General features: G+C 34.7%; 54 protein-coding genes, 1 tRNA gene and 2 rRNA genes (2 of these 57 running past the window's edge). 13 read left to right on the top strand and 44 right to left on the bottom strand.

Features of this window, described 5'->3' with window-relative positions:
- The 4 genes in view from QTL86_RS15460 to QTL86_RS15475 are tightly spaced (at most 34 nt apart) and all read left to right on the top strand, a layout consistent with a single transcriptional unit that may run on beyond the window.
- Window positions 1-164 carry the 3' portion of a molybdopterin-binding protein gene (locus tag QTL86_RS15460; RefSeq protein WP_013655490.1) on the top strand. 49 nt of this gene lie to the left of the window's left edge, so only the last 164 of its 213 coding nucleotides appear in the window; its start codon lies beyond the left edge, outside the window; the stop codon is at window positions 162-164.
- Window positions 165-198: 34 nt separating this feature from the next.
- On the top strand, window positions 199-1158 hold the full coding sequence (locus QTL86_RS15465; RefSeq protein WP_410495344.1) for a substrate-binding domain-containing protein: 960 nt from the start codon (window positions 199-201) through the stop codon (window positions 1156-1158).
- Window positions 1159-1172: 14 nt separating this feature from the next.
- Window positions 1173-1463 carry a PqqD family protein gene (locus QTL86_RS15470; RefSeq protein ID WP_410495345.1) on the top strand — a complete coding sequence of 97 codons (291 nt, stop codon included), beginning with the start codon at window positions 1173-1175 and terminating at the stop codon, window positions 1461-1463.
- A gap of 23 nt (window positions 1464-1486) precedes the next feature.
- Window positions 1487-1921 carry a hypothetical protein gene (locus tag QTL86_RS15475; protein WP_410495346.1) on the top strand — a complete coding sequence of 145 codons (435 nt, stop codon included), beginning with the start codon at window positions 1487-1489 and terminating at the stop codon, window positions 1919-1921.
- Window positions 1922-2044: 123 nt separating this feature from the next.
- Here QTL86_RS15475 and QTL86_RS15480 read toward each other — a convergent pair whose 3' ends face one another.
- From QTL86_RS15480 to ndk, 4 genes are all read right to left on the bottom strand, one after another.
- Window positions 2045-4081, bottom strand: coding sequence for an amylo-alpha-1,6-glucosidase (locus tag QTL86_RS15480; protein ID WP_410495347.1), 2037 nt, complete (start codon window positions 4079-4081; stop codon window positions 2045-2047).
- A gap of 392 nt (window positions 4082-4473) precedes the next feature.
- Window positions 4474-5811: a DUF4179 domain-containing protein gene (locus QTL86_RS15485; RefSeq protein ID WP_410495348.1), complete on the bottom strand. Its 1338-nt coding sequence runs from the start codon at window positions 5809-5811 to the stop codon at window positions 4474-4476.
- Between the two features lie 3 nt (window positions 5812-5814).
- The gene (locus tag QTL86_RS15490) at window positions 5815-6285 is read right to left on the bottom strand and encodes a sigma-70 family RNA polymerase sigma factor (protein ID WP_410495349.1); all 471 of its coding nucleotides are present in this window, start codon (window positions 6283-6285) and stop codon (window positions 5815-5817) included.
- 202 nt (window positions 6286-6487) lie between these two features.
- The gene (ndk, locus tag QTL86_RS15495; protein ID WP_127065489.1) at window positions 6488-6886 is read right to left on the bottom strand and encodes a nucleoside-diphosphate kinase; all 399 of its coding nucleotides are present in this window, start codon (window positions 6884-6886) and stop codon (window positions 6488-6490) included.
- Between the two features lie 504 nt (window positions 6887-7390).
- Here ndk and QTL86_RS15500 point away from each other — a divergent pair.
- The 4 genes from QTL86_RS15500 to QTL86_RS15515 all read left to right on the top strand — a co-directional run bounded on the left by QTL86_RS15500 (window position 7391) and on the right by QTL86_RS15515 (window position 10220).
- Complete coding sequence (locus tag QTL86_RS15500; RefSeq protein WP_410495350.1) at window positions 7391-8065, top strand: DUF969 domain-containing protein; 675 nt, start codon at window positions 7391-7393, stop codon at window positions 8063-8065.
- Window positions 8065-8982 carry a DUF979 domain-containing protein gene (locus tag QTL86_RS15505; protein WP_410495351.1) on the top strand — a complete coding sequence of 306 codons (918 nt, stop codon included), beginning with the start codon at window positions 8065-8067 and terminating at the stop codon, window positions 8980-8982. Before QTL86_RS15500 ends, QTL86_RS15505 begins: the two co-directional genes overlap by 1 nt.
- 36 nt (window positions 8983-9018) lie before the next feature.
- Window positions 9019-9660 (top strand): pyroglutamyl-peptidase I, encoded by a 642-nt coding sequence (gene pcp, locus QTL86_RS15510; protein WP_127065486.1) that lies wholly within the window; start codon window positions 9019-9021, stop codon window positions 9658-9660.
- A gap of 146 nt (window positions 9661-9806) precedes the next feature.
- A complete protein-coding gene (locus QTL86_RS15515) occupies window positions 9807-10220 on the top strand; it encodes a gamma-glutamylcyclotransferase family protein (protein WP_127065485.1) in 414 nt (137 codons plus the stop codon).
- A gap of 194 nt (window positions 10221-10414) precedes the next feature.
- Here the strand turns inward: QTL86_RS15515 and QTL86_RS15520 are convergent, their stop codons facing one another.
- A complete protein-coding gene (locus QTL86_RS15520; RefSeq protein WP_127065484.1) occupies window positions 10415-10885 on the bottom strand; it encodes a HugZ family protein in 471 nt (156 codons plus the stop codon).
- 351 nt (window positions 10886-11236) lie between these two features.
- On the opposite strand from QTL86_RS15520, the gene QTL86_RS15525 reads away from it, so the two are divergent.
- The gene (locus tag QTL86_RS15525; protein WP_410495352.1) at window positions 11237-11551 is read left to right on the top strand and encodes a helix-turn-helix transcriptional regulator; all 315 of its coding nucleotides are present in this window, start codon (window positions 11237-11239) and stop codon (window positions 11549-11551) included.
- Window positions 11552-11827: 276 nt separating this feature from the next.
- Here QTL86_RS15525 and QTL86_RS15530 read toward each other — a convergent pair.
- The 21 genes from QTL86_RS15530 to QTL86_RS15630 all read right to left on the bottom strand — a co-directional run bounded on the left by QTL86_RS15530 (window position 11828) and on the right by QTL86_RS15630 (window position 37138).
- Window positions 11828-11900: transfer RNA gene (locus QTL86_RS15530), tRNA-Met, on the bottom strand.
- Window positions 11901-11941: 41 nt separating this feature from the next.
- Window positions 11942-12059: ribosomal RNA gene (gene rrf / locus QTL86_RS15535) — 5S ribosomal RNA — on the bottom strand.
- A 65-nt stretch (window positions 12060-12124) separates the two neighbouring features.
- Window positions 12125-15027 (bottom strand): 23S ribosomal RNA (locus QTL86_RS15540).
- A 373-nt stretch (window positions 15028-15400) separates the two neighbouring features.
- Window positions 15401-16612 carry a hypothetical protein gene (locus QTL86_RS15545; protein ID WP_410495353.1) on the bottom strand — a complete coding sequence of 404 codons (1212 nt, stop codon included), beginning with the start codon at window positions 16610-16612 and terminating at the stop codon, window positions 15401-15403.
- Window positions 16613-17576: 964 nt separating this feature from the next.
- Window positions 17577-18323 carry an ABC transporter ATP-binding protein gene (locus QTL86_RS15550; protein ID WP_410495354.1) on the bottom strand — a complete coding sequence of 249 codons (747 nt, stop codon included), beginning with the start codon at window positions 18321-18323 and terminating at the stop codon, window positions 17577-17579.
- A 98-nt stretch (window positions 18324-18421) separates the two neighbouring features.
- A complete protein-coding gene (locus QTL86_RS15555) occupies window positions 18422-19198 on the bottom strand; it encodes an ABC transporter permease (RefSeq protein WP_127065480.1) in 777 nt (258 codons plus the stop codon).
- Complete coding sequence (locus QTL86_RS15560; protein WP_410495355.1) at window positions 19198-20259, bottom strand: ABC transporter substrate-binding protein; 1062 nt, start codon at window positions 20257-20259, stop codon at window positions 19198-19200. The genes QTL86_RS15555 and QTL86_RS15560 overlap by 1 nt, the downstream gene beginning before the upstream one ends.
- A 381-nt stretch (window positions 20260-20640) precedes the next feature.
- Window positions 20641-20985: a P-II family nitrogen regulator gene (locus QTL86_RS15565; RefSeq protein WP_127065478.1), complete on the bottom strand. Its 345-nt coding sequence runs from the start codon at window positions 20983-20985 to the stop codon at window positions 20641-20643.
- Between the two features lie 12 nt (window positions 20986-20997).
- Window positions 20998-21324 carry a P-II family nitrogen regulator gene (locus tag QTL86_RS15570; protein ID WP_013655476.1) on the bottom strand — a complete coding sequence of 109 codons (327 nt, stop codon included), beginning with the start codon at window positions 21322-21324 and terminating at the stop codon, window positions 20998-21000.
- 67 nt (window positions 21325-21391) lie between these two features.
- Entirely contained in the window at window positions 21392-23107 is a 1716-nt protein-coding gene (locus QTL86_RS15575; protein ID WP_410495356.1) for an allophanate hydrolase, read from the bottom strand.
- A 1-nt stretch (window position 23108) separates the two neighbouring features.
- Window positions 23109-26702, bottom strand: coding sequence for an urea carboxylase (uca, locus tag QTL86_RS15580; RefSeq protein WP_410495357.1), 3594 nt, complete (start codon window positions 26700-26702; stop codon window positions 23109-23111).
- Window positions 26703-26724: 22 nt separating this feature from the next.
- Window positions 26725-27378 (bottom strand): urea amidolyase associated protein UAAP2, encoded by a 654-nt coding sequence (locus tag QTL86_RS15585; RefSeq protein ID WP_410495358.1) that lies wholly within the window; start codon window positions 27376-27378, stop codon window positions 26725-26727.
- Between the two features lie 66 nt (window positions 27379-27444).
- Window positions 27445-28164 carry an urea amidolyase associated protein UAAP1 gene (locus tag QTL86_RS15590; RefSeq protein ID WP_013655472.1) on the bottom strand — a complete coding sequence of 240 codons (720 nt, stop codon included), beginning with the start codon at window positions 28162-28164 and terminating at the stop codon, window positions 27445-27447.
- A 303-nt stretch (window positions 28165-28467) separates the two neighbouring features.
- A complete protein-coding gene (locus tag QTL86_RS15595) occupies window positions 28468-29217 on the bottom strand; it encodes a response regulator transcription factor (RefSeq protein WP_410495359.1) in 750 nt (249 codons plus the stop codon).
- A gap of 230 nt (window positions 29218-29447) precedes the next feature.
- On the bottom strand, window positions 29448-31442 hold the full coding sequence (locus QTL86_RS15600) for an FtsX-like permease family protein (protein ID WP_410495360.1): 1995 nt from the start codon (window positions 31440-31442) through the stop codon (window positions 29448-29450).
- A complete protein-coding gene (locus QTL86_RS15605; protein ID WP_127065472.1) occupies window positions 31435-32202 on the bottom strand; it encodes an ABC transporter ATP-binding protein in 768 nt (255 codons plus the stop codon). Before QTL86_RS15605 ends, QTL86_RS15600 begins: the two co-directional genes overlap by 8 nt.
- Window positions 32203-32608: 406 nt before the next feature.
- Window positions 32609-33175 (bottom strand): hypothetical protein, encoded by a 567-nt coding sequence (locus tag QTL86_RS15610; RefSeq protein ID WP_410495361.1) that lies wholly within the window; start codon window positions 33173-33175, stop codon window positions 32609-32611.
- 4 nt (window positions 33176-33179) lie between these two features.
- Window positions 33180-33485: a DUF4176 domain-containing protein gene (locus QTL86_RS15615; RefSeq protein WP_410495362.1), complete on the bottom strand. Its 306-nt coding sequence runs from the start codon at window positions 33483-33485 to the stop codon at window positions 33180-33182.
- A gap of 36 nt (window positions 33486-33521) precedes the next feature.
- On the bottom strand, window positions 33522-34379 hold the full coding sequence (locus tag QTL86_RS15620; protein ID WP_207669758.1) for a hypothetical protein: 858 nt from the start codon (window positions 34377-34379) through the stop codon (window positions 33522-33524).
- Window positions 34380-35276: 897 nt separating this feature from the next.
- Window positions 35277-36287 (bottom strand): sensor histidine kinase, encoded by a 1011-nt coding sequence (locus QTL86_RS15625; RefSeq protein WP_410495363.1) that lies wholly within the window; start codon window positions 36285-36287, stop codon window positions 35277-35279.
- A gap of 173 nt (window positions 36288-36460) precedes the next feature.
- Complete coding sequence (locus QTL86_RS15630) at window positions 36461-37138, bottom strand: response regulator transcription factor (RefSeq protein WP_410495364.1); 678 nt, start codon at window positions 37136-37138, stop codon at window positions 36461-36463.
- A 265-nt stretch (window positions 37139-37403) separates the two neighbouring features.
- On the opposite strand from QTL86_RS15630, the gene QTL86_RS15635 reads away from it, so the two are divergent.
- Complete coding sequence (locus tag QTL86_RS15635) at window positions 37404-37961, top strand: manganese efflux pump MntP family protein (RefSeq protein ID WP_013655453.1); 558 nt, start codon at window positions 37404-37406, stop codon at window positions 37959-37961.
- Between the two features lie 117 nt (window positions 37962-38078).
- Here the strand turns inward: QTL86_RS15635 and QTL86_RS15640 are convergent, their stop codons facing one another.
- From QTL86_RS15640 to QTL86_RS15650, 3 genes are all read right to left on the bottom strand, one after another.
- Entirely contained in the window at window positions 38079-38411 is a 333-nt protein-coding gene (locus QTL86_RS15640) for a hypothetical protein (RefSeq protein WP_410495365.1), read from the bottom strand.
- 37 nt (window positions 38412-38448) lie between these two features.
- The gene (locus tag QTL86_RS15645) at window positions 38449-38679 is read right to left on the bottom strand and encodes a hypothetical protein (protein WP_410495366.1); all 231 of its coding nucleotides are present in this window, start codon (window positions 38677-38679) and stop codon (window positions 38449-38451) included.
- Between the two features lie 197 nt (window positions 38680-38876).
- Window positions 38877-39362: a GNAT family N-acetyltransferase gene (locus QTL86_RS15650; RefSeq protein WP_410495367.1), complete on the bottom strand. Its 486-nt coding sequence runs from the start codon at window positions 39360-39362 to the stop codon at window positions 38877-38879.
- Between the two features lie 224 nt (window positions 39363-39586).
- On the opposite strand from QTL86_RS15650, the gene QTL86_RS15655 reads away from it, so the two are divergent.
- The 3 genes from QTL86_RS15655 to QTL86_RS15665 are packed head-to-tail and all read left to right on the top strand — an operon-like array spanning window position 39587 to window position 41460.
- Window positions 39587-39979, top strand: coding sequence for a hypothetical protein (locus QTL86_RS15655; protein ID WP_013655449.1), 393 nt, complete (start codon window positions 39587-39589; stop codon window positions 39977-39979).
- Between the two features lie 12 nt (window positions 39980-39991).
- Window positions 39992-40897 carry a DUF5685 family protein gene (locus QTL86_RS15660; RefSeq protein ID WP_410495368.1) on the top strand — a complete coding sequence of 302 codons (906 nt, stop codon included), beginning with the start codon at window positions 39992-39994 and terminating at the stop codon, window positions 40895-40897.
- Window positions 40897-41460, top strand: a complete 564-nt coding sequence (locus tag QTL86_RS15665; protein WP_410495369.1) for a hypothetical protein — start codon at window positions 40897-40899, stop codon at window positions 41458-41460. The genes QTL86_RS15660 and QTL86_RS15665 overlap by 1 nt, the downstream gene beginning before the upstream one ends.
- An 818-nt stretch (window positions 41461-42278) precedes the next feature.
- On the opposite strand, the gene QTL86_RS15670 is transcribed toward QTL86_RS15665, so the two are convergent.
- From QTL86_RS15670 to QTL86_RS15740, 15 genes are all read right to left on the bottom strand, one after another.
- Entirely contained in the window at window positions 42279-42842 is a 564-nt protein-coding gene (locus QTL86_RS15670) for an HAD-IB family phosphatase (protein WP_127065464.1), read from the bottom strand.
- Entirely contained in the window at window positions 42830-43498 is a 669-nt protein-coding gene (locus tag QTL86_RS15675) for a hypothetical protein (RefSeq protein ID WP_127065463.1), read from the bottom strand. The genes QTL86_RS15670 and QTL86_RS15675 overlap by 13 nt, the downstream gene beginning before the upstream one ends.
- A complete protein-coding gene (locus QTL86_RS15680) occupies window positions 43498-44352 on the bottom strand; it encodes a glycosyltransferase family 2 protein (protein ID WP_127065462.1) in 855 nt (284 codons plus the stop codon). Before QTL86_RS15680 ends, QTL86_RS15675 begins: the two co-directional genes overlap by 1 nt.
- A gap of 20 nt (window positions 44353-44372) precedes the next feature.
- On the bottom strand, window positions 44373-45191 hold the full coding sequence (locus QTL86_RS15685) for a glycosyltransferase family 2 protein (protein WP_013655443.1): 819 nt from the start codon (window positions 45189-45191) through the stop codon (window positions 44373-44375).
- Window positions 45192-45201: 10 nt separating this feature from the next.
- Entirely contained in the window at window positions 45202-46137 is a 936-nt protein-coding gene (locus QTL86_RS15690; RefSeq protein ID WP_127065461.1) for a UbiA prenyltransferase family protein, read from the bottom strand.
- Window positions 46127-47410, bottom strand: coding sequence for an oligosaccharide flippase family protein (locus QTL86_RS15695; protein WP_190283493.1), 1284 nt, complete (start codon window positions 47408-47410; stop codon window positions 46127-46129). The genes QTL86_RS15690 and QTL86_RS15695 overlap by 11 nt, the downstream gene beginning before the upstream one ends.
- Window positions 47411-47711: 301 nt before the next feature.
- The gene (locus QTL86_RS15700) at window positions 47712-48218 is read right to left on the bottom strand and encodes a CarD family transcriptional regulator (protein WP_127065459.1); all 507 of its coding nucleotides are present in this window, start codon (window positions 48216-48218) and stop codon (window positions 47712-47714) included.
- 67 nt (window positions 48219-48285) lie between these two features.
- Window positions 48286-48504: a protein pyrBI gene (locus QTL86_RS15705; RefSeq protein ID WP_127065458.1), complete on the bottom strand. Its 219-nt coding sequence runs from the start codon at window positions 48502-48504 to the stop codon at window positions 48286-48288.
- Between the two features lie 439 nt (window positions 48505-48943).
- On the bottom strand, window positions 48944-49540 hold the full coding sequence (locus QTL86_RS15710) for an FMN-dependent NADH-azoreductase (RefSeq protein WP_127065457.1): 597 nt from the start codon (window positions 49538-49540) through the stop codon (window positions 48944-48946).
- Between the two features lie 38 nt (window positions 49541-49578).
- Window positions 49579-50460 (bottom strand): pirin family protein, encoded by an 882-nt coding sequence (locus QTL86_RS15715; RefSeq protein ID WP_410495370.1) that lies wholly within the window; start codon window positions 50458-50460, stop codon window positions 49579-49581.
- 71 nt (window positions 50461-50531) lie between these two features.
- Window positions 50532-50975, bottom strand: a complete 444-nt coding sequence (locus QTL86_RS15720; protein ID WP_013655436.1) for a MarR family winged helix-turn-helix transcriptional regulator — start codon at window positions 50973-50975, stop codon at window positions 50532-50534.
- A gap of 211 nt (window positions 50976-51186) precedes the next feature.
- Entirely contained in the window at window positions 51187-51759 is a 573-nt protein-coding gene (locus tag QTL86_RS15725; RefSeq protein WP_127065455.1) for a hypothetical protein, read from the bottom strand.
- Window positions 51760-51772: 13 nt separating this feature from the next.
- The gene (locus QTL86_RS15730) at window positions 51773-55135 is read right to left on the bottom strand and encodes a HEAT repeat domain-containing protein (protein WP_410495371.1); all 3363 of its coding nucleotides are present in this window, start codon (window positions 55133-55135) and stop codon (window positions 51773-51775) included.
- 239 nt (window positions 55136-55374) lie between these two features.
- A complete protein-coding gene (locus QTL86_RS15735; protein WP_127065453.1) occupies window positions 55375-56202 on the bottom strand; it encodes a DNA-formamidopyrimidine glycosylase family protein in 828 nt (275 codons plus the stop codon).
- A gap of 1416 nt (window positions 56203-57618) precedes the next feature.
- On the bottom strand, window positions 57619-57671 hold the 3' portion of the coding sequence (locus tag QTL86_RS15740) for an ABC transporter substrate-binding protein (protein ID WP_410495372.1). Its footprint extends 1021 nt past the window's final position; only the last 53 of its 1074 coding nucleotides appear in the window; its start codon lies off the right edge, out of view; the stop codon is at window positions 57619-57621.

The raw sequence follows: 57671 nt of genomic DNA on the forward strand, positions 1-57671 counted from the left end.
GTGAAGGCGCCGTTAATTCTATTGTTTCTTTAGATATAGGGGGCGGAAATATTATTGTTTCTACTATTTCAAAATCAGCCGTAGAGGATTTACAGCTTCAGATTGGTTCAGATGCTTACGCCCTGATTAAAGCCACATCTGTTATGATTGGCATAGAAGATTAAGGGTAAAAAATCACTCCAGAGAGGGGGTAGAAAGATGGAAAAACTATACAAACCTCAAGAGATAGCCGATCAGCTCAAAATTAAAAAGCACACTGTCTATGACCTCATTAAAAGAGGTGAATTGCAATCTACCAAGATTGGTAAACAACTTAGAATATCTGAGGTTCAGCTTAATACTTACTTGCAGCTTTCTCCTTCTACAGTAGCCACATCCTCACTTGTTAATCATACTTCTACTCCCTCTTCTCATTACCCGGAAAATGCCCTACTTAAAACTGAGTTTTTAAAGCATTCAAGTGGTCTCATTATTTGTGGCCAAGATCCTGTTCTTGATATGCTTTGTTCCTATATTGAAGCACATCCTTTAGGTCTACCTACTCTTCGTTCTTATATGGGCAGTTATAATAGCCTTTATGCCTTATACTTTGATAAAGTTCATTTGGCTACTACTCATCTTTGGAATGGAACAGATCATTCCTATAACCTTTCCTACATCCATCATTTGCTTCCTGGTGTAGAGACAGTAGTCATTCATCTCTTTAAGCGTATGCAAGGCTTTTATGTACAAAAAGGTAATCCAAAGTCAATTATTGGATTTCAAGACTTAGTAAGACCAGGAATCACTTTTGTTAATCGTGAAAAAGGAAGTGGTACAAGAGTATTGTTAGATGAACATCTTCGTCTTAAAAACATTTCTCCTCTCTCTATTACCGGCTATGAAAAAGAAGTTTTATCTCATACCACTTGTGCAGGTCAAGTAGCGATGGGTATGGCAGATGTGGCCATAGGCCATGCCAATGTCCTAGAACAATTTCCTACCCTTGATTTTATTCCTATCCAACAAGAAAACTACGATATAGTATTTAAAAAATCTGCACTCAAACAACAAATTTATGAGGTAATTACTCAGATTATCCAATCAAAGACTTTTAAAAATCAACTTTCTTATTTATCCGGCTACGACTTATCAGAGACTGGAACTATTATTCATTAAGGAAGGAGCCTCCAATGTTTATTAAAACACTTAAAATCAAAAAAGGATTTATACTCAGAGAATTAGGTGGCGAGTTTTGTTTAGCTTATGAAGCAGACACCAATAATAGGGCATTAGATGGCCTACCTTCTATTAATGAAACTGGTATCTTCTTATGGAATCAATTAGAAAAAGGTTGTACACCTGAAGAACTCATTTCAGCTCTTGTTACTAAAAAGCATTTAGACAGAGAAGATGCTGAAGCAGATGTTGGCGAGTTTCTAGCTAAACTCATTAATGGAAAAGTTGTGGATTATACAAAATAAAAGTGATTTAAAGGGGGATTCATATGGATTGTAGTAAAAAAATAAATTGTAAACTTTTTATAGATGAGAAATATTATAAGAAATTAAATGCTACAGGAAAGGAAATATTCATATATGATGAAGCTTCTGGCCTTTACTATAGTTATTTCCCAGCTGAGGCTTGCAGTGAAGAAATACTTTACAGTTGCATTATTGCATACTGTGAAATAACCCTTATTGACTTTAATAATATTTATAGTATTACTGACCAAGTGGATTTGAGCTGTGATATTTTTAGACTAGGTACCTCCAAACAGTATTTTACCCTGCTCATCACTATTACTTATCCGGATCAAATAGAAGCCTTTCATGATATGATGACCTTTGAAATTACGAGGCACACTTCTGATAGCTTTAACTTTAAACTTCTTGGTGACCAAACGATTTTTTCCTTAGATCAACTGAGTCATACATTCTAAAATCACTCTAGCCATTTCATTAATATTTTATATATTAATCCCTCCTACTCTTTGTAGTAATAAAGGCCTACAAGTGCTGCATCACTTGTAGGCCTTTATTATTAATAATCGAAATATTATCTTCTAGCAAAACATCTTTTTGTGTGCTTCTTCAAGTTTTATTCTACCACCCAAAAGGTCTTCATAATAAACTCTTAGTAATTCTCCCACGCTCCAAGCCTGGGCATAGCAGCCTCTTGCAAAATGTGGGCTGCCTCCATCGAATATTTCTGCAATCGTTCCCAAACATTGATTTTCAAGGTCTACCTCTTGATCGCTCACAAGACCTTCTACAAATTCTAGTGCTTCTTTACTATACTGATTTACCTTGCAATAAGCCGTAAAAAATGCTCCTATAGGAAAGCCCCAAGTTGTTCCTTGATGATAAGCCATATCTCTATCAAATAGTTTTCCTTTATAAGTCGGATGATAGTCTGGATGAGCAGGGGTTAAGCTTCTTAAACCATATGGCGTATATAAATCTTCAAAAACCTTACGAACCACACTTCTTTCTTTTTCTTTTGGAAGCATAGTAAAAGGAAGTGAAACTGCCCAAATTTGATTTGGCCTTATGCTACTGTCCCCACCTTTTTCATCCACTACATCATACAAACAGCCATCTGCTTCATTCCAAAAAGCCTTATTAAAAGATATCTTTACCTTTTCTGCAAGCTCTTCATAACCTTCTTTTTGCCCATTTTCAAACTTCTGCTCTAAGCATGCCATAATCTTTAATGCATTATACCACAAAGCATTAATTTCTACTGGCTTGCCATGTCTTGGTGTCACTACAATATCATTTACTCTTACATCCATCCAAGTGACTTGGTCTAAGCCTGATCCTGCCCAAATAAGGCTATCCTCCCCCATATGTATTGAAAAATGTGTACCTTCCTTATAAGCTTTTATGATTTTCTTTAAATAAGGATAAATCTCTTTTTCTACAAAAGCTGTACTTTCTTCATGATTGCTATAAAGTAAATAACTATAGGTAGCATGTACAAACCATAACGAAGCATCTACTGTATTATAAAGAGGCTTTCCTTGATTACTAGGAAACATATTAGGAATAAGGCCATCTTTTTCATATAATACAAAGCTCTTAAGTATTTCCTTAGCATCATCAAAACGTCCTGTAGATAAAGTAAGCCCATTAAAGGCAATCATAGTATCTCTACCCCAATCTAAAAACCAAGGATATCCTGCCAAAATTGTTTTACTATTGATAGAATCCCTTTGTACAATAAAATGGTCTGCAGCTATAGGTAAGTATTTAGCCATTAATCTCTCTTCTTTAAAGGTATTTCTAAGTTTACTTATGCGAAGCTTTTCTTGTTTGACTACCTTTGCTGGATTTATGTTTTCTTTTTCTAAAGTACATACAATATAAACAGTTTTCTTTTCATAAGGTGCTATATTTATTTCATAACTCCCAGGCTTATAAAGCTGCTCAGTGCAAGGGTCTCCGGTGGTTTGATCCACATCATAAAAGACTTTTTCAGTAAGCTGCTCTTCATCTTTAAAATCTCCTTCTGTACTCCAAAGCCGAATAAGCATTTCTTTATTAAATTGAGGAATAAACTGCTGCTCATTTTTTAATGCTTTACTTGTTTTATTATTTTCTTGATTCCCTTTTTCAAAAGTTAAATTAACCTTTTTAGAACACTCCCCAGGATTTCTACATGTCAAAAATGGTGAAACATCTAACACGGCTTCCTTACTATTATTGCAAATGTCATACGCAATAACGACTGTATTTTTTCCATATGCCAAAGCTACTTGCTTATCAATCACCAAGCCATTAATCACATAACGGTAATGTGGGAGGCCATCATAGGAAAAACTTTGCTGATTCTCATAACCCTTTACAATATTTTTTTGATATTTAGTGGTTGTTAAAGGATAACTTTCCCCCTCACAAATCACTTGTTCTTGCAATTTATTTAATATCATATAACGCTCTTCTGGCGAAGTTAAACAAGCTATCAGTAGACCATGATACTTTCTACTATTAGCCCCTGTCATAGTGGCTCCTGCAAAGCCACTACGACCATTCGTAATGAGCCACTCTCTTTCTATGCCTCTTTCATAACTCGTCCAATCTCTTTTTCCATATCTCATTATATTTTCCCCTTAAATGAACTTTATTAATTACTCTATTGTAACTATTCATTTCATTATAATTCATTTTTTGAAAAATTTTAATTAGATAATTATATTCTTGAGTACATTTATATAGATGTATTTAAAATAAAGCATTAAACTAGAGTCTATTCAGCTTAGTTCTTAGATCAGGTGCACCAACTAAACTAAATAGAGCTCCTCCTCTTTGATTTAAGCTTTTACTATGAGCTACGCTAAACCTCCAAGAAGCATCAAGGTGCTGAGGAGCTACTTATAATGCCTTTTTAGAGGAAAGTTCGCTAATAGTGAAGCTAAAACAAGGAGCTGGGAAAGTAAAAGCTGAGTTAACCATCATAGGGCTAACTCAGCTTTTTTGTGTGTATTAAGATTTACTTGATCTTTATAGCTACTGGGTTTTCCAGCTGAATATAATGTGAAAAAATAGGTGACATATAAACTGTATCATATGGATAATCTTCTAGTAAGATCTCTACAAAAAAGGTATTTGGTCTACTGATATACTTTTTGTCTTTTTCACTCCAAATCCCACTAACTGTTGACCAACCATTGTATTCATATTCTTTACCTTGTTCATCATAATAGATGCCATTCCATATTTGATAATTTTTATTATCTTCATACTGGTTTCCACTAAATGTTAAATACCAGCTCTTACCTCTTCTCTCTGCACTTTCAAAAGTCACACCCTCTGGTAAGCTTTCAGCACTTGTATTTGCTAAATCTAGCTTCATCTTTTGCTTATCTTTATCTAGCCATTCTGCTCCAGTAATATATAAAGTAAGCTCTTTACTCTCAGAGAAAAATGCACTTTCCACCCTATAGACATTCATCATAGGAGAATCTATTTTCCCTGTTGCTGAAATACCATTGGCTATTTTATCAAACCGCTCTCCTTTTTCATTTTCCAAGTAAAAGGTCATACTTTTAAGATAAGCAGCGTTTTCTTTTTCATCTTCAAGTATAATTCTCATATGTGTAGGATAAATTTCTACTTCTTCTAATGTTAGCTTTTGCTGATCTATTACAATGGATTGACCTATTGTTAATTTCTCACCTTGTGCTGTGTAATGAGGATCAAATATTAATTTAAAGGTAAACGTACTAATAGGAAGATCATAACTAGACTTCATATCATAAACACCTATTTTTAAGGTTAATCCTTCGGGCACTTCCCCATCCACAAAATCTATGGTTATATAATTAATCTTTCCATCTGGCATACCATAACTACTAGAAGCCAAGGTATAACCCTCTAGTGTATCTCCATTTCTATCGTCTATCTCAGGTTCTATATTCACCTCTTCATAATCCTTTGATTCTAACGAATAAAAAACATTGACCTGTTTCTGATCTACAATAAGGTATTCAATGCGTACTTTCATATGATTAATAACTTTTTCTTGGTTAATTGGCTGCACATACTTATTTTCAATTGCTGCATCTAAAGAAGGAGAAAAAGCAACAGTCTTTGCTAATTCCTTTATAAGAGGAATATTACCACAACTATAGGCAAAGGTAGGAATACTATTAACTAATATGGTAAACACCATCAAAAAAGTCAAACCTGTTCCTATCGGTATTCCAAAGAAACGCTGCCATCTATTGGCTTTTACCTTAGCTTCTGTACGCTGAATTGCATATTCTAGCCTAACGGGTGTTACCTCTATTTCTTGCATTAATAGTTCGTATTCTTCTTTTCTGTTCATTCCTTATTCCTCCTCTCCTAATTCTAATTTTAGTAACTTTAAAGCCTTTCTCTGCCTGGTAACTACTGTGCCCTGTGGAATATTTAATGCTTTTGCAGCCTCAGCTAAAGTGTATCCAGAAAAGTACCGCAAAATAACCACATCCTTCAGCTGTGTTGGTAAACTTCTAATAGCCTCTTTAAGAGGTAATTGATCATAATCATAGTCTTCACTTTGCTTCGTCACTAATGATTCTTGGCATTTTATCCTAGATAACCTTTTTAGTTCTTTCTTACACTCATTAATGAGAATGCGTGTCATCCATGTGGTAAAATATTCTTCTTCTCTAAGCTGCCATAGCGCTTTATATCCTTTATAAATCGTTTCATCAACAACATCTAAGGCATTTGCCTCATTACCTAAATATAAATAGGCGGTCTTATAGAGCTGCTTTTTTATTATTTCTGCCTGCCTGACAAATTCCTTCTTGTTCATCTCCCTATTTCCCCTCTTTTATGCATGTTCTACTTATTAGATTACTTTGTATGAATTTTTGATTCAATAAAAATAAATTTTTATTATCGTTATCTGTTAAATCCATTTAGAAAAAGCCTCAACTACTAGACGAAAAAAGCTAAGTTAAGCACACGGGCCTAACTCAGCTTTTTAATTGATTTCTTATTGTTGTATTTACTTTTTAATTAAACCAAAGGTTTATTTCTCTTTCTGCATGCTCTAAGGAGTCAGAACCATGAATGAGATTTCTAGTTACTGTATTAGCATAATCACCTCTAATAGTACCTGGAATAGCTTTAATTGGATCTTTATCACCCATAATGCTTCGCATAACCGCAATCACATCTTTTCCCTGTACCTCCATAGCCATGACTGGTCCTTCTAATATATACTCTACTAACTCTTCAAAAAACACTTTACCTATATGCTCCTCATAATGTTTCTCTACTAGCTCTCTAGCAGGACTTAGAAGCTGCGCTTTAGTAATTTTAAAGCCTTTTCTTTCAATTCTTCTAATAATTTCTCCCATTAACCCTCTAGCTACTCCGTCACTTTTAATCATAATAAATGTTCTCTCCATAAGCACTTCTCCCTTTTATTTTCTCTATATCATCCAGTATAATCCACTTGCTAGTTTTATATACAATTTATTGACTAGTGAATTGAGGTTCATTTATGTATCATTTTAAGTAACAAATAAGTACCATCTTCTATTTTTTATAGTATATAAGCATTATACCTTAATTCTGGTAAAAAGGCCAAATACTAATAGTTTGCAATACTAATTTGTATATTTATGCAGCATTAGTTCTATCTAGACCTTATCTATCCCTCCCCCATCTGGCTTGTGTTCTATTTCTCTTAAAGCTAATATCCTATACTTATTTCTATCTATCTTATTTATCTAGTAATTTTTTACTTAGGATGATATTAGTTAATTTATCTTGTAGTTCTATCTGAAGTATTTTTTCGATTTTAATCCATATATTCCAATGGTAATTTAAAGCACATTATGTATTTTTATTTATTCTTTACTATTTTTTGTGTATAATATAATCTAGTTAACATAAATAGGAGGTATTGTATGCAACTTATCGGAATTTTAGTCATCGTCGCTGGTTTTATCCTAAAGCTTGATACCATCGCTGTTGTACTTACAGCTGGTGTACTTACAGGCTTTCTAGGCGGCATGAATATTGTAGAAATCTTAGATACTCTTGGTAGTACCTTTACTACTCAACGTTCTATGGCACTTTTCTTACTCATCCTACCAATCATCGGACTATGTGAGAGATATGGTCTAAAGGAACGTGCTACACACTTAATACAAAAACTTAAAGGAATGTCTGCTGGACGTATTGCAACTCTATATTTGTTTATTCGTGAGATTGCCATTGCAGTGGGTGTCAAACTTGGGCAAGCAGAATTTGTTCGTCCACTTATTGAACCTATGGCTCAAGGTGCTGCTGTCAGCAAATATGGTACTGTAGATGAAAAAACTGAAGAAGATATCAAGGCTATGACTGCCGCTGCAGATAACTTAGGTAACTTCTTTGCCCAAAATATTTTCGTAGCTAATTCAGGTGTTCTACTTATAGTAGGAACTTTAGAAGAACTTGGATATCAAGTAGATGCCTTATCTGTAGCTAATGCCGCTATTCCTGTAGCAGTTATCGCACTTATTTTCGGTTTTATTCAAAATACATTATTAGATAAGAAAATTGCTAAACGTTATGCAAAGAAAGAAGGTGCTAAATAATGAATAACTCTATTTTACTTGAAATCTTTTATGTATGCGTGGGATTATTAATGTATTTAGTAGCCTTTAATATCATAAAAGATCATACTAGTCCAACACGTATAGGTACCACTCTTTTTTGGGCTATCTTAGGAACTATTTTCACATTCGGTAGTCTCCTACCTGGTACTGTTGTTGGTATCTTATTAATAATTATTGGTATCTTAACAGCTACCAAACAAGTTAAGATTGGTAAGGTTAACGCACCTAAACCCGAATTTTCTGCAGCTCAAGCTAAAGTGTTAGGTAATAAAGTTTTTATTCCTTCTATTACTATTGCTATTTTGGTTATCTGTATTGCTAAATTTACTAACTTTAGTGGTACTGTTGCTATAGGTATAGCTGCTTTTATTACGATTATTCTTACGCTCTTTATTACTAAAGCAGATGTTAAGACTGTTTCTGCAGATAGTAATCGTATGCTTCAAGCAGTTGGTGTTACTTGTATTTTACCTCAACTTTTAGCAGCACTCGGTTCACTCTTTACTGCTGCTGGTGTTGGTGATGTTATTGCTACTAATATTTCTAATTTCATCCCTCAAGGTAACATATTAATTGGTGTGACTGCTTACTGTGTGGGTATGGCTGTGTTTACTATGGTTATGGGAAATGCCTTTGCTGCCTTTTCTGTTATTACAGTTGGTATTGGTGTTCCTTTCGTGTTTATGCAGGGTGGAAATATCGTTATTTGTTCAACCTTAGCACTTACAGCTGGTTACTGTGGAACACTTATGACACCTATGGCTGCTAACTTTAACATTCTTCCTGTAGCTTTATTAAATATAAAAAATAAAAATGCAGTTATTAAATATCAAGCTTATGTAGCTATCCCATTGTTACTTGTTCATATAGCTCTCATGTATTTCTTAGGTTTCTAGTTATTCCATTTAATGAATTTGAAAGGAGAACAAATCATGAAAGTATTAATTACAGGGTTTGACCCATTTGGAGGAGAAAGTATTAATCCTGCCTTAGAAGCTGTAATGGCTCTTCCAGACAAAATTGACACTATAGAGGTTATTAAACTTGAAATTCCTACAGTGTTTGGAAAAAGTTTAGCTAAAATTAAAGCTGCCATAGAATTACACCAACCTGATATCGTTATTTCTGTAGGACAAGCAGGAGGACGCTTTGGTATTACACCAGAACGTATTGCGATTAATGTTGATGATGCACGTATTAAAGATAACGAAGGTAATGAACCTGTAGATGTTAAGGTCGCAGATCATGGACCTGCTGCTTATTTTTCTAATTTGCCAATTAAAGCTATGACACAAGCTATGATTAAAGCAGGCATTCCTGCTTCTGTTTCTAATAGTGCTGGAACCTTTGTATGTAATCATGTCATGTACGGTGTACTTCATATGATTCATACAGAATTCCCAACTATCCGTGGTGGTTTCATTCACGTACCTTATATTCCAGCACAAGTAACAGCTAAACCTAATATGCCATCTATGTCTCAAGCTGACATCACTAAAGGTCTTGCACTTTGCATCCAGGCAGCTGCAACTCATACTGAAGATTTACACATTGCAGCAGGTGCTATCTGCTAAGGATGTAAATCACCTTTTATCTAAAACATTTATATTTCATTTTTATGGTGCTGTCTATGATTATTATCTCTCACTTGAGCTAGAATTGTAGACAGTTCCTTTCTCTACGACATTTGATTATTAACTTAGAAAGAAGGAGAAATACAATGGAAAAAATATTTGTTTATGGCTCATTACGTAAAGACTTTTGGAACCATGATAAAGTACTCAAAAATCGCGTTAAGCATATTGAGCCCGGTTGTATAAAAGGATTTTCTCTTTATCACCTTCCTGCTGGTTATCCTGCTATCGTAAGTGGAAATGATATAGTTCATGGAGAAATCTGTACCCTCTCTAATGATAAGCATCTTAAAAGTATTGATCTCTTAGAAGGCTATACAGGTGATTCTGAGAAAGATTTATATATCCGTGAGAAAAAACCTATTTTATTATCTACTGGTAAAGAGGAACTTTGTTGGGTTTACTTATATATCAATGAAAAGCATGTGAGAAACAAGGGTAAATATATAGCTCATGGAGATTGGAAAAAATATATGTTTTATAATGCTTCTTTCAAATAATGAGTTTACATCTTAAAAATCAATTTGATGATAATCCAGCTATTTTGATACATCCAAATAATCATCTATACACTGTATCCTATAAATTATTAGATAAAGAAAGTGCGTTCCCATATCTTAGGAACGCACTTTCTTTATGTCAGTATAGAATCTAAAACCTCAAATAGTACACTTTACCTTAATTAAGCTGTACTTTATTTCTTTCTTTTTTTATGACCTTCACCAGTTATTGGAGTAAGTACCATTTCTCCATTTACTATTTGTATAGTAGAAGCTTGTCCAAAACCTTTTACAAGCCTTCCATTCTCTGGTGTCAGCTGAAACATATCAAAATCTAGCTCTTTTAAAGGTGCCATCATCTTTTCACCATATTGTTCCTTAAATAAATCCCATGCAGCTTCATTCATTGCTTCAAGTTTTTTAGCTTTGCAGTTTAGAGTCATTCTAGTTCTTGCGAATAGTATCTTGGCATCCTTTTCATCTTCAATAAGCATAATAGCTATTTGAGGATTATTCACTAAATGATGATAGTGCTCAGCTGTTTCACTAATAAAAATATAAAATTCATTTCCTATTTTTACGTAAGGTGTATAGCTGATAGCTGGCATACCTTCCTTGGTTACTGTACTCATCATTATAGTTCTTTGATTATATAATTCTTCCACTCTCTTTCCTCCATTTCTTTATTTTATTATTTATTACCTTATTGGCGAATATCTCGTCATTAATATGTCTTTAAAAGGTTAATCACTAAATATAGCATTTTGAAATATATTTAATCGTCTTATACATCTCAATCATTCTAATTTATTTTAATCTTTGTCATCATTATAGTCTTATAATAATTATTATTCAAGACTAATTAGTGTTTCTTAACGGCTTGTAGCATTTATTGAGAAACAACCTTTCCTTTTGGAATGTTTAAACTTAAGTCTTCTATAATAATGAAGTCCTCATAACCAACTTAAAGATATCTTATTGAAAAACATGAAAATCCAATCATAAAAAAAGCACTCATGTTTATACATGAGCACGTAACTATGAATTTATCTTTAGCGCAGATCGCTAGTTTTATCAATATCTCGCCTACATACCTTTGTACGCTTTTTAAAAGTCAAACTGGTTATACCATTACAGACTATATCCATCTTAGACGTTCTGTGTTAGCAAAAAAACTTATTCTAGAAACCATTTTACCTTTAGAAGAAATTGCTATTAGATGTGGCTATAATAACTATTCTTACTTTTGTAGGCAATTTAAATATCATATGAAAACCTCCCCTGTTTCTTTTAGAAAAAAACATAAGCGTTTCATACCTGATTCTGAATAAGCATATAATAAACCAAACAGTAGAATATCATGCAATAGAGATTATTATTTTTTATCTGAGGATAAATGTAATAAAAATATTACTTAACTCCCTTGTTATTCTTTATCATATTGTTATAATCCTTCTCTCTTATGCACCCTCCACAACATACATCAACCTCAAATGAAAATTTTATAATCACAAAAACCTTCCATTTTAACTTATAGATATTAATCTACGCGTTAAAATGGAAGGCTTTTTAGCAAGAAAACGAGCATTACCGTTCTTCTTTCTTAATAGCGGGAACAGGACTTGAACCTGTGACCTTCGGGTTATGAGCCCGACGAGCTACCAACTGCTCTATCCCGCGTTATTGTTTATACTTATATTAATGATTATTAAAAAATAAAAATTTGGCAGCCACCTACTCTCCCAGTCCGTCTCCAGACAAGTACCATCGGCCGCTTAGATCTTAACCTACGTGTTCGGAATGGAAACGGGTGTTTCCCCTAAGCGCATCGCCACCAAAAACTATTAGAGTTTTATTATCATACTCTCAAGAACAAATACTACAACCATTTAACCTTCATTATCTAGGTCAAACCCTCGAACCGTTAGTATTGGTCACCTCAATGTATTACTACACTTACAGCTCCAACCTATCTACCTCATAGTCTCTAAGGGGTCTTACTCCTTTCGGATGGGAAATCTTATCTTGTGGTCTGCTTCACGCTTAGATGCCTTCAGCGTTTATCAGATCCAGACTTGGCTACTCTGCTATGCCATTGGTATGACAACAGATGCACCAGTGGTCCGTCCATCCCGGTCCTCTCGTACTAAGGACAGCTCCACTCAAATTTCCTGCGCCCACGACGGATAGGGACCGAACTGTCTCACGACGTTCTGAACCCAGCTCGCGTACCGCTTTAATGGGCGAACAGCCCAACCCTTGGAACCTGCTTCAGCTCCAGGATGCGATGAGCCGACATCGAGGTGCCAAACCTCCCCGTCGATGTGAACTCTTGGGGGAGATAAGCCTGTTATCCCCGGGGTAGCTTTTATCCGTTGAGCGATGGCAATCCCACTTTCATACCACCGGATCACTAAGTCCTACTTTCGTACCTGCTCCACCCGTCGGTGTCGCAGTCAAGCAACCTTATGCCTTTGCACTCTTCGAATGGTTTCCGACCATTCTGAGGTTACCTTTGAGCGCCTCCGTTACTCTTTAGGAGGCGACCGCCCCAGTCAAACTGTCCACCTGACATTGTCCCAGACCCGGGTAACGGGCCATGGTTAGAAGTTAAGTATTACAAGAGAGGTATCCCACCGGCGACTCCACCTAGACTGGCGTCCAGATTTCTCAGTCTCCCTCCTATCCTGTACATGTAATACCCAACCTCAGTATCAAGCTACAGTAAAGCTCCACGGGGTCTTTCCGTCCTGTCGCGGGTAACCAGCATCTTCACTGGTACTACAATTTCACCGGGTGCGCTGTCGAGACAGTGCCCAAATCATTACGCCTTTCGTGCGGGTCAGAACTTACCTGACAAGGAATTTCGCTACCTTAGGACCGTTATAGTTACGGCCGCCGTTTACTGGGGCTTAAGTTCAAAGCTTCGTCCTTAGACTAACCTCTCCCCTTAACCTTCCAGCACCGGGCAGGCGTCAGCCCTTATACATCACCTTTCGGTTTAGCAAAGACCTGTGTTTTTGTTAAACAGTTGCTTGGGCCTATTCTCTGCGGCCTACCTAAGTAGGCACCCCTTCTCCCTAAGTTACGGGGTCATTTTGCCGAGTTCCTTAACAACGCTTCTCCCGTCGGCCTTAGGATTCTCTCCTCATCCACCTGTGTCGGTTTACGGTACGGGTACCTATCACGCAATAGCAGCTTTTCTCGGCAGTGTGGATTCAGCAACTTCTCTACTTTTATTTCGATCCCCATCACACTTCATCCTCGCCTAACGGATTTGCCTGTTAGGTGCGACTTTGTGCTTGGCCCAGGATACCATTCCTGGGTTTGCCTATCCTCCTGCGTCCCTGCAGTTCTGATAATAGGTAGTACTGGAATATGAACCAGTTGTCCATCGACTACGACTTTCGTCCTCGCCTTAGGTCCCGACTTACCCAGAGCAGATCAGCTTTACTCTGGAAACCTTGGATATTCGGCCTACAAGATTCTCACTTGTATCTCGCTACTCATTCCGGCATTCTCACTTGTAATTACTCCACAGCTCCTTACGGTACTGCTTCTGCGTCGTTACAACGCTCCTCTACCAATCCACTATTGTGAATTCCATAGCTTCGGTGGTGTGTTTTAGCCCCGGACATTTTCGGCGCAAGATCTCTCGACTAGTGAGCTATTACGCACTCTTTGAATGAGTGGCTGCTTCTAAGCCAACATCCTAGTTGTCTTCGAAATCTCACATCCTTTTCCACTTAACACACACTTGGGGACCTTAGCTGATGGTCTGGACTGTTTTCCTTTTGACCACGTGTCTTATCACTCGTAGTCTGACTGCTGACGGTATCTTGATGGCATTCTTAGTTTGATATGCTTCGGTAAGCTTGTGGGCCCCCTAGGCAATTCAGTGCTTTACCTCCATTAGACTCCTATCAACGCTAGCCCTAAAGCTATTTCGAGGAGAACCAGCTATCTCCGGGTTCGATTGGAATTTCTCCGCTACCCACACGTCATCTCCACCTTTTTCAACAGATGTGAGTTCGGACCTCCATTACCTTTTACGGTAACTTCATCCTGCACATGGGTAGGTCACCCGGTTTCGGGTCTACTAACAATGACTATTTTGGCGCCCTATTCAGACTTGGTTTCCCTTCGGCTTCGTACCTCCTGGTACTTAACCTTGCCACAGCTAGTAACTCGCCGGACCGTTCTACAAAAAGTACGCGGTTGCGCATCATATGGCGCTTCCACTGCTTGTAAACATAGAGTTTCAGGTTCTCTTTCACTCCCCTCCCGGGGTTCTTTTCACCTTTCCTTCACAGTACTATGCGCTATCGGTCACCGAGGAGTATTTAGGCTTGGGGGGTGGTCCCCCCGGCTTCCCACAAGGTTTCTCGTGTCTCGTGGTACTCTGGATACTGCTAGGCTTCACTTGGATTTCGCTTACGGGATTATCACCCTCTTTGATGAGACTTTCCAGACTCTTCAGCTATCCGCATTCTTGCCATGACGCAGTCCTCAACCCCAGATTACAAGTAATCTGGTTTGGCCTGTTTCCCTTTCGCTCGCCGCTACTTAGGAAATCGATGTTTCTTTCTCCTCCTGAAGGTACTTAGATGTTTCAGTTCCCTTCGTTCCCTTCCTATAGTTACGTATTGGCTATAGGATGACAGAGGTTTGCTCTGCCAGGTTTCCCCATTCGGATATCTACGGATCAAGGTTTATTTGCAACTCCCCGTAGCTTTTCGCAGCTTATCACGTCCTTCATCGGCTCTCGGTGCCAAGGCATCCACTCTACGCTCTTAGTAGCTTGACCTATAATGATTAACTTTCGTTAATCGGTCGTTTGTGCCTTGTTAATCAACTTTACGTTGAATACAAAGAATATTTATTATCGGTTAAATTGTAGATTTTACACCCTGACAAACATTTTTGCACTAATGTGCGTGTACATTTATCGTTAGGCGCAAGTTATATTGCTATAACTTACAAATCTATAATTGTTGTAGTATTTGTTTTTCAAAGTACGATGATTACTTATTAAGTAATCTTTGTTTTGTCGCTGCTTACTGCTGACGACTTGTATAATATTACACCACTGCATTACATAAGTCAATACTTATTTGTCTTTTTTTGTTTTTTATTTAAAAGAACTTAACGATAATTATTGTTTTCTTGAATTGTACTTGTTAGCTATTATGACTTTCGATTACTTTTATATGACTAACTATAGGAAGATCTACTATCTTTTCCTCTTCTTCATTTTCTATAACTTTAACAAGGTATTTACCATTTGAATAAATGATAGATCCATTTGAATATATATCAAAGGCAAGTACTCCTTTTTTTATAGAAATCAACTCTCCTGTTGGTGTGTATTTCATAAGTTCCCAATCCCGAGGCAAGATGCCTGCGTATTTTTCACCTTTTCTTTCATTAGCTTTTTGGTTTTGGTCAGCTTTTATCAGATTTCCTTCTATAAAGAGCTCTTCTTCACTTTTCTTTTTAGCCTTAGTGCCATTCTTAGTGTTAGTAGAAAGGTTATCTCCTGTATAGCGTATCGTAAATAAATTAAGCCACATAAATAGCGCTCTTACGATTTTAACTGGTATAAATAGGAGGTTAATAAGCATATCTATCGGATTAGTTTGCCTGCCTTTATAAGTCTTTGGCCTTCTAATAAAATAAATATTGCCTTCTGCATCTTCTTTAGGTTTAATACAATCAAAGCCTTCAAAACTAATAACTTCCTCTATCTCACAAGTATCTAAATTTAATCTACATATATTATGCTCACTAAAAGCTATGGGAATACCATTACTATCTATCCCAATCCCACAACTATCATATACAATGGTATTTGCTTTAGCCTTTGACCAACTTGGATTAGCATCTATGCACTCTCCTTCTGTAAGCACTTGATAGTGAGCTGTTTTGGGATTGAGAAGTGCTAAATGCCGGCTTATGCCATCTTGTCCTAAAGAGAGTATTACCTTTTGATTGGCACTATTATAGTCTAGGTCATACATCTGAATATTATTGGTATTCATAATATGACCTTCTGCCTCTTCTTTATTATCTAGACTTTTAGAAAACACCCCAAAGAATTCATCTACTTGAATGGCATAAATAAAATACCCTGGAGTATCTGTAAGACAAATGCCCGTAAGACGTTTAAAAGTTTGACTTGCTTCTAAGTGAGAAAGATCTTTGTCCATTCCCATAAACTTTGCTCCTGCCCCTTGAGTCTTCCACTGCTGACGTAATTTGATGGACTGTTTATTTTTGTTATACTGTTCTACATATTGACTATTAAAGAAAGATAGAGTTTTATCTTCATTAATACTTCCCATCTGCTCATTAGTCATAAATAAAAGGGTATCTTTCATATGATTTTCCATTACATAAAACCTAAAATTATTTATGTTCTATGTCCTTTCTTTTGAAATTAGTCTTGAACACTCTTTATCCCATACAACTATTACAACTATTTTTCTTGATTTTCGCTATAATTATTTTAATTTTCTCACTATTATTATACATCCTAAAATATATTGGTACAAGTTTTATAACACATGCTATATTGCTCTATTGATGTATCTTATTAGGGCTTATTTACCTTATTAATATTATTTATCTTATTAGCATTTACTTGTCTTGTTAGCATCTACTTATCTTATTAGCATTCATTTGTCTTATTGGCTCTATTTATCTCATTAACTCTAGCCTATCCTAATCAATATTTATTCACTTCATCAACTACAGACATGGAGAAAAGAGAGTGAGCGAATCATATAATCAAAGAAACTATAATCATAAGTACAGTAACTAAGGAAGGTATCCCAGCCATTAGCTGTACGCCTTACATAAAACTAGAAAATTGACCCTTATTCCTCCCATTAGCCTTTCTTCTTTATCCTATTAACTCGGATTGTTATTAAGTAAAAACTGTCATCCCCCCTAAACTCAAAAATACGCCTTCATTAGGCATTTATCAGCCTTTTGAAGACGCGTTCTCATTATCTTTAGATAAGTTCCGTTTATATCATTTACTATTGTAGTTTGTTACTGTCAAGTAATCCTTAAATCTATTAGAAAATATCTCCGACTTCTGTCTAAGTATGCTATCTATAGTTTTTATAGATAGTACTACATTTGTATATATTGCTAGATACTTATGTGTTTCTAGATGTCCGTATGATTCTAGCTATTTGTATGCCTACAGATATCCGTTTTGTCCTAGGTATTCGTATATTTACAGATCTTCGTTTGATCCTAGATATTCTTATAGCCCCAGATATCTGTATGTTCCTAGATATTCTTATATTTTTAGCTATCTGTATGGTCATAAATATTCTTATATTTCTAGATATCTGTATGTTCAATTAATCCATTGACTTCTTTTCTAATTGTAATGAATTGTTGTGTGTCTTTTAAATCTAGATTTCTTTCATACGGCAAGAATACCGGTACTTCTTTTTTTATGGTTCCTGGCCTTGAGGTCATGACAAAGATTTTAGTGGAGAGAAAAACTGCTTCTTCAATGTCATGGGTTACAAAAATAACTGTTGGTTTTTCCACTTGCCAGATTTGGCGCATTAAAAGCTGCATATCAGCTTTTGTTTGAGGGTCTAATGCACTAAAAGGTTCATCCATTAACAAAACATCTGGGCTATTCGCCAAAGCCCTTGCAATAGCTACCCTTTGTTTCATACCTCCTGAAAGTTCCTTGGGATAACTATTTTTAAACTTTTCTAGTTTAATGATCTTTAAGTATTTATCAACGATTTTTTCTTGTTCTTCTAATGGCATCTTTTTTAGCTTTAGTCCATATTTAATGTTGTCACTCACTGTCATCCATGGGAATAAAGTATAGGCTTGAAAAACCATACCTCGATCTGCACCTGGTCCTATAATATCTCTATCTTTAATGACTATTCTTCCTGAAGTTGCCTCATCAAGTCCACCTATCATACGTAAAAGTGTAGATTTGCCACATCCAGATGGACCAACAATTGAGATGAATTCATTTTCTAGTACGTTAATACTAACATTCTGCATGGCCACAACATCACCTTTAATAGAATGATAAGTCTTGTTAACGTCTTTCACGTATATTTTACTATTTGCTAAGTTTGCCTCTATTTGGCTATTTTGCTGCGGAAGTATTTTTTCTTTGATAATTGAAATAAACCCATTCTTCTACCTCCTTATGCCCAATGGAATAATTTTTTATTAATATAAGCAAATAGACGGTCTGTAATAAGACCTAACAGTCCAATGACAATAATGCCTCCAAAAATAGCATCTGTTTTTATAAAACGCTGTGATTTTAGAATGGTATAACCAAGACCACTATTAGCGGCAACTAGTTCTGCACTCACTAAGTAAGTCCAAGCCCATCCTATCATCATACGAAGTGTTTCCATCATTCTTGGTAGCATTGCTGGGATTAGAATCGTAAAGATCGTCTTATTCGTATTTGCTCCCAGTGTATAACTTGCATTAATAAGGTCCTCTGGTACAGACTTAACATCATCTGCTATCATTAATACTAATTGAAAAAATGTCCCAATAAAGATGATGGCAATTTTTGCTGATTCGCCTATCCCAATCCATACCATAATAAGTGGTACAAAAGCTGGAACCGGCATATAACGTATGAATTCTGATAAGGGTCTAACAATAGCCTCTGCTTTTTTAAAGGTTCCTGCTAATATTCCCAAAGGAACACCTAGGATAACAGCAAATATAAAACCTAGTGTAATACGATAAACACTAATGCCCATGTTAGCCCACAAGGACCCATCTGCTATTGAAGAAATAATATAGTCAATAACCTTTGTAGGCGTTGGTAGAAAAATAGATCCTACCAAGCCTGAATAACTTAATATACTCCATAGGGCAATAACAAATATAAAAGAAGCAATAGCAAAAGTGGTGTATTTACTTTTACCAATATCTTTTCTGATTTTAATTTTAATCATTATTTTGCCCCCTTAATAAAAGTATCATCTAAAATAGATGTTACATCCTCCGGTATTTTATCAATCATTTCTGTTGCTTGTAAGAATTCAGCTGATTTTTGTAAAGTATAAGGAAGAGAAGTATAGTCATTTCCTTCTTTAAAAGTTTCTTCATTCATGGCTTTATCAAAAAGTGTTACCCCATCTAACATCACTAAATAATCTTCTTTTTCAAGCTCAGCACCTTTAATAGTTGCTTCAATAAAAGCATCATCTCTAGTATCTAACAATTTTTCACCGTCGAACCAAGATTGAACGACTTTTTGAACCACATCACTATTGTTATCAATAATATCTTGTCTAACAGCTAAAGTATCTGGAATTAAACCTGGTTCACTAGCTGTACTATAGATGACTTTACCACCTGCATTAACTGCCATGGATAAGGTTGGTTCCCATAATACTGCTGCATCAATGCTACCTGCTATAAAAGCTGGACCTGCATCATTAATAGTCATATTGGTAAAGTTAACATCATTAATAGTCATGCCATTGTCTTCTAGAATTTTTAGGAAGAACATATGCTCTAAGGTACCAATCTCTGTGGCAACTGTTTTATCTTTTAAATCTTGAACACTACTAATGCCATCATGAACAACAAGGCCATCTGCGCCAGAAGAGTTATCATTTACTAGAACAATTTTAAAATCAACACCTTCATTAAGTGGCGCTACTGCATCAGAAGCGGCAATGCAAATACCATCTACTTGATTAGAATAGAAAGCTGTAAGTGAATCACTATATACTGGGAAATATTTAATTTCTACAGATACCCCATTCTTTTCAAAAATGCCTGTTCCTTCTATGCCATACCAGCCATACCAACCTGACATAGGACTTACACCTAGAATAAATGGATTTTCTTTAGTTCCCTTTTGTCCACCACTAGAAGTCTCTGAAGCATCTGATGTACTACTTGCATCATTACTAGTTGTTTGACCTAGGTTATTACATCCTGTCATAGTAAACATCGTCCCCATTATTGTTATTGCTGCTATTAAACTCATTAATTTTCTTCTCATAAATTTGTCCTCCTTATTCTTGTAAATGACTTTTCGTTATTCCCTTCCCTACCTCTCTTTTACCAATGCATTTTATATAGAAATAAATTATACTTTTTTCTCTAGCAACTAAATGTTTAGCTTACTGATTTTTATATATCACCATGGCCTTGGGATAAAAGTAATGTAATCTATTAAACTGTTTCTATTCAGATTGTTTCTCTTTATACTATTCCTGTTTATACCATTTCTGCTTATACCATTTCTGTTTAGTCCAAATAAGCGTATGATTGTAGTAAAGAAGTTAAAAATAAATGCGAATAAATAGGAATAAATGATATCTTTAGAAGGATAAATGTCCCTTTGAAATCACATATTATCCACTTTATCAGTTGCCTAGCATTAGATAACAGCTTCGTTGCCTTTTTCATTGGTTCTAATGCGGATAGCTTCTTTAACTGGTAGTACAAAAATCTTGCCGTCTCCTGCATGATTGGTTTGGTTGATCTTAACAACTGTTTCTATAAGAAAATCAACGTCTGAATCTCTTACATACATCTCGATAAGCCTCTTAGCCACTAAACGATGCTTAATTGGTCCATTCTCCTGGTCCATGTCATATTGAATTGGTTTTTTACCCCTTCCGATAATCTCTTTAACAGTCATTGAATGAAAGCCGGCTTCAACCAATGCTTTTTTCGTTTTAAAGTACATTTTAGGACGTAAAATAATCATGACTTCTTTCATTTGCCTTACCTCCTATAGCTCTTCTTTTCCACTACTGATTGTAACGGCCTTCTCTACTTCCATTACAAAAATCTTACCATCTCCATAGGTTCCGCCATTTGGTGTTCTTGCTGCATCTGCTATGATTTTTTCTACTTTAGCTTCATCTTGATCTTCTACCACAATCATAATCATCTCTTTTGGAATCTCATCATAGTAGGTATCTCCTACCTTTAAGCCTTTTTGTTTACCTCTTCCTAGCACATTCATTCTTGTTGCAGCTAAGTAGCCTTTTTGCATTAAGGCATCTAATACGTCTTCTACTTTTTCCGGTCTAACAATTGCTTTAATCATTTTCATAGTCTCATTCACCCTTCCTATTATTTGACTTACTTATTGGTGCTTCAGTTAATCTCTATCGCATCACTCACTTAGTAAGTGTAAATTTTCCTTCTTCGGTAATATCCTTTGCAGCCTTGGTGGCATAGTTTTCACAAAGAAAACCAACTACCTTTTCATTGTCTTTTAGAGTGACGGTTCCCATGGTTAAAGGTTCACTAACGTTTTGCATGAAATCCCCAAATTTAGCAATAGGAATATCATATAAATCTACTTCAATAGCTTTTCCTCCCTCACCCACATGGCACATTCCTGGTTTGATTGGTCTTGTATCTAGTGAGTAGAGCTTATAAAAAGCAGCAGTCTGTGTGCTTTCTAAATAATGCGCTCCTAATTCTACTAGCTGACTTTCTAATGGATAGCCTTTTTTGTGTAAACCACAAACTGCTACTTTCATTGGCTCTGCTTCTAGGAAAGTTTTTGCTGCACCTAGTATCAGACCTTCTGAATCTGCTAAGCCAAAAATGGTAATACCAAATGGTAAATTTGTCTCTTTCATCTTAGTTGGGATTGAAATAGCACAAAGATCGAGGAGATTACAATGATTAGTGTAAAGCCCCATCTGGCTATTGGTTTTAATTGGATTATTTCTCACTTCTTCTCTAGTAAACGTACCACCTGCTGTTGGCATTATTAAAACCGCATCTTTAAGTAACCTTTTAGTTTTCATACGATAGTCCTGTAATTCATGAATGGCACTAAATAAGCTTTCTGCTGTATGCTCTGGTTTACTACCAGATTTGAGTATGGTCTTAGTAACTGGGAAGATTGCTTCTAAGTGGCTGTCTACAAATTCTCCAAGATCTTTCCATCTTTCTGCTACCCATGGTCCATCGTATAAAATAGATGCTGCTTTTTGGAATATGGTGTAGTCAATGTACTCAACTGTTATGCCTAAATCTTTAATTCTGCTGACTGCTTCTTCCCATTTTTTTTCATAAACTGCTTTAAAGGGACCATAAAAGCTAACACCATTTTTAGCTAGGCATATTTTTTTAGGTAGCTGTTTAAAAGGCATGTCGTATACTCTAGACCATGCACATGCTTCGTCAAAGCCTCTAGCTACTCCATTAACTAGTTCTGCATCTTCAAGAGAATTGGCAAATACATTAATGCAATCTAGGCTAGCACAAGCAGGTACAACACCTTTAGTTGACCATGCTCCTAGTGAAGGCTTATAACCTACTAAACCATTAAGGGCTGCTGGCACTCTTCCTGAGCCTGCCGTGTCTGTTCCCAGTGAAAAAGCTGCCATCCCTAAGGCTACTGCTACTGCTGAGCCTGAGCTAGAGCCTCCACTAATAAGCTCTGGATTTAATGCATTATGTACTTCTCCATAAGGACTTCTAGTCCCTACAAGGCCTGTTGCAAACTGATCTAAGTTAGTTTTACCTACCGGAATTGCTCCTGCATCAATTAGCTTTTGTACTACAGTAGCGCTTTCTTTTGGAAGATAACCATAAGGCTCACAAGCTGCTGTTGTTTGAACACCTGCTAAATCAATATTGTCTTTAATGGCAAAAGGGATACCCCATAGTGGATAGTCGCTTTGCTTCTTATCTTCTAATGCTTCAATATAGCCTTTCATCATAGCAAGTGAAGGGGGCACAATCCAAATATTTTTTTCCTTATTAGCCTCTGCTCTTTTAACGATTTCTTCTGCTAATGCTAAGGGCGTTAATTCCTCATTTTTATAGCTTTCTTTTATCCAAGTTATTGTTAGTTTCAAAGGAAAATAATTCATTTCACTCCTCCTTTACTTTAATTGATACAGCTAACTGGCCTGCACTTACTTGATCACCAGGACTTAGATAAAGCTTTTGAGCCTGGCCTGTAAACTCTGAAGTAATAGGGAATTCCATTTTCATACTTTCAAGAATCATAAGCTCCTGTCCCTCTTTTACCTCTTCGCCTTCTTGTACAAGCACTTTCCATACGCTTCCTGGAATATTCGTTCTTACTGCTTCACAGCCTTCTGCAAGTTCCTCTTCCACAATAGCTGCTGCTTCATGATGCTCAGAAACAAATTCATCTAAGCCTTGTTCTTTCCAGCGCTGCCTTTCTGCTTCAAAGGAAGCTTCTTGATGATCTTTAAATGCCTTACTACTTTCTTTAATCTCCTCTAAGAATTTTTTGTACTCTCCAAGGTTAAAAGTAGTTTCTTCTATTTCTACTTTGAATTTTCCTCTTAAGAAATCTTCTCTGTATTGTAATATTTCTTCTGCTGATACGGGATAAAACTTAAGTTGATCAAAGAAATTAAGTAACCAAGGTTTTCCTTTTTTAAAGTTATCTGTTTCTCTAAGAGCGTTCCACATTTGTACGGTTCTTCCTACAAATTGATAGCCACCAGGGCCTTCCATACCATAAACGCAAAGGTAAGCACCACCAATACCTACGGCATTTTCTGGGGTCCATGGTCTTGCAGGATTATATTTAGTAGTAACCATCCTATGTCTTGGATCAACTGGGGTAGCTACTGGTGCTCCTAGGTAGACATCCCCAAGTCCCAATACTAAATAATCTGCTTCAAAGACAATACGACTTACATCCTCTATGCTGTCTAAACCATTAATTCTTCTTATAAACTCTGGATTACTTGGACACCAAGGTGCATTAGGCCTTACTGTTTGCTGATAACGCTCAGCAGCAATTTTAGTTTGCGGATCATCCCATGAAAGAGGTAATTTAATAATTCTAGAAGGCACAGTAACATCTGTTAAGGGTGGAAGAGCCTCATTAATTTTTATTACCTTATCTACTAAGTCTTTAATGGCAATCTTATCTGGATCAAAGTGAATTTGAAGTGAGCGAATACCTGGTGTTAAATCAATAATAGGAAGTCCTACCTTTTCTAGTTCTTGCATTAAAATATGTACTCTAAAACGAAGTTCTATATTAAGCTCCATTTTTCCGTATTCTACAAGGATGTTTTCTTCTCCAGCTAAACGAATCATAATAGCTGTATCTGCCGCGAATCCTTTAGCCAATATAGCGTACTGTGGTGTCAGCTTTTTATTAGGCTTAGGTAATTTAGGAATAGCGTTTCTAAACTTAATATTGGCATCTTCTGTTTTTCTAATCAGTTCTGCTTCTTCTAGAGAAAGAAGTTGGAAACGAACCTTATCTCCTGGATGAAGCTGTCCTATTTTCCAAAGCTCACCTTTAGCTGTTGTTACAGCACATACAAAGCCTCCAAGGCTTGGTCCATCAGGTCCAAGTAAAATAGGCTGATCACCTGTAAGGTCAAGAGTTCCTATGGCATAAGCATTGTCATGAATATTGGATGGATGAAGCCCTGCTTCTCCCCCATCTTCACGTACCCATTCTGGAATAGGACCATTTAATCGGATACCTGTTCTAGCACTATTAAAGTTGACTTCATATTCTGAGTTAGTCAGCGTCTCTAGATACTCTGGTTTTAAATATTCCTCTGTTGGCTGCGGTCCTGGAATTACACCAATTGTCCATTCATTTGTAAGGATGGGTTTATACTTATCAGGCACAGATTCTATAGAATCGATTAAACAATTCTCTGTAACCCTTAGCACATCCCCTGTTCTTAAAGTCCTTCCACCATGTCCACCAAATTTACCATCTATAAAAGTAGAGCTACTGCCCATAATCTTTGGCATATCAAAACCACCGGCTACAAGTAAATAGGTTCTCATCCCTACTTTACAGTCTTTAAACTTAAGAATTTGATTAGGCATAGCATGAATGACTTGATACATCCCAATAGGTACACCATCTAAGGTTGGCTGCATATCGGCTCCGGTAATACAAAAGCTTATGGCTGCCCTAAATTTATAGCTACCTCCTCTTAAAGTAAGCTCCAACCCCGTGGCACCTTCAGCATTACCTAATAAACTATTGCCTAATCGGAAGTTGTAACTATCCATAGGCCCACAAGGTGGAACGCCTACTGACCAATAACCAATCATACCTGGATAATCTTGAACAGTGGTTTGCACCCCTCCATCAAGTACTTCTATTGCTTTTTCACTAGGTAAGAATTCTTTTAGCATGCCTGTGAAAAGTAAGCCTTTCTCATAACCTTCTGTTTTTAAAAGTGCTTTTAAGTACTGAAGGTTAGTAGTAATACCATATACTCTAGAATTTTTTAATACTTGATTCATTTTCCTAATGGCATCTGCTCTGTCTTTACCATGTACAATTAACTTAGCAAGCATGGGGTCATATAAAGAAGTAACTTCAATGCCTTTTCTAATCCAGCTTTCCACTCTACAAATCGGGTCAAAATAAACTTCGTCTATCTTTCCTGAACTTGGTCTAAAACCATTTAAACAATCTTCTGCATAGACACGTACTTCAATAGCATGACCATCTGGTTTTTTAAGCTGTTCTTTCATACCTTTAAGCTCACCAGCTGCTTCTTTAATCATCCAAGAAACAAGGTCTAAGCCAAGTACCTCTTCTGTAATCCCATGCTCTACTTGAAGCCTTGTATTCACTTCGAGAAAATAGAATTTTTCTTCTGCCTCATCGTATAAAAATTCCACGGTTCCTGCACTTTGATAGGATGCTTCTTTGGCTAAATCCTCGGCTGCTTTGTACATTGCTGCCCTCACTTTTTCTGGTAAGTTTGGAGCTGGACTTTCTTCTACTACTTTTTGATTTCTTCTTTGTACAGAGCAATCACGTTCACCAAGTGCTACGGCTTCACCATAGGCATTACCAAAGATTTGTACTTCCACGTGTCTTGATTTTCCAATATATTTTTCTAAGAAAACACCTGCATTATTAAAGTTAGCTGCTGCTAAATAACATACGCCTTCATAAGCTTCTTTTAGCTCTTTAAAGGAATAGCAAATGCGCATACCAATACCACCACCACCAGCTGTACTTTTTAAAATAACAGGATAGCCAATCTTTTTAGCTTCTTTAACCGCTTCCTCTACGCTGCTTAAAAGCTCTGTTCCTGGAAGTAAAGGTACACCTGCTTTTTTTGCAAGGGCTCTAGCAGAATGCTTGAGTCCAAATAACTCAATCTGCTCAGGGGTAGGTCCAATAAATTTAATGCCTTTTTCTTCACAGGCTCTTGCAAACTCTGTATTTTCACTTAAGAAACCATAGCCCGGATGGATTGCTTCTGCTTTAGTCTCTACGGCAATGCTTAAAATTTTATCCATGTCCAGATAGGTTTCTTTAGCTGTGCCTTCTCCTAGCAAAATAGCTTCATCTGCATATTCTACATGAAGGCTATCTTGGTCAGCCTTAGAATAAACAGCTAAGCTTGAAATTCCCATTTTCTTTAATGTTCTCTCTATCCTTACAGCAATAGCTCCTCGGTTAGCAATCAAAACTTTTTTAAACATAGACACTTCCCCTCCTTCACATTTATTTTGTATCCCAAATAAGTAATCTTACAGGTGTAGGATTGTATGCATTACATGGATTGTTAAGCTGTGGACAGTTACTAATGAGTACCATGGTATGTTCTAATGCTTTCATCTCTACATATTTACCTGGCGCAGATACACCATCATCAAATTTTAATCCACCTTCTTTGGTAACCGGTACGTTCATAAAGAAGTTAATATTAGGTGCTAAATCACGCTTTTGAATACCACTATCGCTTTTTGCTAGTTGAAGCATAAAGCTATCTCTGCAGTTATGCATGTCAATTTTTTCTCTAGCATATCTCACCGTATTACTTTGAGAAGAACACGCACCACCTAAGGTATCATGGCGTCCTGTAAGATCGGCTGTAATCTCAAGTAGGGGTTTTCCTGATTCCGTTCTAAGAATGCTCCCTGTCGTTAAATAAATGTTTTGTTGCATGACAATGGTTGTTACTGCTCCATAATGATCTTCTGGATTCGTCATATCATAAAAGGTTGTATCCACTGCTTGATTACCTTCCATATCTAAAATACGAAAAGTTTGGCCTGGAAGAAGCTCATGCATCCAACCATCACCTGCATTTACTACCTCATCATAAATAGCATCTTCTATTTTTAAGTCGCTTTCTTTTTTAATAAATCCGTACATATTCATTCCCTCCTATTTTTCATTCACCTAACAGGCTTTTTTCTCCACCATCATTTGTTATCTCATTTATAGGCCAAGTAAGTTATAGTAATCCCAAGTGTTTTCAAATGCTCTATAGTTTTCTGGTCTATGATTCACACATTCATCCGTTAAATCTACAGGTGGCGCATCATAAACTTCAACAGTAACTGGAACACTTGGATAAGTCTCACTTGGATTAAGTGGATTAGGTGTATTTGAAAGAATAATAATCATATCCATCTCTGTTCTTAAGGTAACAGTAGCGCCTTCGGTGCAGTGACCTGCTTCATAATGCATGCTGCCATCTTCTTCTACATAAACCTTTGAGAAAAGATTGACACATGGTACTAAATCTCTAGGCCCCATATTATTTCTGACTAGCTCTACTGCAAAGTTTTCTTCTCCACTTCTAAGCCAATCATTTCTTAAATCTTGATAAGTGGTCTTTCCATACTTTTCATCTGTCATCATTCTTGTTGTATAGCCTGAAATCGTATCATGCCATCCCAGGCTATCTTCTACGATACTAGCAAAAACTCTACCATTATCGCTCATAAGTACATTTCCTTTTGTTAAGTGGGCAGTATACTGAGCCTTCAAAGTATCTGGCATATTGTAACGTTCTGAAGTATCCCTCATGTTATAAAGTAATAAAGATACATTGGCATCTTTTCCTAATGCTTTAAAGTGAATGTATTTACCTCTTCCAATATTGCCTGACCATTTTTCTCCTGGTTTTAATGTTTTACTCCAAATCTTTTTCATAGCACTTACCACCTTTCATCCTTACATTAATCATTAATTAACTCATAACTGTTCAGTCTTTTGCATCCAAGTATCTTTCACTCTACACTTTGCCCTGACTAAATAGTTACAAATAAAAAATGCAAGGGCGCTTTATAAAAATAAATGCGCCCTTGCATCTCGTTTTCTTGTATTCCTTTATTAATTAATATCTTAGTCCCTTCTTTTCGCCTTCTCAATTAGCCTTCAGCATGATTTTAAACCAAAAAAGTAGAACTTAAGTTATCTCTCTACTACTTAAGTTCTATTTCTATCCATTTTAGTTTACTTTAATAATACCAAAAGCTGCGTTCGATTTTTAACACCAGTCTTATTATAAATATTATAAAAATGCTTCTTTACCGTAGAAATGCTAATAGACAGCTTTTCACCAATCTCACTATTAGAGCATCCGTCATTAACCAATTGCACAACCTCTCCTTCTCGCTCTGAAAGATCATATTGCTTGCAGACTGAATCTAGTTTACTTTCCTTTCCTTCTATCTCCTTAGCACATAAATGATATTGAATATTCCTAAGGTGAAGCTTTAAAGTATCTAGGATATAGAGATCTTTATCTGAAAAATCTCCTAACTCACTGCTTCTAAACAGATTAATAATGCCTATTATTTTTTCTTCTTTTAATAAAATAATGCCACAACCATAGGGAATATTTTTAGGCCTTAAGAATTCCCTATAAAACTCCGTTTTCTTTCTTATATCTTCATCTAGTATGTCTGTATCTCTATAAGTTACTGTCTTTTTTGTAAAGTCAGATACATATTTCAGGTAGTCCACATGATAGTAGTGCTTAAGGTATTCATCTACACTATTATCATCGCTAAAGATAAAACTAGATTGTTTAACATCTATTTTCCCTTCCTTATTAAAAATAAGATAATAACCTTGTGTATAGGGTATCAACATGCGAAACGTCTTTAACAATCTATCAGTTAGTTCATTAATATCCCTTATTTCGTACATATCTAATAAAATGTTATTCATCGTATTCCATTCGTTCTCTTTTAGTATCATGTTGTTCATCCCCTACTCCCATTGTCTTTTCTTTCAGTAAGACTAGCCTCTGTATAAATTAGAAGCTAGTTTTTACTTTCATCAATTGATATATCTATAAAATATACAATATGAAAAATATATATGAATTACGGATAGCCTATATACCAAAAAAAGGCAATATATCTCCTGATATATCGCCTTTGATAATATGATTATAGCATATGTTTTTAGTTATACAATATGTCTTTTTAATTCATACGTTTTACAATTTTATAATAAGCTTTCGCTGTAAACAGATAACTAATTACATAAAGTAGGGTAAATGCAACAATGACTACACCACTGCACGCATAAATTAATGCATCATTGTATAAGTTGAGTACACCTAATAAATTTTTCACGACTTGTAAGCCAAAAGCCATATGAATAATAGCAAAAATAAGAGGTAAGAAGAATACAATGAGAATTTGCCTTTTAATTGTTGCTTTTACCTCCTCATCACTCATCCCTACTTGCTGCAAAATTTCAAAACTCTTTTTATCCTCAAAGCCCTCTGATATTTGTTTATAATACATCATTTGCACAAGGCAAACACTGAAAACAATACCAAAGAAAATCCCTAAGAAAATGAAACCACCATTCATAGACCTTGTTTCTTTTCTCCATTGTCCTACATAACCTGATGAACGATGTCCATAAGCTGTATCTATATAGGTATTTAGATTTTCAATCAATAAATCCTTATTCACTTCTGCCGCTTCTATATTAAAATGAATATTGTATAATTCATCTTCTTTTGGTGATGCGCTAAACTTAGCTGCTAGAGTGTCTATTGATTCCTTATCCTTTAAAATAATATAGTAAGTTTCATCCACCATATTTCTTTCTTCTTTGGCTTCAATGGTAAATGACTTAAGTTCTTCTTTTACTTTAAAGGTCTCATCCTCCAAAATCACTTCATTACTAGCAAAATCTTCACTTTTGCTAAAAATGAGAACTTCATTCTCTGCTAAAGTTTCTTGTTTATTTTCTATACGGTTATAATCTGATAGGGTCATAAAACGCAGTGCAAAAGTATCTTCCCTACTTCCACCATGTAAACTTGCATTAAGAAAAACATTATCTTGTTTATAACCTTTTACCTTTTGAAACGTAAACTCTTTATAATCTGTTATTTTTGAAGAAGCAGCTTTGGCTATTTCTTCCACCTTTGCCTTAAAAGCTTCTTGCTTTTCTAATGTATCAAACTCATCTACATTAAAATGATACTCGGCGTCCATAGGATAATTAAAACGTACAGCGCCTTCTTCTCCTGTTAAAACCGTTAACGTACAAATTAAAGTAATAATAATCATGGTACTAAAAATACAAATATTTGCTAGGCCTTGTGCATTTCTTTTCATACGATAAAGCATGCCTGATATGGTAACAAAATTCTTCTTTTTATAATAAATGTTAGGTTTGCTTTTCATCCATCTTAAAATAGCAATGGTACCTGTTTTAAAAATAGATCTGGTCCCCCAAATAACCAGCATTACTGCTAAGAAAAAGTTGACAAATATCATACTATCTAACTCTGTAATCAGTGCTATATAATATCCTGTGGCCAAAATAAGGAATCCCATAACTGCTCTAAAGCCTAAAAACCTTACTTCTTTTTCTCCTTTTTTATTGCTCTTAAGAAGTTCGATAGGTTTAGTAATAAAGACTTGCCATAAGCTAACTCCTAAGTTAACTAAACTAATCACACCAAAATAAACAATGGTGTACTCATAGCTTTTGAAACTACCCACAAACTCAGTATCTACCGGAAGTCCTGAAACATTTAAAAGGAGTAAATAAATCAGTTTAGAAAAAACAGTTGCTACCAGTATACCTAGACCTGTGGTTACTAGATAAATAAATATACTTTCAAGGCACATAATGACACCTATATACTTTTGATCTAAACCTAATACGTTATAAAGCCCCAGTTCATTTTTCCTTTGTTTCACTAGAAATTCATGAGTAGAAAAAAGAATAGGTGCTAAAATAATCCCTAGAAGCACACGGCCAATTTGCATCAGGACCATTACATAGCCTGCATAAGGTAAATCATACAGTATTTTATTATCACAGATGGCACTAAAAATAAAAAATACAAAGACTGAAAAAGTAGTAATCAGCATGTAAGGTACATAAACTGAACTATTCTTCTTAATACCATTAAGGCTTAGTTTGGGTAAAAGGACAGCTTTATTCATTGTCACCGCCTCCTGCTTGTAAAACTGTTAAAGTATTGGAAATGTGCCTATACATCTCTTTATCGTTCATTTCTCCTCTATAAATCTGATTAAAGAGATTCCCATCCTTAATAAAAAGTACACGACTTGCATGGCTTGCAGCTCTAGTGCTATGTGTCACCATAACAATAGTTTGTCCTTCTTTATTAATCTCACCAAACAAGTCTAAAAGCTGATTAGAAGCTTTAGAATCCAGTGCTCCTGTAGGCTCATCTGCCAAAATAATTTTAGGCTGTGTAATGAGAGCTCTAGCAACTGCTGCTCTTTGTTTTTGTCCTCCTGAAACTTCATAAGGAAACTTAGGGAGGATTTCTTCAATCCTTAACTGTTTAGCTAATGCTTCCAGCCTCTCTCCCATTACTTCATACTTTTCCCCCTGCAAGACAAGAGGCAGTATAATATTATCTTTGATTGAAAAAGTATCTAATAAATTAAAGTCTTGAAATACAAAACCTAAATGATCTCTACGAAAAGCACATCTAGCACTAGGCTTAATGGTAGCAAAGGATTTGCCCTCTAATAAAATCTCACCTCTAGTAGGTGCATCTAAAGATGCAAGTAAATTGAGTAAAGTGGTCTTCCCTGAACCTGATTCACCCATAATGGCTACATATTCACCTTTTTCTACAGAAAAGCTTACATTATCTAAAGCCTGAACCTGTGTGCCTCCAAACCTAGTAGTATATACTTTATTTAAATTTTTAACTTCTAACAATGACATGGTTGTCTCTCCCCTTCTTACTTGATTAATGATTACTGAGCTCTCACTTCAAAAGTTATTATAGCTGCGCTGCTAATCATTAGAAGTGCTTAGATGCAGTCATACTATGCTCATGTAATGGTTGTAATAGTAAGTATTACGATATCTCACTTACTCTTTTAGTATAGAAAAAAAAGAAATGCTCTGCCATTTCTTTGGCTTACATTTCTTTTTTCAAACATGACATTTTTGTAACCTTCATCCTATCGGAGAATGGAATATAGTAAAAGCTTCATAGCCGCAATAGGCATTTGGGTTTGATGTACTTAAAAAGTATAATAATCTATCATTTCTACTTGCTGTCTCCCTAATTACATATGCACCTTGCATTGATTCTTGTAAAGATCATTAATAAACTCCAGTCATATCATTCTTTAATATCTTTCTTCAATTTACTAACAACCCTTATTCTCTTGCTTAAGTTAAATTGAATCAACATATAGGTAAAGGCAAACCATATGATGAAATAGGTTATAAAAAGTATGGGATCGTTTACCTTTTGAATAAGAATAGGTTCAAAAACCACTAAAAAAAGTAGAATAACTCTTAAATAAATATATCCTACTGTAACATTTCTAGCTTGCTTCAGTAACTTCTCCCAATCACTTTTATCCGACACTAAAAAAGGCTCACAATTAGAGAAAAACTCTTCATTGACATTATCTACTCGCTTTGAACATATGATTGCTAACACTACTCCAATTATGGCAGATATTATAACATATAACATTATTGGGAAGTTCAAAGATTTTAATACAATTCCCCTACCAATAACATATAAAATGATACTAACTATCGCAAAAATAGATGCCTGCCCAAAAGAGCCATTATAAGTATTTTTCCCCACATAAAGTTCTTCTTTTGCTTCACTATAAAATACTCTTTTACTATTATATAGACCCATATATATGTACCTATGTCTCTTCATATCCATAATCTTATCTTCCCTCTATTTGTAACTTTAGTCTTGGGTAATTACCTTTATCTATTTCCTCTTTAAACATGGTGCAGAACTTTTCTTCATCCTCATCACTATATCCCATAAATAAAACTTCAGCAATATTTTCTTCATTAAAGAAAAACACATTTTGATTAGTTTGCCCATTAGGATAAAGGCATCCTGAATATTCGAAATATCCTATACTTCCTTCATTATTATATAGTGGTGCACGACTAATAATCATTAACTTCTGATTACCATTATTTAACCTTACAATACTTCCAATTGGTAATATCTGTTCCATTTTATTCTCCTTATCGTTAATTACTCAATATTTTCTTTAACCAAATACTGTGCCTAAACTATTAAAAATGCCATCAACTGCATCTCCTATTCCATTGGCTACATTTGAAACAACATCTGTGACAGCCTCTTTAATGTAGTTATCATAAACATAATCAAACCCTGCATTAACTGCATAAGTAACTACCGTTCCTATTACTAATCCTGCCACAGCTCCAACTACTGTACCCGCTCCTGGAATAACAGACCCAATTGCCATACCTATCAATACCCCATTCACAGTATGTACTGTAGACTTCACTACAGCATGAGTTGTATCTTCCCCTTGCTTAACCTGTGAAGTAAAATCTAGAATGCCTCCTAACACAGGCAAGCCATATTTTGCACCTGTTGACATCCAATTTCCAGCCTTAATCATCTTTGAAGTAGTATTCAAGACATTAGGATTAACTATAACAAACCCATTTTCTCCCCCATTTTTTGCTATGGCTGTCCCTACATTAATAAGTCCTCCAAATCGTGAAACTAAGCCACCACTTGATTGAATGGCACTAAAAATAAAATCCTGTTTTAAATTAGACGAAATCCCCCCTACAATATTCGTAATAGTATCTGACTCTTGTTTCTGTTCATTACCATTAATGAGCTTATTTTCTGTTTGTAAATACAGCTCTATACTTTGTTGTAAAGCTCCTTGCAACACAAATAAGTTACTTATTTCAAGCTCCACATTATTGCTCTCTTTTTGAAGCATTTGTCTTAAGTCTACGAACGTGTCATCATTTCCTAAATTAATATTATCTATACCTTCTTTACAGCTTTGCATCACTAATGCAATCTCATCCATAGTATTCAACATTTCTTTTGTATTTTCAATGTTAATTAGAAACTTCACCCTTTCTCTCCTTCCTCCACATTTTAAATATCCTAATTATACTAACTTTACATATCTAATATAATACATTTTTTTGTCATTCATTATTTTCAATACCAAATACACTTTTAGATGTCTGAGTAACCATTTTATAGTATTATAAAGATACTTGTTATCCTTCACCCTCTACTGAGAAAACTTTGATTCTATCATTTTTTCTACTACAGGTTTTACTAAGAATACGAACAGATTCAAAAACCACTAAAAAAAATAGAATAGCTCTTAAGTAAATCGCTGGCTGTCTTTCATTACTATAATTATGGATAGTATGAAAACCTTAATCAATCCGCCAGATTATTAGGCACTTACCTTTATAATGTTATAAAACGGCTATTCAGACGTCTAAAAATATTTTTGGTACGAAAAAAAGAAAAATAATAAGGTATACTACAACCTGTGCTAGACGCACTAGTTGTAAAATGACGTGATTTAGGAAATGGTAGAGTTCATATAAAGTGATGGAGGAGTGAAAATGGAAAAATTATTACCAATTGGAAGCATTGTTATATTAAATGCCGGTAAGCAAAAATTGATTTTTATTAACGGGAAATGCAGAACCTTTTTTCCTGATTTTTAATGTATTCATATGGTGGGGACTTACCTATTCTTTGATTACTATAAGTATAATAAAGATGGTCATAATCCTTAGATATTTAGAAACAAATCAAGATTATGCAAAATAGGGGACTTGAGCAGTTGTAGATGAAGCATACCCATTTGGCAACCTTTAGTAACAAGTGCAAAGAAACTCTGTGAGATATATAATTAATAGAGGTGAATCATATCACAAGTAAGTGATAAATCATTTTTATCCTAAAGGCTTATATTTCTTTTTCAAACATGACATTTTTGTAGGTTCTATATTTTTTTATTTTTACGAAAGCCCAAAGTAACTATTGTTCCCTTTCCAACCACTGAGGTTATTTCTAAGTGATGTGAAAGTCTTGTTGTCACCTGCTTGCAAAGGTATAAGCCTATACCCGTTGACTTCTTATCCATTCTACCGTTATACCCTGTAAAACCTCTATCGCAGATTCTAGGCAAGTCTTCTGGACTAATGCCAATACCAGTATCCTTAATCATAAGTTTTGTTTCTTCTTCCGTATCTTCTACTGAAATAGTAATACTTCCTGTTTGTGTATACTTTAAGCTATTTGATAAAATTTGCTCGATTACAAAACTAATCCACTTCTCATCTGTTAATACGGTTTCCTCAAAAGGCTCTAACTGAAGTGTTAGCTTCTTCCCAATAAAACTCATAGCATACTTCTTCACGGCTTGTCTTACGATATCTTGAAGGGAATAGGGTTTTAGGACCAAATCTGATGAAATACTCTCTAGCCTTAAATACTGCAGCACCATTTCCACATATTGTTCTATTTTAAAAAGCTCTGTTTCTAACATATAACCATTTTGTTCTTCCTTTTGTTCCAATAAAAGCTTCATAGCTGCAATAGGTGTTTTAATCTGATGTGCCCACAAGGTATAGTAGTCTGACATCTCAGTCTTTTGCTCACCTAATTGCATTTTTGCTGCTTGTTGATTATCATAAAGAGCCTTTAAAATCTCTTGATAAGTTTCCTCAATAAGATTCTTTGATATAGGTAGTTGTTCTAATGAGATTCCCCTATTTTCGTACACATTTAATAAAGTATGATATTTTTTAACGTATTTTTGATAATCCCACAAGCAAATAACTATACCTATAAATCCAAATACATAGGTACTATATATAATAGGCCCCATAGGAATCTTAGATAAAGCTGCTACTACGCAGTAAAGAAACATCAGTACTAAATAAAGAACTATACTCTTCCTATGGTCCTTTAACCATAAGAAAGCTAAGGCTCCCACACTCTTTTTCTCCATCTAAGCTCTTCTCCTTCCTTATCTCTTCCCTTTTAATTTTTATTCTTTATTTTATATGCTTGATCGTTCACTGTTTACTCTCATATTTTGTTTTTTGTTTTTTATGTTTTATCTCTTATCTCTTATCTCTTATCTTTTATTTTTTATCTTCTATCTTTCATTCTTCGTCTTCATTATTCATTCTCCAAAATATATCCCATTCCCTTTTTAGTGGTAATAAAATCTACTAAACCTGCTTCTTCTAATTTTTTACGTACTCTCCCCATATTCACAGTTAAAGTATTATCATCTATGAAATAATCTGTATCCCAAAGCTTTTTCATAATCTCTTCCCGAGATACAACCGTCCCCTTATTTTCAAATAAAATTTGAAGCATTAAAAATTCATTTTTTGTTAGTTTAATTTTATGACTTCCTACAACAAGTGTGGCATCTGATAAACTTAAAATAGCGCCTTTATGCTCTATCTCTGTACATTCTTCTATAAAATCATAGGTTCTTCTAAGCATAGCTTGTAGTTTAGCTGCAAGTACTTCTAGTTCAAATGGCTTCGTTATAAAATCATCTGCCCCCATATTCATGGCCATAACAATATTCATACTATCACTAGCAGACGACAAAAAGATAATGGGGACCTTAGATTTTTTTCTTATCTCTGTACACCAGTAGTATCCATTAAAAAAAGGTAAACCTATATCCATCAACACTAGGTGAGGCTCTATAGCCATAAATTCCTCCGTCACCTGGGTAAAATCTTTTGTTTGATGAACCTCATACCCCCATTTCATCAAATGTTTTGCTACTTCTTCACTAATCACCTTGTCATCCTCAACAATGAGTATCTTGTACATTCTCTCACCTCTCTAATAGGTCCTTATTTATTTTTATATTATATACTTACTTTCCACTCTTTCAAATTTTTATACTTTCTTTTAATTATTTAACTACTTCATTAAATATTTAGCACCTTCATCAAATAATTTTTTGCATAATCACCTTGCTTCTTAAAAAGAATAATGTTAAAATTCAATCTCATGCCAATTGGCCTCACACGTATGAATCATTTTTATAACACATACACTATATGAATATTGAATTGCGTAAAAGGAGCTTATCATGAATTTACTTGAATTATTTATTTTAGCAGTAGGTTTATCCATGGATGCGTTTGCTGTAGCTATCTCAAAAGGCTTATCCATGAAAAAAATGTCCTTTAAAAATGCCATTATTATTGGACTCTACTTTGGTATCTTTCAGGCTGTAATGCCCCTCATCGGTTATTGCTTAGGCACTCGATTTGAAGATAAAATCACTGCCTTTGATCACTGGATTGCCTTTTTCCTTCTTGGTTTCATCGGCATTAATATGATTAGAGAAGCTTTATCTAAAGAAGATGATGAAGCTGAAGAAGATGACTCTTTAAGCTTTAAATCCATGTCAGTCTTAGCTATTGCCACAAGTATTGACGCCCTTGCAGTAGGTGTAACCTTTGCTTTTCTTAATGTTAATATTATTCCTGCTGTGTCCTTTATCGGTATTGTCACTTTTGCTTTATCTATTCTGGGTGTAAAAATAGGAAACGTATTCGGTAGCAAGTACAAGTCAAAAGCTGAACTTGCTGGTGGACTGATTCTCATTGGTATGGGTCTTAAGATTTTACTATCTCATTTATAAAAACATCACCTCATATAAAAATAAAGCCTAAGAAACCTGCAAACACATCACAGCAAGATTCCTTGGCTTTTATTTTTATACTTATAGGATATAGTGTAAAATACTCTTCTAACTTTTTCAACCATTAACCTCTACTCTTAAACTCCCTAGAACCATATAGGGTACTCTGATTTCTTTTAACTTGTTATCATATAAATGTGTGGGTTCTTCAAATTGTTCCTTATCTATCCAGATAAAGTATAAATCATCTTTTTTTAGTTTATTCTTAGTATATAACTGTTTTGGAATATTAGCTTGAACCTCTCCTAACTCTGTAAGTAATGAGACTTTGTAGGTCACATGAGTATTCCTATCCCCATCTGAATCTGTATGGGTTGAAGTTTCCGTAAGTAGCTCATAATCATTCCTTTTATCTACTAGGTAGGTTTTATGTTCCAAATGTTTCTCCACATTTTGTCTACATAGCCTTTCTACCTACATAGCCTTTCTACCTACATAGCCTTTCTACCTCTATAGTTTTTCTCCATATAAAAGCCATAAGCAAATCCATTCCAATAACTAAAACTTTAATAATGGGTGATGCTAGCAAGATAAAAGTAAGGCTCATTACTATAGTAATGTATTTAAATATCTTGAGGACTAAATCATCCGCTTTATTTTTTTTACTTATTTCCTTACATAAAAACTCTTGTTCCTCTTCGTTTAACTGTATTAGCATCCCTTCTATCCCCCGTATCTCTATTTTACTTACACCCCATCTTATATCTATCTATAAATCTTTATTTATCAATCATCTCATAAACACCAACACATTTCAATATTATATTCTAAATATTTAAATTATTTCTTTTATACAAGCAAAGTTAATGGAAAGGTTCCTCAAAAGATTTGATGGGACTTCTTTTGACGTTCAGTCTAAATCAATTTTTTCTCATATCTAATCTGATCCCTGTTATCAATAAAAACTCTATCCACCATTTTAAATCCAGCCTTTTCATAAAAGTTTCGTAATCTTGGCCTTAATGTACCACAATTTAATCTTAGCCATTCGACACTATTATTTTTACACAGTAATTCGGCAGACTTAATAAGCTCATTACCATAATTTTTACCTCTATATTCATCAGATACCGATAATTTATGTAAGTAGCCAGATTTTAAGCCTTTTAATTCAGGCCAAAATAAAGGGTCATACCATTGAAGAATATAAACTCCGATTAATTTCTCATTTTCATAGCATAGTTTCATTTCTTCTAAACTATATTTATTGAGTATTTTCTCAACAGTTAAATCATTAACCTTCCACATCGGTTTGCCCATTAAATGTAGCCATTCGGCTGAGCTTATTAAAGCATTTACAAACATTTCTACATTATTCTCATTCCCTGTTACAATATCCATAAATCTCCCCCTAAAATGAACTTTAAATGTTGAGCAAAATAATGTCTCCCCTGCTTAGATTAGATTATCTCATAAACCTATCTGTTTATTTAAATCTATTTTACTCTATTACTCTAAATGATAACATGGTTTGTTTATGCTATTTTCATACAAACAAAGTCTATCATTTTCTCTTACTTTTGTTATACTAGTAATATATAAATCGATTAAAGGAGTGATACACATTGCATACCTTTGAAGAAATTCAAACACTTATCTCAGCTAACAACCTTTCGGTTGCTGAAAGTTACCTTAATACATTCACTGAACAAACTGCTAAATGGCATTATTTATACAGTCTTATTGCTCTAAAAAAATCTTGGTTTGACTCTGCTCTTTCTCATTTAGAAACAGCTATTAGTCTTGCTCCAAACGAAACACTTTATGCAGAAACAAAAGCTGCTCTGATGAGCCGTCATCACCCTTATAGTGATGATTATTATCATAGACCAAGACGCAGACATAATGATTGCTGCTGTTGCCTTGATGATTGTTGTTGCCAATTTGACTGCTGTGATTTAATCTGCCTCGATACTTGCTGTGAATGTATGGGCGGCGACTTAATTAGTTGTATTTAAAAGGAGTTTACTATGTTTGGTTATGTCACTCCACTAAAAGATGAACTTAAAATCAGAGAATACGAAGAGTTTAAAAGCTACTACTGCGGCTTATGCTTTCATATTAAAAAGCATTTTGGAAATCTGCCTCGAATGATTTTAAACTATGATATGACATTTTTGGCTCTGCTTTTAGATAGCTTAAGTCCTAAAGAAACCTTTCCTACTCCTAAAGTTTGTATGACTAATCCTATTAAAAAGAAGCCGGTTTTACTTGATAACCAGGCTCTTTTCTATGCTGCTGCTATGAATGTTGCATTGGTTTATTTTAAACTTTTAGATGATGAACATGATGATCACAGTTTAAAAAGTAAGACGTTAGCTACTATCTTAAAACCCTATAAAAATAAATTCCCTACTTCTATGGATGACATTTATAGCATCATCGAAACCAATTTAAACAAGCTTACTTTGTTAGAGGAAACTAAAAGTTTTTCTTCTATAGATGAGATTGCCGATCCTTTTAGTTTGATCGTAGCTCATATTTTTAAAGATTATCCTTTTGAAATTGTGGAGGATAATGCCACTACCCGTGAGCACCTCTTTCATTTTGGCTATTGCCTAGGGAAATGGATTTATATTATCGATGCTGTTGATGATCTAAAAAAGGATATGGAAAAAAATAAATTTAATCCTTTAGACTTTCTCTATAATAAAGAAAACTTAAGCTTTGAGGAACTTTTCCCTAAAATCAAAGACCGTGTCAGCTTTACCTTACTTAATTGTGGTTCTTCAGTAAAAGAACATTTAGAAAAATTGCCACTTCAAAGAAATGAAGCCATTCTTCATAATATCATTTCTCTTGGTATGATGGATAAGTATACTAAGGTAACCCATAACTGTAACTGCAAAGACCAAACGAAGAGGAGGAAGCGTTAATGAAAGCAAGTTCTATTGCCTTTGGTGGTATTTTAACGGCTATAAGTCTTATTTTACTTTATCTAACAAGATTGATTCCTACTAATACCCTAACCCTTTTAGCACTTCTTTCCTTTATTCCTCTCATTGCACTAATGGAAAAAGGCGTTAAAACTGCTATACTTGTATATGTTTGCTCCAGCATTGGAAGCTTACTTTTTGCGCCTCCTAATATTAGCTTTCTCTATATTCTTTTCTTTGGCATTTATGGCATTATAAAAGGTTTCATTGAACGTATGAATAAGCCTTTTATAGAGATGATACTTAAGCTAGTATTTTTTAATATTGCCTTTTTGATAACCTTCTTTTTAATCAAAGCAATACTAGGTATAGATTTACAAGCTATTTTTGCTAAACTTTTATCTCGCCTAGCTTCCTTGGGGCTTAATTCAACTTCTAGTTCTATACTCATCTATCTACTTCTCCAACCTGCCTTTTTAATTTTTGACTATGCATTAACACTTCTAGTTGGTTACTATGATGACTATATCAAAAGGTATATTAGGCAAGGATTTAACAAATAGAAATTTGCCTTGGCGTTTATGAGAATTACGTCTGGGAGAAAATGAGGGGGAGGGCTGCCTTCCAGAGTTCCGGTTCAAATTTTTAGAGGCACTAGGCTCACTTATTTGGATGAACGCACGAAAACTCCCGCTGGTCAGACACTCGTGCTAAAACCCATCCAAAACATTCACCAAGTGCCTCTAAAAAATTCTCCCAAGTCACTCTTCCAGGCAGCCCTCCCCCTCATTTTCACAAACGTTATTGACATCATAAACTTCTAGGACAGTGATACTGTAGGGAAAGAAGGCATAACGACAGTTAAAAAACACATAACGCATTAAGCTTCTCATAAGTCTGTTTTTACCAAGAACTAGCTAAAGAGGGAAGCTAGAGGCCTTATAAGCATTATTGACCTCCTAAACGTTCAATACCCTAAACGAGAAGTGCAGAAAAGACTTGATAGCAATTTTTCTTTTCTATTTTTCTTTTTTCTTGAAAACACTGCAGGAGAGTGGCTTTACGCGTTATTGCTGGTAGAACTGAGAGAGGGTGGCTGCCTGACGGGGTGACTTCGGAGTATTTTTAGTAGGCACTTAGCGAACGTTTTGGATGGGGCTTAGCCCACGTGTTTGAGCATAGCGAGTTTGTGGGCGTTCATCCAAAAAAGTGAGCTTAGTGCCTACTGAAAATGCGGAGTGGAACCACGGCAGGTAGTCACCCTCTCTCAGTTCCGCCCAAATAGCCAGTAAAGTCACCGACAAATTTCTATTTATTAGAGATAACCAAAAGGGACCCCACGTACTGAAATAAGTACGTGGGGCCCGCTTTTTATAATATCTTATCTCCAAGGTCTAATCTCTTCTTTTCTTACTAGATAGCTTTGCTGCGCCAATCTTGCCATAGGCGTATCTGATAAAGAATCGGAGTAAAACGTCTTAATTGGCATATATCCAAACCTCTCTTTAAATCGTCTTACCTTTTCTTCTCCTTTGCAATTAAGACCTATTAGCTCTCCTGTTTTTTCATTTACTTCAGAAGCAATAAGCCCTTTTACTTTTAAATCCTTACATATAGGTTCCAGTAAAAACCTTGGCGAAGCTGATATAATTATATCTCTATTCTTCTCTCTTATGTTATACCAATGCTTTATTTTTCTATAGTAGCTAATCCAAAATATCTCTGTTTCCTCTTTTAAATTAATTTCCTTTAAGAAACATAAGAATTGAGATTTAAAATAAACTATGTCTTCTTTTTTTAAATAATACTTAATCCCGGATAGCGTCTGCCTTGGTACATATTTCATGAGCCGTGGATGCCTCATTAAGCAAAAGAAATAAAAATCTAATGTTGCATCCCCATTGTAGATGGTACCATCAAAATCAAATACCTCTACATACTCCACTCATTCTTCTCCTCTGTGCGCTTCTCAGTTAAACCTATCTTTTCAAACCATTTATCTAATGGTAACCAAATAAATAAAACAATTAATGGAATATGACATAGTGCAAATATAAAGCCTTCTTTCCAGGTTAATGATCTACCAAAAATAATAATAATATGGTATGCATAATCTAATGATTCAGCTAGAGGGCGTCCATTAGCCGTATTAAAACACAAATCTAATAGACCTGAGAAAATGAGTGTAATACCTATTAAACAAATCTTTATAGATTGTCCTGGCTTTCCGCCTCCCATACGATGTGCAAAAGCTATAGACATCATAATGAGTGGATAACATAGCAAATACAGTACTGTATAAAATTCTCCTTGTTTAACCGGATCTTCTATTGTTCCAAAAATCCCACTAAAGCTTAATCTAGGAATGATGTAACATAGGAAAGGAATAAAAGGCAAACAGCATAGCAAATGACTTGCTCGTAATTTATTCGGGAAGAAACTTATACCTATTATTGCAAAAGCAAACACAGCAAATTTGACTACTAACCACCACCACTCATCTATTTGAGATTGCCTAGGAAGACAAAACCAAATGAATAAGGTTCCAAAGCCACCAATACATAAACTAATAAGCCATAAATATTTCTTTAAAAAATTCATTATTCTTCACCTCTTAATTTATATTTGTTTTGTTGATTTTTGGGTACATAAATACCGAATAACTTTTGCTTAATCATAATTGCTGTAAAGATCATTTGAACATCTATCTTTTTTCTATGTTTCTTCATTAGGTATTTCATATTATTAATAGAAGCTTGCCTCTTATCAGCAAAATTGCTGGGATGCATCATATGATAATTAACTGCATCCTCACATCTCATGATTTTTACCTTGTTGTATGCCATGCGGATTCCCAAATCCATATCTTCATGGCCCCATTGTTTAAAGGCTTCATCGAAACACCCTGCCTTTAGTAAATCTGCTTTTTTTACTGATACATTCCCAGTAAAAAAATTAATCCAAGGAACAAACTGAGCTATCAGAGGAAAGATGCTATAGCCTTGATCGTTGTCACCTTCAGCTTCACATCTTCCTATACAGGCCTCAAAGTCATTATAATAATTCTCTATCTCCTTATCAGCTAAATAGAGTTCTTTACGTTTACCTAATACAGCTACATGGCCTACTTCATGGTGCCTTATATGACTTTTGATGTAATTAGGTGCAGTAATACGATCATCATCTAAAAATATAATAATTTCCCCTTTAGCTACTTCAATACCTCTATTTCTTGCGCTTGCTCTACCTATATTAATTTCACAAATGACCTCAATAGGTTTAAAAGCAAACTCTAGTTCATGAAATGCACTTATCACTTCCTTATCACATCCATCAAACACAATAATAACTTCTATATCATCTGTTATTTGCGGCTCTAAGGATTTAAGCACTAATCTTAGTCTAGAAAGTTTATTCAGAGTCGGAATAATAACACTTGCTTTTATTTGATCCATTCTAAACTCCTTTCTCCTACTTATAATCGCAAACTTGCTTTTATAGTATATAGTCCAATAACTTTTTGTAGCGTCTTGTCTCTAGGAAATTTAGCTTTAAAGTAATCGAGGTTCTTAAGTTCCTCATTACTTTTTTGCCCTCGTACATGGCTATGTAACATGTGATAACAAATAATAGAGTAATCAGCTATGTATTTAACATTCTCTTTGGCTAATCTATATCCTAAGTCTGTATCTTCATAGCCCCAGCCTTTAAACGACTCATCAAATCCTCCCAGCTGTTTAATAAGGCAAGTATCGATTGATACATTTCCTGTGATAAAAGCAATATATCTTAGCGCATGTCTAGGCTTTCGTAGAAACCATTTTTTAATATTATAGTAAAATTCCTTATGTGCTCCTTTTTGAATCTCACTTAATGTCTTCTCGATTGTCTCTTCTCCTGCCAAATCTAAAATAGCTTCTTCGCTATATTTAAGGTCCATTCTTTCCCCTAAAACAACACAAGGCTCTTCTTCATGATACGATAGATGCTTATTAATAAAATCACGTTCTGTAAGTCGGTCGTCATCTAGAAATATAATAACATCACCTATAGCCTCAGCAATTCCTAAGTTCCTCGCTGCTGCTCGACCTACATTTTTTTCGCTGATAATCGGATCTATCTCATAAGATAAATTGAGATTTGAAAAACCTTCTATTGTTTCCTCTTTACATCCATCAAATACAACTATTACTTGAACATCTTCTGTCACTTGAGGCTCCAAACATTTAAGTGTCAATGCTAGTCTAGATAATTTGTCCTTGGTTGGTATGACTATGCTACAACTTTTTTTCATATGTTTCCTCCTACACCCCAGCGATTAATCTCTCAATGGCAGCTCCAATATAAATAAATCCCCAGACTAAAATGCAAATTCTCATAGGACGATCTATAAAAATAATATTTTCAGGTTTACCAAGCGCATATATGTTGTTGTAAAGATATTGATATCTTAAGATACCGTAAAGTAAAAATACGGTTGAAAAAACAATCATTACGTTTTTACTTTCTATGGTATACATGATATATGTTATTAAAGTGCAAGTTATTAAAATCGGCATCACTTCACTAATAAGCTCCAAAGAATACTGCTTTAAACTTCCCCTATGCGAGCTTGACTGAGCTGATAAAATAATCAGTTCACTTTTACGTTTGCCTAATCCAATAAACAGTGTAAAAAACATAATAAAAAGTAAGAACCATAAACACTTATACTCTGTTATGGGTAATCCTAAAAGAATAAAACCTAGTAAAACACGCAATGTAAAGCCTACTGAAATACAAAACAAATCAATAAAGATATATTCTTTTAACTGCAACGAATACATGATGTTGACAAGTACATATACAGTTAAAATGATTCCACAATTTCTATTGAAGAAGTACCCACTAATGAGTGTTATAGTCCCTAGTACTACCATTAAACTTATAGCGACTTTCTTACTAATCTGCCCTGAGGCAATTGGCCTCTTTTTCTTTTCTGGATGTATTCGATCTTTTTCAAAATCGATTAAATCATTAAAAATATATATGGTAGAACTAATTCCGCAAAACAAAATTGCTCCTATTATCACTTGAATTATTTGGCTCCAACTTGGAAACCTTAGTTGCAATAAAATACCTAAAAAGACAAAACCATTCTTTATCCATTGCCGAGGTCTTAATATAGCTAAACCCATGCATATTTGTTTTGACTCTAATGATGCAGAAGAAGAGAAATAGGGCTTTGGTCTAACATCCATTTGTATCACCCTCTCGATATCTCCTAGTCTTATATAGCAGCAGAATTACTAAAATAAGCTGATTCACAGGGAATGCAATTAACGTTCCTATCTTCCCAAATAAATAGGTTAATAAAAATATATTGGCTACAAGAAATGGAAATGGCTTGCTCATAATAGCTAGGGATAATTTAGCTCCCTCCATACCTTCTATAACCAAAATTGAGTTTATCAAAAAGAATATACTCTGAAATCCAATTCCCAATGCTACTAATGCTACATATAAAAAATTCAATTCATATTGTTTACCGTAGCTTATAATAAATAAGCTGCATACAGCAGCCGTTCCCATAACAATGATTCCAAATATGGCAGGAATCCATTTGTTAACATTCCTATATATTTCATCCTTTTTAATCTTCATAGATAAAATAGTAGGTAAAAATACAGCTGCAAATACATCATGATAAAAAATAGAAAAATAATTTCTTACATTTACTTGATAAGCACTGTATACACCAACTTCATAATGATCTGATAAATAAGCTAAAATATAGATATCTGCATTATATAAAAATGTAGATAAAAGCCAGCTTAACATATATAGCACACTAAGAGAATAAATATCTTTTGCTACTTTTAAACTAAAATGAATCTGATGAAAATCAACTTTTACTACTAATATTAAAAATAATATAAGCTGACTTATCACATTAAATACTAAAAATAGTTTCACATCTACCAGCTTTAGATAATAAACACCTATAAGATAAGCCAGTAGTAAAACAATGCTACTTATAAGCTTACCTAAACCGATATTTTTAAAGTCCTGCTGATGTTTCAAAAAGGTTTCTGTCACAATACATAAGTTACTTGTAATAGCAATAATAACTGCTAAATACCAGCTCATACTGGAAATCTTTAATAGGCCACTTCCCCAAAAGGAGAAGCTACAAAATAAAATGCCTCCCAGTATACACATAAGTCCATTACAAAGAAAAACCGTTCCAATTACCGTCCCTTTCTGGTTCTCCCTTGTCTCAGGTAAGATTTTAAGCACGCTCGTATTCGTTCCAAAAACTAGCGGTATAACTAGAACATTGGATAAATTAATTGCCAAATTAAATTGCCCCATATCCTCTACTGTCAGTACTCTTCCATTTAATATAGTAATAAAAATGCCTATAATAATCCCGATACTTCTACAACCAAATAAAATTGAAAGCTGTCTTAAAAATGTCCTTATACTGCTATTTCCCTTTATTAAACTTTTTTCTAGTTTAAAGCTAAACATCTCTCTCCTTTCTTCGTATATCCCCATCCTATAGATAGAACATATACATGAATTTGGTTCTAAATATCTCCTGTTGTGCCGAATAGTGTCGTCCATTGTTCCCACATTTTTACATTATAAGTATTTTTTATAATTTTCAATACAATATTCACATCATGTCATAAAAACATTCATAAAATAACTTTTTACTACTTTTCTTGCGCTAATTTCTTTCAAGATTCTACTTAAATATAAAGACACAAATAAGAGCTACTTATAAGATTGTTATTCAATCATCTTATAAGCAGCTCTTATTTTCATATTAACTGATATGGGTCATTTTTTGTTGTATGATACTTGCTATCTTGTCTTTAGAAAGATGAAGCGCAAGCTCTAATTCCGTAAATAATCTAGCCTCTACTGTTTTGATATATCTTTCATCTGTAGCTGTAACTTTCTTTCCTTGTGAAAGACGTTCTTGCTTACGTAAATAAAGTATTTTTAAAATCCTAGCCCATTCTTTACTATCACAGCTGTGTAGTGCCTCTTTATAGACTTGCTCTCTTAATTTATCATTAGTGATGTCCATCACCTCCATATGAGGCATATTTTGAATCAACGTCTCCGCCTCTGCTTCTGACATAATTTTTCGCATCACAATCTTCTTATTGTCTATAGGAGTAAATACTTGGCTACTTGGCTCCTGAAACGGTCTCATAATATAATATAGCTCACTTGTCTTTTTTTCTTGAATATCTAACTTCTTAATATCCACTATCTCACATATGCCTATATTGCCATATACAATATGTTCTCCTATTTCAAACATGATATCAACTCCTTTCAAAAAGATTAAAATAGCACCTTAGACATTATTCCAAAGTGCTACTTCTTTTCTATTTCATATATCCATCTGTTTTATACTCATTGTATTGTCTTTTTATTTTCACAATCAAGCATCCGTCTTCATCTTTTTTCTTCTCTTCAATCATATACTTAGTCTTCCTAGTATCTAGCTTCTTACAGTAAAGTTCAAACTCTTTCTCTGGATTCAAATCGCTCATGGTGTCAAATTTGATAGTTTGTGATAAACATGCACTTACAATTCTTCTCATTTTATTTTCTTCCTTTCTATGATTTACCCTTCTGTCACCATTATTAAAGTAACTAGCTGTCAGATGATTATTAGAAACTGGGGATAGTCCTTGCTTGTTCTTACTTATAAATAAATTTTATCACTTAAAATTTTTTATTCGCAAACGAAATTTTTGATGCTTACAAAACTTCGTCACTTTAGCCTATTATAGGGCCTATCATTTTTGTATAAAACGTCCTTTGACATTTTTATTTTTAGTTTACAGATAACAATAGCCTTTAGGACACTAAGACCCTAAAGGCTATTGTTTAATCTAAAACTCTTACACATAAAATAAAATTTTTCAAACTTACGTATGACAACTATTAGCTTACTCTCCTTTAACTCAAAGGGAGAGCTACAAAACTATAAACTAAGCTTTGTAGCTCTCCCTTTCATTATATCTATCCTTATTATAATTAAAATTCTTTTGCAAGCAAACTAGCTTTGCGTATGCCTTCTTCTAGCTTTTCCTCTACATTTACTCCTATAACATCTAGATTTTCTATGGCAATGGTTTCTATTTCTGCTATACCGAAGAAGCCTAATATAGTTCTTAAGTATCTATCTCCCATTTCATATGGTGCATTACCATACTCGCCGCCTCTAGATACTACATGAACTGCTTTTTTATTCTTTAAAAGCCCTACTGGACCTTCCGCAGTATATGCAAATGTTATGCCTGTCACACTTACATAATCTATATAAGCCTTTAAAATAGCTGGAATACTTAAATTCCACATAGGTGCTGCAATGACATACTTATCTGCTTCTGCAAATTGATAAGCATATTTTAGTATTGGATGATTTTTACTTGCCTCATCCTTAGGTCCAAAAATCCCTCCTAGATCTTCTAACCTTAGAAAATCTATATTCTCCTTATATAAATCTAATACAATAACCTCATCTTCTGGGTTATTTTTCTTATAGTCTTCTATAAAACTATTAGATACTTTAAAAGTTCTTGAATCCTCTTCATTTTTAACATCTGCTTTAATATATAATACTTTACTCATATCTCATTACTCCTTCTTATTATTAATAAAATTCTATTTTAAAATATTTCTGTTCCGAATTTACCATTTTTTAAATCTTCATAGGCTTTATATATTTCTTCTTCTGTGTTCATAACAAATGGACCATATGATATAATTGGTTCATCTATTGGTTCTCCGCTCAGTACAATAAATAGCGTTTCTTCACTCATAGATTCAGCTAAAATACTGCCTTCTACATTATCAAACAAAACAAAATCGCCTTCTTTGCATACTTTATCTTCATTTACTTTAACTTGTCCTTTTAATACCAGTATGCCTGTGTTAAAACTACTTGATTCATTTAATAAAACTTTTCCGTTATTCTTTAGGTCTACATTATAAATGTTCATCTTAGTAAATGTACTTGCTGGCCCTTTAACACCATTAACCTCTCCAGCAATAATACTTATCTCACCTTGGTTATTTTCAAGCTCAAATTTTCCCATTTCTTCTTTTAACAGCGCTTGATATTTAGGTTCAGTTCCTTTTTTATCCTTAGGCAGATTAACCCATAGCTGAATCATATGTAAAATGCCGCCTTTTTTACTAAACTCTGTTTCATGATATTCCTTATGCATAATCCCCGATGCAGCAGTCATCCACTGTACATCTCCAGGTCCTATAATGCCACGATTTCCTTTATTATCATGATGCTGAACTTTGCCCTCATAAGCAATTGTTACAGTTTCAAACCCTCGATGAGGATGAGCTCCAACACCACGAACAGTTGATGCTGGTTCATAATAATGAGGTGCATGATAATCTAATAACAAAAATGGGGATAGACGTTTCATGTCATTTGTTCCTGCTGGTAAGTATTGTGATACTCTGAATCCATCTCCAACCATATGAATCTCTGGTCCTCTAAATACCTTTTCTATTGTTCTATAGCTTTTCATTGCTCTCCTTCCTTTCTTCTTTTGCCTTTGCAATTATCACTAATTAGTGATAGTTATTTAAAAAAATATTTCTATATGTTTTTAAACTTTTTAAGGATAGTCTTCAAAGTCATTTTCTCTTCATCCGTTAATGTATCAAAAATATTTCTTATATTTTCAATATGGTCTGGTAGAATACTTTCTATAACCTGCTTTCCTTTTTCTGTTAATGATATAATACATGATCTTTTATCTTGAGGATCTGGATTTCTTTTTACTAGTTCATCCTTTTCTAAATTTTTTATTACTACTGTTATATTTCCAGATGTGGTTAATATCTTCTCTATTAACTCACAGATTCGTAAATCTCCTTTATTATATAGTGCTTCTAAAACGCCAAACTGAGCTGGTGTTAATCCACTCTTTTTCACTGTTTCAAGTTCCTTCTTATGAATCACATGCTCAGCCCTTGTGAAGACAACTAAAGTGGATAGTGCTAATTGATTGTCGTTAATTAATTTTTTAACATTGTCCATGGGTTAAATATATCACTAACTAGTGATATTGTCAAACAAAAGAAAAAAGACACTCCATCCCTAAAAGTAGTGTCTTCATTCATATTACTTATTGGATTCACCTTCTCATATACTCAGTGCTATGCTATCAGTCATTAAGCTTCTTTTCAAATACCATTCCTTGAATCATAAGACCTATAATATTTATTGATTGTATTTTTTGGTAACTTAATCAACTTGTTATCTTCCATTCATGTAAGAGCTGGCGATCTTTCTTAAGAGAACTTCGACGCAATGCCTCTTTCTTTGTAAGCACCTCCAGAAGATCATAATATGATTTCTCAAATACTTCGTAATCATTAAAGCTTCTTGTCTCATACCCTTTTACACTGGTCAGTGTTTCTATAAATATATGGCCATGTGCATCACTCCAGTCAGGCTTAATCTCATTCCATTCAGCTATTAAAAATCCCTTCCATTTTTCACCTTTAATAGATTGAAGTAAGTGCTTGTTCATCTCATCTGTCTCTGGCTGAAATGCCTCTAAAGTATTTCCTTTACCATCTATAAATAAATTTCCACATTTTTCACATTGATAAACACTCTTATTCGCTTTATAAAGCAAATCATACATTGTATTTATAGACTTATCTAATACCTTTGGGTTATTTACAACTTGGTTCATTAACTGTTCTATGCTTTCTAAAAGGTCATCAAAATCTTGATCAGCAATAAGGTGTGCTTTATACGGAATAAAATCTGTTGTATCTGAAATACGATTACCACATTTACAATAAAAATGCATGTTTGCCTCCTTTTTATTCTGTAATCCAAATATTTAATGCATATGACTTAATCATTAAATCCTTGTCTTTTCTAAAGTCCATGAGTAAGTCAATACATTCTTTCTTCCAGCTTACCTTTTGAACCATGGCTTCAAGCATTATTAGTGACACCCACCTTACACTTGTTTTCTCTACTTCTCTACCTCTTTTAAGTGTTGCTAGTAAATTTTCTTCCTTCCAATATCCCTCAGATACTCTTAGTTCTTGTACCACTTGATCTTTAAACTCGCTTAAATAGCAAGGTACTTCCTCCAAACATTGACCTATATAATGTATGGCCTCAAATACCTCTTCATGATTTTCCCAATTAATTGCTGCTAAACATACTTGTGCGCTACTATATCTTAAAGTCTTTTCACTTTCCAGTACATTAAGGCATGACTTAAATAATTGACTTAATCTTATTCTTATATTTTTTGGCAATCTAATCAGTTCCACAATTAGTGCCATAAGCCTTTGCCTATGTGGTAAATCTCTTTGCAATGTTGGTCGCATTGATTCCTCTAATGGCTTAATAAGCTGTTCTAAAATCTTAACAACCTCTTCATTTACCTTTCCTTCATCATTAATAGCGATAAGTGCCTGTATTGCTTCTTTCCAACCTAAAGTTTCTTCTACGTTTAAAATGGTTTCACTTAGTACACGTGCTACCTCTTTTTCATTCCCTATTGCCCAAGTACCTATACTAGCATAAGTCTCTTTAACAATTTGCGATGTTCCATTCTTAGCTACTGTCATTAATAGTTTTAAATAACGCTTTTTATATGCCATAGGCATTCTATATGTTGATTGACTAATAAGGCTTCTTTGTATGTCATCACTTTTTATGGTAGCTATTTGCTCTAATAAATGCCACGCCCTTTCTTCTTCTAGCCTCCCCCTAGCGGCATGCCCTATGGCCATAATCACATCTTTATGACAATTTTCTTTTGTAAATTCCTTTTCTAGCAAGTTGATATTTTCCTTGTTTTTATACACGCCTAATAAACGTACCACTTCTTTTCTTACTGTAATCTTTTGCTTGGTTTTTTGTAAAATCTCTTCAAGGACTTGTTGTGTGCGAGTAGGTGTCATCTTCTTTAAACATTTCGATAATGCAAACATAGCTACCTTGGCATAGTCATTATCTAAGTAGTGAAGCAAAATAGGTACAGCCTCTTCCGGATTTTCAATATTAGAAAGTGCCTGAAGTGCAGCTTCTACTATAATAGCATTTTGGTCATCTAATACATTTATAAAAGTTTGTGGTGACACATCTGGTAACTTCGCTATCTTTTTAATACTATTAGCACGTTCATATTGCCCATATGCTTTATTATAAATTATCTTTTCTAGAAGCTTACTAAAGCTTTGTTGTTGTTGTGGTAACCATCGTATAAACTCATTATGTGCTGGAATAAGATAGATGGTCTTACCTGATAAGAACTGCCCTTGTATAATCCTCCCTGCTAAAAATGGTGTTAACCATTCTTGGCGACGATGATGTACATGAGAAAATACCATTTCATTGTTAATAACTGATAAATCCCTATCAAGTAATTGCTTAACACGTGTATCTCGGGTTTTCATATCTTCTAACCAGTATCCGATTGCTCTATTGGCCACATGCTCTGATTTAGCCATTGTGGTTTCATAAAGTAACTCTTGTAATTCATTAATTGCATATCCCCTTTTACCACATACACCTGCTAAAAGTAGTACCATTCCATATTTTTCTTTCCTAATTTCTTGTTTAAGTGTAGGACAAAGTGCCTCAAAAACAATTTTCTCTATTCCCTTTGGCATGTCTTCCACCAAAGAAATCAAATGAAAATCTCTTGCTACTTCTGCTAAATGTGTGATAGCTTTTCTCCCAAACTCAAAACAAGCATTTCCCTTCTCCTGTATATTGCTCTTTAAAAGGTTGATTGCCAAAATGGCAACCCCTGCTTGCATGCCCCTTGTTGAGTCCCTTGCTTCTATTATATTATTAATAATACATTCAAGGTCCTTTAGATGATCTTCTTTGAAAAGACTTCCTTTACAAACTCCCAACGCTGTGATCATCTTATCCTTTACAGGCGCTTGGTCATTTTTAAACCGTGTTGCTAAAAAGTTTAATGTTTGGTCCATCCCTCTATTTGACCTAACTGTACATCTTATCAAAGCTACAATTGCATCTCCCCGTTCCTCTGCATTTGATGTAGTCGTAGCCTCTATCAATGCATCCCTTGCTTGTTCTATGGGCAAAAAAGAAGTCATACGTATTCTATCTTCTCTACTCTCTTTTATACTACTTAATTCTAGCATTCGCTTTGCCTCTTGATGACGAAGTGTATAAGGGAGTTCCTTTAGAATTACTTCTGGAATGACCTTATCTTTTCTATCTTCTATAGGATAAATCGCTTCAAAAACTTCTGCTCTCATAGAAGGTGCTAAGGCATGAAATATATCCTTTAATTGATACATATCAGTTGTAAAAAGCTTGGCTAATACTATCCATTGTTCCTTAGTAAAATATTCTTTTTTTAGAAATATCCTCTTTGGAATCCCATATTCAAGTAGACTTTGCCTACACTCCTTATGACATAGTATTTCAAAAACTTTTTGAGTATCAGCAACCACTAAAACGCCCATCCATCGTTTCAATACTTGGCATAATACTGAAAGTGGTCCATACTGAATGACATATTCTAAAATTTCATTTGGAAAGCGGGTACAAAGCCCTTCCATTGCTTCATAAAAGTCATGCCATATATTTATTCGTTCTCTTAAGGCAGCTGTTTGAAGCTTCTTACCAAAAGTACTTAAAACAATTTTAGGATAACGGTTTACATACTTTTTCCAATTGATAATTGAATCACTTAAAATATCTCCCCACTTTGTAAACATCTCTTCTTTACATCCAGGTAGAAGAATTTCTGCCTCTCGCATTCCATATATAGTGTATATCTCTTCTATAAGTGCTTCCACAATTTCTATTCGCTTCCATTGGACAAGTTTATAGAATAATCTCCTGCGCCCTTCAAAGGATAAGCGTAAAACTTCACTTCTAACTTCTTCATAGTTACCTATGCACGCAAGGATGCTAATAGACTTGTACTGTACACTAATAGCCGGGAATGCTAATCCTAATTTAACAAGCTTCATATCTTGTAAGATAGACGCTCCAATTAATCCTAACATTGCCTCATACACCGTACTTGTAAAGAATTGTTCTAAAAAGTTACTATATTCCTTGTTATCCCTATGCTCTACACTTAGTAATGCCATTTTCTTATTACGTTCCGGATAACTCAAACTCTGTAATTCTTCTAAAAGTGCACCCTTATTAAATTTCTCTTTTTTAAACCACATCTATACTCCCCCATCTATCTGTTCAATATTTAAACAACTTCCATAATATTTAGACTCCATTACATTTCTTATATCTTTGTTTATGCTTATCTTTCCATTTACTTAATCTACCTAATACAACCTCATTACGCCACTTTACAGATAATATTCCTCCTACTAGAGCAGCTACTAATTCAAGCTTTGTCTTTGTTTCATTATAGAATCTACAATTTATAGGGATGTTAGCCCTATTCGTTCTATTAGTCCTTAACTAATGGTTGACATTGAGTACAATAATAAATAGACCCACCAAGATAAGTTTCTTTTAAAATTTCTCCCCCACATTTTGGGCAACCTAGCCCCATAGTATTCTTTGACATCCTTACCTTATAGCTACCTTTTTCTCCAAAAATGTTTTTCTCTGTATCACGCCCACCATTTTGAACCATTTCATTTAAAACAGTAATGATTTTTTCTAATAACCTGTCTTTATCCGCTTCACTAAAGGTACTAATCTTGCGTTTAGGATGAATACCTGCTTCAAATAGAATATCTTGCGATACACCATTACCAACTCCAGGAAAGCGCTGCTGGGTAGCAAGAAAAGCTTTTGCACTTAAATTAGGCTTACTTTCCATAAATGTTTTATGATAATGCTCTGTAAATACTTTGGAAAATGGTGATATAGCTTGTTTACTTTTTAAATAGTATTCATTGTCGTAGCTTCCATCATGAAGGAAAATTCCCCCATACATAGCCACTGTAAATACCAATACCAAATCATCCTCTAACTCAATAAGTAATTGAAAGTTTTTCGTTTTTTCGTTAGAGGGCACTAGCCTTACATTAACACCATCATTCAAGCATAGCTTATAGCCATTAGAAAAAGTTATTTCTACAAATATTCCAAAGCCCTCTACCGATATCACTTCGCTACCTTTAATGGCTGCATTATATTCTGTTGGTTCCCCATTATACCAACAAAACTTATGTACTTTAGATGGCGGCAAAACTTTACTGATTTTCTTTCCAACAATATGATTCTTAAGTTGCTTTGAAACAGTCAACACCTCTGGCAATTCTAACATGACGGTTCACTCCCTTTTATACCTATTTAAATACACTCACACTAATTGTTTGACTTTTTAAATAATTATATCATTTCTTAGATGTTTAGTTAAACTTTTTTAATAATTATTTAGTCACATAAATTGAAATTTGTCTTGGCGTTTATGAGAAGTACGTCTGAGAGAAAATGAGTGGGTATGGGTGCCTTACGTTGTTCCGGTTCACATTTTTTGAAGCACTAAGTTCACTTATTTAGATGAACGGCAGAACTCACTTCGTTCAAACAGCTGCCTAAAACCCATCTAAAATGTTCACTAAGTGCTTCTAAAAAATGCTCCCAAGTCACTACTCCAGGCACCCATACCCACTCATTTTCACAAACGTTGTTGACCTCATAAACATCCAAGACAGTGAAGCAGCGTGGAAAGAAGGCGTAACGACAGTTAAAAAATACTCAGAACCAGGGCAGACGCCCATAGTAATAATGTATCAAGCTTCCCATAAGTCTGTTTTGCCAAGAAGTAGCTCTGTAAGGAAGCTAGGGAGCCTTACAAGCATTATTGATCTCTTAAGCGTTCAACCCCCTAAGTGAAAAGTGCAGAAAAAAGATAATAACAAGTTTTGTTTTTTCTTGAAAACACTTAATGGAGGCCACTTTACGCGTTATTGCTAGTAGAACTGAGAGAGGGTGGCTGCCTGACGGGGTGACTTCGGAGTATTTTTAGTAGGCACTTAGCGAACGTTTTGGATGGTACTTAGCCCACGTGTTTGAGCGTAGCGAGTTTGTGGGCGTTCATCCAAAAAAGTGAGCTTAGTGCCTACTGAAAATACGGAGCGGAACCACGGCAGGTAGCCACCCTCTCTCAGTTCCGCCCAAATAGCCTAGTAAATTCCCCGACAAATTTCAATTTATCGTAGTTATAAATAGCCAAAAAAAACAGCTTACCAAGTACTATTTGTACTTGGTAAGCTGTTTTTTTGTTCCAGACTCTTGAAATGAACTTTCACAACTATATAAGTAGGCCTTAATCAAGGCGCAAGATGGCTCCTCAGCATATATGCGTTATAGCTTAGTGCCTACTAAGATTCATTATGAAAGCCAAACCAATGAGTGAGGAGCTCCTTAAAGTCTTGGCCGGTGCACCCTATGCTAGGAAGCTAAGACCTTAAGACTCTGGTTTTTAAAACTTTGTTTGGTAATCCTAAGTATAAAAACATTTAAAACAACTTATAAGTGGCCCTTCCTTGCAGCGCACCAGTGAACATCTTCCTTAAGTCCAGAGGTACCTATAACAATAGATTGAGACTTGGCTGACCCGGTCAGTTCCTCAGGTTGAAGCTGTGGTAATTATGCCGTGGGAAGTTATTTATTTTGTTTTTACACTTATGTATATGTGGCCAAGAATCCGAATCCCTAATAAAAAGTTATAATGTTACTAATTTACTTTAATTTGTGTCCATACACTATCATACATTTGCCTTACATCAA

The organism is Cellulosilyticum sp. ST5 (assembly GCF_046529625.1).
GTDB classification, from domain to species: Bacteria; Bacillota; Clostridia; order Lachnospirales; family Cellulosilyticaceae; genus Cellulosilyticum; species Cellulosilyticum lentocellum.

Coding starts and splice junctions, on each gene's coding strand:
- QTL86_RS15465 (WP_410495344.1), top strand. CDS start 199: ATGGAAAAACTATACAAACCTCAAGAGATAGCCGATCAGCTCAAAATT.
- QTL86_RS15470 (WP_410495345.1), top strand. CDS start 1,173: ATGTTTATTAAAACACTTAAAATCAAAAAAGGATTTATACTCAGAGAA.
- QTL86_RS15475 (WP_410495346.1), top strand. CDS start 1,487: ATGGATTGTAGTAAAAAAATAAATTGTAAACTTTTTATAGATGAGAAA.
- QTL86_RS15480 (WP_410495347.1), bottom strand. CDS start 4,081: ATGAGATATGGAAAAAGAGATTGGACGAGTTATGAAAGAGGCATAGAA.
- QTL86_RS15485 (WP_410495348.1), bottom strand. CDS start 5,811: ATGAACAGAAAAGAAGAATACGAACTATTAATGCAAGAAATAGAGGTA.
- QTL86_RS15490 (WP_410495349.1), bottom strand. CDS start 6,285: ATGAACAAGAAGGAATTTGTCAGGCAGGCAGAAATAATAAAAAAGCAG.
- ndk (WP_127065489.1), bottom strand. CDS start 6,886: ATGGAGAGAACATTTATTATGATTAAAAGTGACGGAGTAGCTAGAGGG.
- QTL86_RS15500 (WP_410495350.1), top strand. CDS start 7,391: ATGCAACTTATCGGAATTTTAGTCATCGTCGCTGGTTTTATCCTAAAG.
- QTL86_RS15505 (WP_410495351.1), top strand. CDS start 8,065: ATGAATAACTCTATTTTACTTGAAATCTTTTATGTATGCGTGGGATTA.
- pcp (WP_127065486.1), top strand. CDS start 9,019: ATGAAAGTATTAATTACAGGGTTTGACCCATTTGGAGGAGAAAGTATT.
- QTL86_RS15515 (WP_127065485.1), top strand. CDS start 9,807: ATGGAAAAAATATTTGTTTATGGCTCATTACGTAAAGACTTTTGGAAC.
- QTL86_RS15525 (WP_410495352.1), top strand. CDS start 11,237: ATGTTTATACATGAGCACGTAACTATGAATTTATCTTTAGCGCAGATC.
- QTL86_RS15545 (WP_410495353.1), bottom strand. CDS start 16,612: ATGGAAAATCATATGAAAGATACCCTTTTATTTATGACTAATGAGCAG.
- QTL86_RS15555 (WP_127065480.1), bottom strand. CDS start 19,198: ATGATTAAAATTAAAATCAGAAAAGATATTGGTAAAAGTAAATACACC.
- QTL86_RS15560 (WP_410495355.1), bottom strand. CDS start 20,259: ATGAGAAGAAAATTAATGAGTTTAATAGCAGCAATAACAATAATGGGG.
- QTL86_RS15565 (WP_127065478.1), bottom strand. CDS start 20,985: ATGAAAGAAGTCATGATTATTTTACGTCCTAAAATGTACTTTAAAACG.
- QTL86_RS15570 (WP_013655476.1), bottom strand. CDS start 21,324: ATGAAAATGATTAAAGCAATTGTTAGACCGGAAAAAGTAGAAGACGTA.
- QTL86_RS15575 (WP_410495356.1), bottom strand. CDS start 23,107: ATGAATTATTTTCCTTTGAAACTAACAATAACTTGGATAAAAGAAAGC.
- uca (WP_410495357.1), bottom strand. CDS start 26,702: ATGTTTAAAAAAGTTTTGATTGCTAACCGAGGAGCTATTGCTGTAAGG.
- QTL86_RS15585 (WP_410495358.1), bottom strand. CDS start 27,378: ATGTACGGATTTATTAAAAAAGAAAGCGACTTAAAAATAGAAGATGCT.
- QTL86_RS15590 (WP_013655472.1), bottom strand. CDS start 28,164: ATGAAAAAGATTTGGAGTAAAACATTAAAACCAGGAGAAAAATGGTCA.
- QTL86_RS15595 (WP_410495359.1), bottom strand. CDS start 29,217: ATGATACTAAAAGAGAACGAATGGAATACGATGAATAACATTTTATTA.
- QTL86_RS15600 (WP_410495360.1), bottom strand. CDS start 31,442: ATGAATAAAGCTGTCCTTTTACCCAAACTAAGCCTTAATGGTATTAAG.
- QTL86_RS15605 (WP_127065472.1), bottom strand. CDS start 32,202: ATGTCATTGTTAGAAGTTAAAAATTTAAATAAAGTATATACTACTAGG.
- QTL86_RS15610 (WP_410495361.1), bottom strand. CDS start 33,175: ATGGATATGAAGAGACATAGGTACATATATATGGGTCTATATAATAGT.
- QTL86_RS15615 (WP_410495362.1), bottom strand. CDS start 33,485: ATGGAACAGATATTACCAATTGGAAGTATTGTAAGGTTAAATAATGGT.
- QTL86_RS15625 (WP_410495363.1), bottom strand. CDS start 36,287: ATGGAGAAAAAGAGTGTGGGAGCCTTAGCTTTCTTATGGTTAAAGGAC.
- QTL86_RS15630 (WP_410495364.1), bottom strand. CDS start 37,138: ATGTACAAGATACTCATTGTTGAGGATGACAAGGTGATTAGTGAAGAA.
- QTL86_RS15635 (WP_013655453.1), top strand. CDS start 37,404: ATGAATTTACTTGAATTATTTATTTTAGCAGTAGGTTTATCCATGGAT.
- QTL86_RS15645 (WP_410495366.1), bottom strand. CDS start 38,679: ATGCTAATACAGTTAAACGAAGAGGAACAAGAGTTTTTATGTAAGGAA.
- QTL86_RS15650 (WP_410495367.1), bottom strand. CDS start 39,362: ATGGATATTGTAACAGGGAATGAGAATAATGTAGAAATGTTTGTAAAT.
- QTL86_RS15660 (WP_410495368.1), top strand. CDS start 39,992: ATGTTTGGTTATGTCACTCCACTAAAAGATGAACTTAAAATCAGAGAA.
- QTL86_RS15665 (WP_410495369.1), top strand. CDS start 40,897: ATGAAAGCAAGTTCTATTGCCTTTGGTGGTATTTTAACGGCTATAAGT.
- QTL86_RS15675 (WP_127065463.1), bottom strand. CDS start 43,498: ATGAATTTTTTAAAGAAATATTTATGGCTTATTAGTTTATGTATTGGT.
- QTL86_RS15680 (WP_127065462.1), bottom strand. CDS start 44,352: ATGGATCAAATAAAAGCAAGTGTTATTATTCCGACTCTGAATAAACTT.
- QTL86_RS15685 (WP_013655443.1), bottom strand. CDS start 45,191: ATGAAAAAAAGTTGTAGCATAGTCATACCAACCAAGGACAAATTATCT.
- QTL86_RS15690 (WP_127065461.1), bottom strand. CDS start 46,137: ATGGATGTTAGACCAAAGCCCTATTTCTCTTCTTCTGCATCATTAGAG.
- QTL86_RS15695 (WP_190283493.1), bottom strand. CDS start 47,410: ATGTTTAGCTTTAAACTAGAAAAAAGTTTAATAAAGGGAAATAGCAGT.
- QTL86_RS15700 (WP_127065459.1), bottom strand. CDS start 48,218: ATGTTTGAAATAGGAGAACATATTGTATATGGCAATATAGGCATATGT.
- QTL86_RS15705 (WP_127065458.1), bottom strand. CDS start 48,504: ATGAGAAGAATTGTAAGTGCATGTTTATCACAAACTATCAAATTTGAC.
- QTL86_RS15710 (WP_127065457.1), bottom strand. CDS start 49,540: ATGAGTAAAGTATTATATATTAAAGCAGATGTTAAAAATGAAGAGGAT.
- QTL86_RS15715 (WP_410495370.1), bottom strand. CDS start 50,460: ATGAAAAGCTATAGAACAATAGAAAAGGTATTTAGAGGACCAGAGATT.
- QTL86_RS15720 (WP_013655436.1), bottom strand. CDS start 50,975: ATGGACAATGTTAAAAAATTAATTAACGACAATCAATTAGCACTATCC.
- QTL86_RS15725 (WP_127065455.1), bottom strand. CDS start 51,759: ATGCATTTTTATTGTAAATGTGGTAATCGTATTTCAGATACAACAGAT.
- QTL86_RS15730 (WP_410495371.1), bottom strand. CDS start 55,135: ATGTGGTTTAAAAAAGAGAAATTTAATAAGGGTGCACTTTTAGAAGAA.
- QTL86_RS15735 (WP_127065453.1), bottom strand. CDS start 56,202: ATGTTAGAATTGCCAGAGGTGTTGACTGTTTCAAAGCAACTTAAGAAT.